This window comes from Fibrobacterota bacterium, assembly GCA_019509785.1.
Lineage (GTDB): Bacteria > Fibrobacterota > Fibrobacteria > UBA11236 > UBA11236 > Chersky-265.
Genome location: JAEKLQ010000026.1, coordinates 57,380 through 114,107 on the forward strand (window position 1 = coordinate 57,380; position 56,728 = coordinate 114,107).

General features: G+C 61.9%; 53 protein-coding genes and 1 tRNA gene (2 of these 54 cut by a window edge). 34 read left to right on the top strand and 20 right to left on the bottom strand.

The window, feature by feature from the left end; translation table 11 throughout:
* The 6 genes from JF616_05445 to JF616_05470 all read left to right on the top strand — a co-directional run.
* On the top strand, window positions 1–973 hold the 3' portion of the coding sequence (locus JF616_05445) for a histidine--tRNA ligase (protein MBW8887188.1). Its footprint begins 341 nt before the window's first position; 973 of the gene's 1,314 nt are visible here — the last part of the coding sequence; its start codon lies beyond the left edge, outside the window; it ends in the stop codon at window positions 971–973.
* A gap of 138 nt (window positions 974–1,111) precedes the next feature.
* A complete protein-coding gene (queF, locus tag JF616_05450; GenBank protein ID MBW8887189.1) occupies window positions 1,112–1,510 on the top strand; it encodes an NADPH-dependent 7-cyano-7-deazaguanine reductase QueF in 399 nt (132 codons plus the stop codon).
* 93 nt (window positions 1,511–1,603) lie between these two features.
* Window positions 1,604–1,849, top strand: a complete 246-nt coding sequence (locus JF616_05455; GenBank protein ID MBW8887190.1) for an AbrB/MazE/SpoVT family DNA-binding domain-containing protein — start codon at window positions 1,604–1,606, stop codon at window positions 1,847–1,849.
* Window positions 1,846–2,247 (top strand): type II toxin-antitoxin system VapC family toxin, encoded by a 402-nt coding sequence (locus JF616_05460; GenBank protein MBW8887191.1) that lies wholly within the window; start codon window positions 1,846–1,848, stop codon window positions 2,245–2,247. Before JF616_05455 ends, JF616_05460 begins: the two co-directional genes overlap by 4 nt.
* Before the next feature lie 118 nt (window positions 2,248–2,365).
* Window positions 2,366–3,439 (top strand): 3-phosphoserine/phosphohydroxythreonine transaminase, encoded by a 1,074-nt coding sequence (gene serC / locus JF616_05465; GenBank protein MBW8887192.1) that lies wholly within the window; start codon window positions 2,366–2,368, stop codon window positions 3,437–3,439.
* Window positions 3,432–5,072, top strand: a complete 1,641-nt coding sequence (locus JF616_05470; protein MBW8887193.1) for a hypothetical protein — start codon at window positions 3,432–3,434, stop codon at window positions 5,070–5,072. The genes serC and JF616_05470 overlap by 8 nt, the downstream gene beginning before the upstream one ends.
* Before the next feature lie 58 nt (window positions 5,073–5,130).
* Here the strand turns inward: JF616_05470 and JF616_05475 are convergent, their stop codons facing one another.
* Complete coding sequence (locus JF616_05475) at window positions 5,131–5,970, bottom strand: pantoate--beta-alanine ligase (GenBank protein MBW8887194.1); 840 nt, start codon at window positions 5,968–5,970, stop codon at window positions 5,131–5,133.
* 58 nt (window positions 5,971–6,028) lie between these two features.
* A complete protein-coding gene (folK, locus tag JF616_05480; GenBank protein MBW8887195.1) occupies window positions 6,029–7,207 on the bottom strand; it encodes a 2-amino-4-hydroxy-6-hydroxymethyldihydropteridine diphosphokinase in 1,179 nt (392 codons plus the stop codon).
* Window positions 7,208–7,380: 173 nt separating this feature from the next.
* Here folK and rho point away from each other — a divergent pair, with 173 nt between their 5' ends.
* The 5 genes from rho to JF616_05505 all read left to right on the top strand — a co-directional run bounded on the left by rho (window position 7,381) and on the right by JF616_05505 (window position 14,257).
* Complete coding sequence (rho, locus tag JF616_05485) at window positions 7,381–8,805, top strand: transcription termination factor Rho (GenBank protein ID MBW8887196.1); 1,425 nt, start codon at window positions 7,381–7,383, stop codon at window positions 8,803–8,805.
* Entirely contained in the window at window positions 8,798–9,613 is an 816-nt protein-coding gene (gene proC / locus JF616_05490; GenBank protein ID MBW8887197.1) for a pyrroline-5-carboxylate reductase, read from the top strand. The genes rho and proC overlap by 8 nt, the downstream gene beginning before the upstream one ends.
* A 181-nt stretch (window positions 9,614–9,794) precedes the next feature.
* Entirely contained in the window at window positions 9,795–11,504 is a 1,710-nt protein-coding gene (locus JF616_05495; protein ID MBW8887198.1) for a hypothetical protein, read from the top strand.
* Window positions 11,501–12,682 (top strand): hypothetical protein, encoded by a 1,182-nt coding sequence (locus JF616_05500; GenBank protein MBW8887199.1) that lies wholly within the window; start codon window positions 11,501–11,503, stop codon window positions 12,680–12,682. The genes JF616_05495 and JF616_05500 overlap by 4 nt, the downstream gene beginning before the upstream one ends.
* A 42-nt stretch (window positions 12,683–12,724) precedes the next feature.
* Complete coding sequence (locus tag JF616_05505; protein MBW8887200.1) at window positions 12,725–14,257, top strand: diguanylate cyclase; 1,533 nt, start codon at window positions 12,725–12,727, stop codon at window positions 14,255–14,257.
* Window positions 14,258–14,467: 210 nt separating this feature from the next.
* Here JF616_05505 and JF616_05510 read toward each other — a convergent pair whose 3' ends face one another.
* Entirely contained in the window at window positions 14,468–14,656 is a 189-nt protein-coding gene (locus tag JF616_05510; GenBank protein MBW8887201.1) for a hypothetical protein, read from the bottom strand.
* Between the two features lie 351 nt (window positions 14,657–15,007).
* On the opposite strand from JF616_05510, the gene JF616_05515 reads away from it, so the two are divergent.
* The gene (locus JF616_05515) at window positions 15,008–15,205 is read left to right on the top strand and encodes a hypothetical protein (GenBank protein ID MBW8887202.1); all 198 of its coding nucleotides are present in this window, start codon (window positions 15,008–15,010) and stop codon (window positions 15,203–15,205) included.
* 75 nt (window positions 15,206–15,280) lie between these two features.
* On the opposite strand, the gene JF616_05520 is transcribed toward JF616_05515, so the two are convergent.
* The 5 genes from JF616_05520 to JF616_05540 form a co-directional block, all read right to left on the bottom strand.
* Window positions 15,281–15,562, bottom strand: a complete 282-nt coding sequence (locus tag JF616_05520; protein MBW8887203.1) for a hypothetical protein — start codon at window positions 15,560–15,562, stop codon at window positions 15,281–15,283.
* Window positions 15,563–15,712: 150 nt separating this feature from the next.
* Window positions 15,713–17,284, bottom strand: coding sequence for a DUF1957 domain-containing protein (locus tag JF616_05525; GenBank protein MBW8887204.1), 1,572 nt, complete (start codon window positions 17,282–17,284; stop codon window positions 15,713–15,715).
* The gene (locus tag JF616_05530; GenBank protein MBW8887205.1) at window positions 17,284–18,561 is read right to left on the bottom strand and encodes a DUF4912 domain-containing protein; all 1,278 of its coding nucleotides are present in this window, start codon (window positions 18,559–18,561) and stop codon (window positions 17,284–17,286) included. Before JF616_05530 ends, JF616_05525 begins: the two co-directional genes overlap by 1 nt.
* A gap of 21 nt (window positions 18,562–18,582) precedes the next feature.
* Window positions 18,583–19,803: a hypothetical protein gene (locus tag JF616_05535; protein MBW8887206.1), complete on the bottom strand. Its 1,221-nt coding sequence runs from the start codon at window positions 19,801–19,803 to the stop codon at window positions 18,583–18,585.
* A 1-nt stretch (window position 19,804) separates the two neighbouring features.
* A complete protein-coding gene (locus JF616_05540; protein MBW8887207.1) occupies window positions 19,805–21,718 on the bottom strand; it encodes a hypothetical protein in 1,914 nt (637 codons plus the stop codon).
* Window positions 21,719–21,902: 184 nt separating this feature from the next.
* Between JF616_05540 and thrC the strand changes: the two genes are divergently transcribed.
* Both thrC and JF616_05550 read left to right on the top strand, forming a co-directional pair.
* The gene (gene thrC, locus JF616_05545) at window positions 21,903–23,231 is read left to right on the top strand and encodes a threonine synthase (GenBank protein ID MBW8887208.1); all 1,329 of its coding nucleotides are present in this window, start codon (window positions 21,903–21,905) and stop codon (window positions 23,229–23,231) included.
* A gap of 225 nt (window positions 23,232–23,456) precedes the next feature.
* Window positions 23,457–24,767, top strand: coding sequence for a hypothetical protein (locus tag JF616_05550; protein ID MBW8887209.1), 1,311 nt, complete (start codon window positions 23,457–23,459; stop codon window positions 24,765–24,767).
* A 55-nt stretch (window positions 24,768–24,822) separates the two neighbouring features.
* Here the strand turns inward: JF616_05550 and JF616_05555 are convergent, their stop codons facing one another.
* On the bottom strand, window positions 24,823–25,149 hold the full coding sequence (locus JF616_05555; GenBank protein ID MBW8887210.1) for a sporulation protein: 327 nt from the start codon (window positions 25,147–25,149) through the stop codon (window positions 24,823–24,825).
* Between the two features lie 13 nt (window positions 25,150–25,162).
* A complete protein-coding gene (locus tag JF616_05560) occupies window positions 25,163–26,722 on the bottom strand; it encodes a DegQ family serine endoprotease (GenBank protein MBW8887211.1) in 1,560 nt (519 codons plus the stop codon).
* 196 nt (window positions 26,723–26,918) lie between these two features.
* Between JF616_05560 and JF616_05565 the strand changes: the two genes are divergently transcribed.
* Together JF616_05565 and JF616_05570 are read left to right on the top strand one after the other, a co-directional pair.
* Complete coding sequence (locus JF616_05565; GenBank protein MBW8887212.1) at window positions 26,919–27,605, top strand: PorT family protein; 687 nt, start codon at window positions 26,919–26,921, stop codon at window positions 27,603–27,605.
* Between the two features lie 132 nt (window positions 27,606–27,737).
* Window positions 27,738–28,004, top strand: a complete 267-nt coding sequence (locus JF616_05570; GenBank protein ID MBW8887213.1) for a hypothetical protein — start codon at window positions 27,738–27,740, stop codon at window positions 28,002–28,004.
* 121 nt (window positions 28,005–28,125) lie between these two features.
* Here the strand turns inward: JF616_05570 and JF616_05575 are convergent.
* A tRNA-Arg gene (locus JF616_05575) sits at window positions 28,126–28,199 on the bottom strand.
* Window positions 28,200–28,259: 60 nt separating this feature from the next.
* Window positions 28,260–29,183: a hypothetical protein gene (locus JF616_05580; protein MBW8887214.1), complete on the bottom strand. Its 924-nt coding sequence runs from the start codon at window positions 29,181–29,183 to the stop codon at window positions 28,260–28,262.
* A 121-nt stretch (window positions 29,184–29,304) separates the two neighbouring features.
* Between JF616_05580 and JF616_05585 the strand changes: the two genes are divergently transcribed.
* On the top strand, window positions 29,305–31,665 hold the full coding sequence (locus tag JF616_05585; GenBank protein ID MBW8887215.1) for a PBP1A family penicillin-binding protein: 2,361 nt from the start codon (window positions 29,305–29,307) through the stop codon (window positions 31,663–31,665).
* Between the two features lie 123 nt (window positions 31,666–31,788).
* Window positions 31,789–33,942: a PBP1A family penicillin-binding protein gene (locus JF616_05590; protein ID MBW8887216.1), complete on the top strand. Its 2,154-nt coding sequence runs from the start codon at window positions 31,789–31,791 to the stop codon at window positions 33,940–33,942.
* Window positions 33,943–34,001: 59 nt separating this feature from the next.
* Here the strand turns inward: JF616_05590 and JF616_05595 are convergent, their stop codons facing one another.
* Both JF616_05595 and JF616_05600 read right to left on the bottom strand, forming a co-directional pair.
* Window positions 34,002–34,862 (bottom strand): MBL fold metallo-hydrolase, encoded by an 861-nt coding sequence (locus tag JF616_05595; GenBank protein ID MBW8887217.1) that lies wholly within the window; start codon window positions 34,860–34,862, stop codon window positions 34,002–34,004.
* A 169-nt stretch (window positions 34,863–35,031) separates the two neighbouring features.
* The gene (locus JF616_05600) at window positions 35,032–36,807 is read right to left on the bottom strand and encodes a proline--tRNA ligase (GenBank protein MBW8887218.1); all 1,776 of its coding nucleotides are present in this window, start codon (window positions 36,805–36,807) and stop codon (window positions 35,032–35,034) included.
* A 98-nt stretch (window positions 36,808–36,905) separates the two neighbouring features.
* On the opposite strand from JF616_05600, the gene JF616_05605 reads away from it, so the two are divergent.
* Window positions 36,906–37,706 (top strand): hypothetical protein, encoded by an 801-nt coding sequence (locus JF616_05605; GenBank protein ID MBW8887219.1) that lies wholly within the window; start codon window positions 36,906–36,908, stop codon window positions 37,704–37,706.
* A 12-nt stretch (window positions 37,707–37,718) separates the two neighbouring features.
* Here JF616_05605 and JF616_05610 read toward each other — a convergent pair whose 3' ends face one another.
* Window positions 37,719–38,165: a methylglyoxal synthase gene (locus JF616_05610; GenBank protein ID MBW8887220.1), complete on the bottom strand. Its 447-nt coding sequence runs from the start codon at window positions 38,163–38,165 to the stop codon at window positions 37,719–37,721.
* A gap of 85 nt (window positions 38,166–38,250) precedes the next feature.
* Here JF616_05610 and JF616_05615 point away from each other — a divergent pair, with 85 nt between their 5' ends.
* From JF616_05615 to JF616_05650, 8 genes are all read left to right on the top strand, one after another.
* The gene (locus JF616_05615; protein MBW8887221.1) at window positions 38,251–38,976 is read left to right on the top strand and encodes a toxin-antitoxin system YwqK family antitoxin; all 726 of its coding nucleotides are present in this window, start codon (window positions 38,251–38,253) and stop codon (window positions 38,974–38,976) included.
* Window positions 38,977–39,012: 36 nt separating this feature from the next.
* Window positions 39,013–39,534: a 5-(carboxyamino)imidazole ribonucleotide mutase gene (gene purE, locus JF616_05620; GenBank protein ID MBW8887222.1), complete on the top strand. Its 522-nt coding sequence runs from the start codon at window positions 39,013–39,015 to the stop codon at window positions 39,532–39,534.
* 2 nt (window positions 39,535–39,536) lie between these two features.
* Window positions 39,537–40,676: a 5-(carboxyamino)imidazole ribonucleotide synthase gene (gene purK / locus JF616_05625; GenBank protein MBW8887223.1), complete on the top strand. Its 1,140-nt coding sequence runs from the start codon at window positions 39,537–39,539 to the stop codon at window positions 40,674–40,676.
* 4 nt (window positions 40,677–40,680) lie between these two features.
* Window positions 40,681–41,802, top strand: a complete 1,122-nt coding sequence (locus JF616_05630) for a metallophosphoesterase (GenBank protein ID MBW8887224.1) — start codon at window positions 40,681–40,683, stop codon at window positions 41,800–41,802.
* Between the two features lie 281 nt (window positions 41,803–42,083).
* Window positions 42,084–42,608 (top strand): hypothetical protein, encoded by a 525-nt coding sequence (locus JF616_05635; protein MBW8887225.1) that lies wholly within the window; start codon window positions 42,084–42,086, stop codon window positions 42,606–42,608.
* A 152-nt stretch (window positions 42,609–42,760) separates the two neighbouring features.
* The gene (locus JF616_05640) at window positions 42,761–43,120 is read left to right on the top strand and encodes a hypothetical protein (GenBank protein MBW8887226.1); all 360 of its coding nucleotides are present in this window, start codon (window positions 42,761–42,763) and stop codon (window positions 43,118–43,120) included.
* Between the two features lie 44 nt (window positions 43,121–43,164).
* Window positions 43,165–43,605, top strand: coding sequence for a hypothetical protein (locus JF616_05645; GenBank protein ID MBW8887227.1), 441 nt, complete (start codon window positions 43,165–43,167; stop codon window positions 43,603–43,605).
* Between the two features lie 122 nt (window positions 43,606–43,727).
* Window positions 43,728–44,726, top strand: coding sequence for a UPF0104 family protein (locus JF616_05650; GenBank protein MBW8887228.1), 999 nt, complete (start codon window positions 43,728–43,730; stop codon window positions 44,724–44,726).
* A 42-nt stretch (window positions 44,727–44,768) separates the two neighbouring features.
* Here JF616_05650 and JF616_05655 read toward each other — a convergent pair whose 3' ends face one another.
* Entirely contained in the window at window positions 44,769–45,050 is a 282-nt protein-coding gene (locus JF616_05655; GenBank protein MBW8887229.1) for an acylphosphatase, read from the bottom strand.
* Window positions 45,051–45,299: 249 nt separating this feature from the next.
* Here JF616_05655 and JF616_05660 point away from each other — a divergent pair, with 249 nt between their 5' ends.
* From JF616_05660 to JF616_05675, 4 genes are all read left to right on the top strand, one after another.
* Window positions 45,300–46,493 carry a hypothetical protein gene (locus JF616_05660; protein MBW8887230.1) on the top strand — a complete coding sequence of 398 codons (1,194 nt, stop codon included), beginning with the start codon at window positions 45,300–45,302 and terminating at the stop codon, window positions 46,491–46,493.
* Window positions 46,486–48,033, top strand: a complete 1,548-nt coding sequence (locus JF616_05665; GenBank protein ID MBW8887231.1) for a DUF4139 domain-containing protein — start codon at window positions 46,486–46,488, stop codon at window positions 48,031–48,033. Before JF616_05660 ends, JF616_05665 begins: the two co-directional genes overlap by 8 nt.
* Window positions 48,027–49,532 carry a DUF4139 domain-containing protein gene (locus tag JF616_05670; GenBank protein ID MBW8887232.1) on the top strand — a complete coding sequence of 502 codons (1,506 nt, stop codon included), beginning with the start codon at window positions 48,027–48,029 and terminating at the stop codon, window positions 49,530–49,532. The genes JF616_05665 and JF616_05670 overlap by 7 nt, the downstream gene beginning before the upstream one ends.
* Window positions 49,533–49,883: 351 nt before the next feature.
* Window positions 49,884–50,372 carry a YbhB/YbcL family Raf kinase inhibitor-like protein gene (locus JF616_05675; protein MBW8887233.1) on the top strand — a complete coding sequence of 163 codons (489 nt, stop codon included), beginning with the start codon at window positions 49,884–49,886 and terminating at the stop codon, window positions 50,370–50,372.
* A gap of 53 nt (window positions 50,373–50,425) precedes the next feature.
* Here the strand turns inward: JF616_05675 and JF616_05680 are convergent, their stop codons facing one another.
* From JF616_05680 to JF616_05695, 4 genes are read right to left on the bottom strand one after another with little or no spacing between them, the layout of a single operon-like run.
* Window positions 50,426–51,745 (bottom strand): glycosyltransferase, encoded by a 1,320-nt coding sequence (locus tag JF616_05680; protein ID MBW8887234.1) that lies wholly within the window; start codon window positions 51,743–51,745, stop codon window positions 50,426–50,428.
* 10 nt (window positions 51,746–51,755) lie between these two features.
* Entirely contained in the window at window positions 51,756–52,802 is a 1,047-nt protein-coding gene (locus JF616_05685; GenBank protein ID MBW8887235.1) for an NAD(P)H-dependent glycerol-3-phosphate dehydrogenase, read from the bottom strand.
* A complete protein-coding gene (locus JF616_05690; GenBank protein ID MBW8887236.1) occupies window positions 52,799–54,523 on the bottom strand; it encodes a 1-acyl-sn-glycerol-3-phosphate acyltransferase in 1,725 nt (574 codons plus the stop codon). The genes JF616_05685 and JF616_05690 overlap by 4 nt, the downstream gene beginning before the upstream one ends.
* A gap of 11 nt (window positions 54,524–54,534) precedes the next feature.
* A complete protein-coding gene (locus JF616_05695; GenBank protein MBW8887237.1) occupies window positions 54,535–55,203 on the bottom strand; it encodes an HAD family phosphatase in 669 nt (222 codons plus the stop codon).
* 131 nt (window positions 55,204–55,334) lie between these two features.
* Here JF616_05695 and sfsA point away from each other — a divergent pair, with 131 nt between their 5' ends.
* From sfsA to JF616_05710, 3 genes are all read left to right on the top strand, one after another.
* A complete protein-coding gene (sfsA, locus tag JF616_05700; GenBank protein MBW8887238.1) occupies window positions 55,335–56,039 on the top strand; it encodes a DNA/RNA nuclease SfsA in 705 nt (234 codons plus the stop codon).
* 254 nt (window positions 56,040–56,293) lie between these two features.
* Entirely contained in the window at window positions 56,294–56,668 is a 375-nt protein-coding gene (locus JF616_05705) for an Hpt domain-containing protein (protein ID MBW8887239.1), read from the top strand.
* 22 nt (window positions 56,669–56,690) lie between these two features.
* On the top strand, window positions 56,691–56,728 hold the 5' end (the start) of the coding sequence (locus tag JF616_05710; GenBank protein ID MBW8887240.1) for a diguanylate cyclase. The gene runs 1,495 nt beyond the window's last position; the window shows 38 of its 1,533 coding nt (coding positions 1–38); its start codon is at window positions 56,691–56,693; its stop codon lies beyond the right edge, outside the window.

Sequence of the window (56,728 nt, forward strand, 5' to 3'; positions counted from 1 at the left end):
CATGCCCAGGCTGTTCCGTTACGAGAAGGCCCAGCGCGGCCGCCTGCGCGAGTTTTTCCAGCTCAACATGGACGTCATCGGGTGCGAGACCGTAGCGGGCGAAGTGGAGTTGCTTTCCGCCATCATCGAGATGCTCAAGGCCTTCGGCCTGACCGCGGCGGATTTCTCGGTGCGGATTTCCAGCCGCCGCCTGCTCTCCGAATTCCTGGACGGCAAGGGCGTGCCGCCGGAGAAGAAAAATTCCGTATACGCGGCCTTGGACAAGCGCGCCAAGATCGGCCCGGAAGCCTTCCGCGAATTGCTCGGGAAAGAGGGCTTGAACGGCGCCGATATCGATGCCATCGAAGCGTTCTTCCAATGCAAATCCTTGCCGGAGTTGGCGCCTTTCCTTCCTCCCGGGCCCGTAACCACGGGCTTGCGGGAGCTGGAGCAGCTTTTCGCCTACCTGCAAGGCCTGGGCTACGGCGACTACGCGGAACTGGATCTTTCCGTGGTCCGCGGGCTGGCCTATTACACCGGCGTTGTCTTCGAAGTCTATGACAAGACCGTGGGCCTGCGCGCCTTGGCCGGCGGCGGCCGTTACGACAATCTCTTGGCCAGCCTGGGCGGGATCCCGCAGACCGGGGTCGGCTTCGGGATGGGGGACGTGGTGTTGGCCGAGCTCCTCAAGGAGAAGGGCCTTTTGCCTTCGGGACGCGAGCCGCTCGACTATTACCTCGTGGACGTGGCGCCTCCCGATGATAAGCTTCCCAGGCCCGCCCTGCTTTCCCTGGCCCAGCGCCTGCGGTCCGAAGGCCGCCGCGTGGGCTATGCGCTCAACGGCGAGAAGATGAAGAAGCAGATGGCCCAGGCCAACGATCAGGGCGCGCGTAACGTCCTGTTCTTCGGCAGCGACCGGGCTCCCGAAGGCAAATACGAAGTGAAGGACCTGGCGTCGGGCGAACAGAAGGTCTGCGCGTTCGAAGAGCTTTAAGAAAAAGGGTAAAGGGTACAGGGTAAAGGGTTAAGCGTACGGGAAATGGAAGACATCGCTCCTCTTATCCCTTTACCCTGTACCCTTAACCCTTCACCCTTCACCCTCTCGATCCAAGACTCCAGCCCGCAAGAATCAATGAAAGACAATATGAGTTCAGAATACGAAGGCCGCCAATCCCACATCCCCGCCATGGACATGCCCGCCATCGAGGTCTGGGAATTCCAATATCCGGGCAGCGACACCACCCTGGAAGTCTCCATCCCCGAGTTCACCTGCATTTGCCCCAAGACCGGCTTGCCCGACTTCGCCACCTTGGTCGTAACCTATGTTCCCGGGAAGCTGTGCTTAGAGCTGAAGAGCTTCAAGGAATACATCCTGAACTATCGCGATCTCGGGATTTTCCACGAGCATGTCGTGAACCGCATGCTGGCGGACTGCGTGAAAGCCTGCGCGCCCAAGCGGATGGAAGTGAAAGGCGTTTTCAATGCGCGGGGCGGGATCCAGACGACGGCGGTGGCGCGCTTCGGGTTTTGAGGCCGTTCCAACCGAAAAACGCGGAACTCCCGCGCGGGCATTGACAAAGTCGATCCGATTCCTTACCATATTGTAAGGAATCGGGGAGGCTCCATGCCGTTTTCCACTCTGACATCCAAAGGCCAAATAACCATTCCGAACTCGATCCGGAAGCGTTTCCACCTGCGCGCGGGGAACCGGCTGGAGTTCCGCGTGACGAAGGAAGGGGAAATCAGGCTTTCGCCGGTATCGTTGACGGTGGATGATGTTTTCGGGATACTCAAGCGGCCCGGCAAGAAGGCTCATTCCGTGGAAGCGATGAATCAGGCCTTATCGGATAAGTTCCGGGCCGGGAAATGAAAGCGCTGGACACGAATGTTCTGGTCCGATTTTTAACAGGGGATGATGTCGCTCAGGCGGGGAAGGTGGTTGCGACGTTACGCGCCGCCGAAAACAGGCAAGAGCGGTTTCACGTAAGCATTCTAGTCCTGCTTGAGTTGATATGGGTCCTGGAATCCCTGTATAAATATCGGCGCGAAGAGGTCTTGTCCGCGGTGGAAAAAATGCTGGCCTTGCCGGTACTTGCCATGGAAAACCCCGACATAATCGAATCCTTCCTAAGCGCCTCGTCGGTAACGAAAGCGGACCTCTCCGACATCCTTATCGGCGTGGCTGGCAGGGCCAAGGGTTGCGAGACCACCTTGACCTTTGATAAAAAAGCAGCCAAGGAAACCGGACTCTTCCGGATTCTCGCCTAAGTCCCCCATCTTATCGTATTGTGGGCTACCATAGGCCGCTTGTGGCTTGTCATGATGGATCTTCCTGGGAAGCCCGGGATTTCTTACCTTTGAAGTTCCGATAAGAAGGGAAATTCTCATGCCGAAGATCCATAATTTCAGCCCCGGACCCTCGATTCTCCCGCGCCAGGCCATGGAAGCGGGCTCCCGCGCCTGCCTCGACTTCAACGGCACCGGCCTCTCCCTTTTGGAGATGTCGCATCGCGGTAAGGACTTCATCGCGGTGATGGATCAGGCCGTGGCCTTGGTCAAGGAACTGCTAGGCGTTCCCGCGGGCTATTCGGTGCTCTTCCTGCAAGGCGGGGCCAGCATGCAATTCGCCATGATTCCCTACAACCTGCTGGACGAGGGCGAGACCGCGGCCTACGTGGACACCGGCACTTGGGCCAACAAGGCCTTGAAGGAAGCCAAGCTGTTCGGCAACGTGAAGGTGGTGGCCTCTTCGAAAGAACAGAACTACAACTTCATTCCCAAGGGCTACGCCATCCCGGCGGACGCGAAATATTTCCACGTCACCTCGAACAACACCATCTTCGGGACGCAGATGCAGCACTTCCCGGAATCGCCGGTTCCGATGGTGGCGGACATGTCGAGCGACATCTTCAGCCGCCCGGTGGACGTCTCCAAGTTCGGCCTCATCTACGCCGGGGCGCAGAAGAACATGGGCATCGCGGGCACGACCCTGGTCATCCTGCGCAATGATCTGCTCGGCAAGGTGAAACGTAAGATCCCTTCCATGCTGGACTATAAGCTGCACATCGAGAATGAGTCGATGTACAACACCCCGCCGGTGTTCGCCGTTTACGTGGCGATGGAAACCCTGAAATGGGTGAAGCAGATGGGCGGAGTGGCCGCCATGCAGAAGCGCGACGAAGAGAAGGCGCAAAGGTTGTACGCCGAGATCGACGCCAACCCGCTCTTCAAGGGCACCTGCGCGGTGGAGGATCGTTCCCGCATGAACGTTACCTTCGTGATGCAGAAGCCCGAGCTGGAAGACGCTTTCAACAAGGCGGCCGAGGCCGCCAACCTCTCCGGCCTGAAGGGACATCGCTCGGTGGGCGGTTTCCGCGCGTCCATCTATAACGCCCTGGAGCTCGAGAGCATCGACGCGCTGGTGGCGGTGATGCGCGACTTCGCCCGCAAGCATGGTTAATGTGGCGGCGGCCTTCGCCGCCACCCTGTCCCTCTCCCTCTCATTGTCCTACGGGATCCCGGCGGCCGCCGGGGATCCCGCTCGTCTTGCGCCTGATTCTGCGCTTACGGACACCCTGAACCGCTGGCCCTCGTCGGCTTCGCCTGCTACGGCATTGCCTCCGGCGGCTTCGCCTTCGGCGACTCCGGCTCCCTCCGCGGCTTCCGCTCCTTCCGCTCATCCCGCCCCCGACACCACCCGTAACATCCACGATACCCATGCCGAGCAAGAGCGGTTCCTGAATACGGTCACCGGGTCCCACCAGAAGGCCGATCCGCCGGAGTGGCGGGCCCGCCCGCCTTATCCCGGCGCTCCCTTGCTGCTCAGCCTGCCGGTGGCCGACTTCCCCTATACCTTGCGGGGAGGTTTCGATTCCCCCAGCATGCGGCAAAGCCTGATGGCGTCGGCGGCTTTCACGCAGTGGGCCGATCAATCCCTGGTCTGGCTCTGGTCGGGAGCGGAATCCGGTTTCCTCCGCAATCTCCTCACCTATACCTCCCTGGGCTTATTCGCCTGGGTTTCCGATTACCTCCCCTTGGGGGACGCCTGGTTGCATGAGGAATGGCACCGGGCCGTATTCACCCGGCGCGGGATCAAAAGCTATAACGGCATCTATGATTTCGATCTGGGATCGAGCGCCATTCCCGTGGAACACGTCGAGGATCGGGATTTGGCCGCCCTCAAGGACCAGCATCCGGCCGAGTTCACGCGGTTGATGGAAGCCGGGGGCGAGGGGGAGACCGAGGCTGCGCGCGAAATGCGCCGCCGGAATTTTTTCCTGGGGCGGCAGTCCTATTCCGACCGCATCGGTTGGTGGGTGACCGGGCTGAATTCCTCTTTCTACATCTGGACCAGTTCCATCGATGTTTTCGACAAGGATCTGCAAGATGAAAACGCGCGCGAAACGGATCCGCGCCAACGCGATTTCACCGGGCTCGATTACCGCGCCTGGGTTTACGATCTGCGCCATCCGGACGTGCCCTATGCGGCCGGGCCGCGCGGCCGCTTGCATCCTTCCGGAACCGGTTTCGATCGCTATCTCTTGAACGGCGACCTGACCGGGGATGAAAGGGATTTCCTTAAGTTGCAGGCCGGCCTATCCCTATTGAATTTGATCTCAGGGCAGAACCTGGGCTGGGACTGGCTGCCGGGGGCCAATCCGTGGGGCGGCCAGGGATACTTGTGGAACTTCGGCCTCACCCATCACCTCACGCCTTTCGGTTACGCCGTGGGCGGGGAATTCCTGGCGCGTCAAGGAAAGGCGGATTGGATCTTCACCGCGCAGGGCATGGCGAACGCCACCTTGGTGCTGCCCTGCCTGGGCGCGGAACTGTTCCGTTATCCCCTCGCTTTAGGGCGCGAACCGGTATTCCTTTCCTTGTCCCTGTCCGCCTGGTTGCAGCCCGAAGCGCAACGCTTCCGGTCCCGGTCCGCCGAGCCCGGCGGCTATGGCTCGTTGGGCGCGGCCTTTCCCTTAGGCCAGAGCCTGGAGATTTTCGCCGAAGGCGACGCCAAGACCGATGGATGGGAGCCGGGAGTGGTTTACCTGGATGCGGCGGCCGAAGGCCGCTTCGGGATCCAGATGCGGTTGTGAGCGTGCGTCGGGCATTCATCGCCCGACCGTTCAGCCGCGAACCCCCGTCCTCGATCCTTCATCCCAAAAGCACGTTGTCGATCAAGCGCGTTTTCCCATAGAACGCGGCGACGGCCAAGGCCGCGGGAACGTCAATCCGTTCGATAGGCTCCAAGCGGGCCCGGGACACGGCTTCCAGATAATCGATGCGCGTAGGCGCCGAAGCTTCGATCTCGGCGCGCAACATGGCTTTCAGATTCGCGGCGGAACGTTCCCCGGCTTCCCAGGCCGCTTGGGCCCGGAATAGCCCGCGCGATAAGGCGGTCGCGCGTTCCTTTTCATCTTCCGTCAGATAGGCGTTGCGCGAGCTGAGGGCCAATCCGGATGCGGCGCGCACGGTGGGGACGATCACCATTTCCAGATCCACCGAGAGATCCCGTACCATCTTCGCGAGGATCAGGGCTTGCTGCAAATCCTTTTGGCCGAAATAGGCGCGCCCGGGCCGCACGATATGGAAGAGCTTGAGGACGACGGTGCAGACGCCGCGGAAATGGCCGGGCCGCGCGGCGCCGTCGAGGAAACGGTCCAATCCGGGGACCTCGCAGTAGGCGGAGAAATCGGGCGGGTAGAACTCCGCGGCCTCGGGGGCGAAAAGCGCGGAGACTCCGGCCTCGCGGCAAAGCCGCGCGTCGGCCTCGAAGGGCCGGGGGTAGCGGGCCAGGTCCTCGTGGGGGCCGAACTGGAGCGGATTGACGAAGATGGAGACGACGGTCTCGGGTTGGGCGGCGCGCGAGGCTTCCACCAGTTTCATGTGCCCGGCATGCAGGGCGCCCATGGTGGGTACGAATCCGGGCCGACGGCCGGCAGGCAGCGCATCGCGCCAGCGGCGGAAGTCTTCTATGTTCGCGAGGATTTCCATAAGGGTCCTGAACGGAATGCGGGTACGGCTACTGGCCCTGGCCGGGGAAAGCGGTGGCCTATTTCTTCCCCATGGAGGTGGGGGAGAAGTAGGTCACCCCTTCGGGCACCTTGGCGATCGTCTCCACCAGTAGTTGTAGGTCATCCGGATTCCGCACGAAATCGATGTTGTTCGTGTTGATGATCATCAGGGGAGAACCCGAGTAATAGTGGAAGTAGTGGTTGTACGCCTGGTTCAGGGACTCGATGTAGGCCTCTTCCATGTTCCGCTCGTAGGGGCGATCGCGCAGGCGGATGCGTTGCATGAGGGTACGGGTGTCGGCCTGCAGGTAGATCACGTAATCGGGCTTGACCAGGCTCCGCTCCAGGATGTCGGCCATGCGATAGTACAGGTTCAATTCGTTCTCGTCCAGGTTCAAGGTCGCGAAGATCTTGTCCTTGGCGAACATGTAATCGCTCAGGATCTGCGGGCGGAAAAGGTCCTGTTGATGGAAGACTTCCTGGATCTGGCGGAAGCGCGAGAGGAAGAAGAACATCTGGGTCTGGAAGGCGTAACGCGATTTGTCCTTGTAGAAATCGGAGAGGAACGGATTGTTCTCGAACTCCTCGTACAGCGGCATGCAACCCATGCGGCCGCAAAGCGCCCGTACCAAGGTGGATTTGCCCACGCCGATGACGCCTTCCACCGCCACGTAGCGGATGCGCTCGGGCAAGGCGATTTGCGCCGCCGGCAGGGGACGGTATTCCTCCACGTCCTGGCGGCCCTGGATCTCGATGCAGCGCTGAAGTTGGGCGGACACGTTTTCCTTGAATCCCGGCAGGATGAAATCGGGATCCAAATCCGCCAAGGGCACCAGCACGAATTGGCGATCGAGAATGGAAGGGTGGGGGACCTGTAAGCCTTCTTCGTGGAGGATCTCGCGCCCATAGGATAGGATGTCGATGTCTATTTCGCGCGGGGCCCAGCGGCCGCGGGGCTTGCGGCCCAAGCGGGTCTCGGTATCGCCGCAGAACTTAAGCAAGGCGCGCGGCTCCAAGCGGGTGGAAAAGCGCACCACCAGGTTCAGGTATTTGCCTTGCGGACCCGGCCCCACCGGCGCGGTCTCGTACACCCGGGATTTCTGGATGGGGCTGACGGCTATGGCTTGCAGCGCCTCGAGCGCGTTCTGGAGATGGCCTTGGCGGTCATCCAGGTTGCTCCCCAGGCCTAAGTGGACAATGGTTTCCGGGCGAGCCATGCGAGGCGCAAATATAGAAAGGAAGGGGATCCGGTTCCCTGGAATCGGCGGTTCCGAAGCCCAAAGGATGCCGATTCCGGGGTTATTTTTTATATCTTTTTCTGCGTCCACACATCCCTTTCTTTCCAACTACCACCTTCCACATCCCCGATCCGTCGCCCTCAAGGAGATCCATTTTGGCCAGCAGACCCAAAGCAGCCCTGAAGAAGTCCTCCGATAAGCTTAAAGAGCAGGAGATTTCCGCCCTGGAGAACGAGGCCCGGGTAGCCGAAGAGGAACGCCGCGAAGAAGAAGAGGACGGCGAGTCCGGCGACGGCGGCGGCAACGCCAAGACCTTGCAAGAGGCCAAGAACCGCTGGACCGAGCTGAAGAAGCTGGGGATGAAAGAGCTCATCAACATGGGGCTCGAGCTCGGCATCGCCGATCCCCGCAGCCTGCGCAAGCAGGCCCTGGTCTTCTCGATCCTGGAGCGGGAGACCGGCGGCATGGCCGCCATCTACGCCGAAGGCGTGCTCGAGGTGATGGACGAGGGCTACGGCTTCCTGCGCTCCCCGGAGCATTCCTACGTGGCCGGCCCGGACGACGTATACGTCTCCTCCACCCAGATCAAGCGCTTCGGCCTGCAAACCGGCGACACCATCTCGGGCATGGTGCGCGCGCCCAAGGACAACGAACGTTATTTCGCTTTGCTCCGCATCCAGAAGGTGAACGGCGAAGAGCCGGAAGTATGCCGGGACCGGGTTTCCTTCGACAACCTCACGCCCTTGCATCCGGACGTCGCCTTCAATTGCGAGTACGACGCCAAAGAGATCAGCACCCGCATCATGAACCTGTTCACGCCCATCGGGCGCGGGCAGCGCGGCCTGATCGTGGCCCCGCCGCGGGCCGGCAAGACCATCCTCTTGCAGAACATCGCCAACGCCATCGTCAAGAACCACCAGGAAGTGAAGCTGATGGTGCTGCTCATCGACGAGCGCCCGGAAGAGGTCACCGACATGCGCCGCAACGTGCCGGCCGAGGTGTTCTCCTCCACCTTCGACGAGCCGCCGGAACGGCATATCCAGGTGGCCAACATGGTCATCGAGAAGGCCCGCCGCCTGGTCGAGCACAACCAGCACGTCGTCATCCTATTGGATTCCATCACCCGCCTGGCTCGCGCGCATAACGTTGTCATCCCGCATTCCGGCAAGATCCTCTCGGGCGGCGTCGATGCCATGGCGCTGCAGAAGCCCAAGCGCTTCTTCGGATCGGCCCGTAACATCGAGGGCGGCGGTTCGCTCACCATCATCGCCACCGCGCTCATCGAAACCGGTTCGCGCATGGACGAAGTCATCTTCGAGGAATTCAAGGGCACCGGCAACATGGAGTTGATCCTGGATCGCCGCATCTCCGAGAAGCGCATCTGGCCGGCCATCGACGTGTTCAAGTCGGGCACCCGCAAGGAAGAGCTTTTGATGACCCCGGACGATCTGCGCCGCGTCTGGATCCTGCGTCGTTACCTGCAGGATCTTTCGCCCGTGGAAATCATGGAGTTCCTAGTGGACAAGTTCAAGGGCACCAAGAACAACAAGGAATTCCTGGACTCGATGAATGGTTGATTTCCAATACGTCGGCGTACTCGGATGCGGGAACATGGGCGGCGCCTTGGTGCGCGCCTTGATCGCGTCGGGCACGGTCCCGGCCAAGGACCTCTTCGTTTACGATACCCTCGCGCCCGCCATGGAAGGCCTCAAGCGCGAGCTGGGCGTGCAAACCGTGGACCAGGCCCATGATCTGCCGGATCGCTGCGACGTGCTCATCCTGGCGGTGAAGCCGCAGATTTTCCACCATATCGCCCCGGGTCTGCGGGCCCAAAGCGGTCCCAAGGAACGCGTGGTCCTTTCCGTCATGGCCGGGGTGACCAGCGAAGACATCCGCGCCCACTTCCCGGAGGATTACCAGGTCGTGCGCACCATGCCCAACCTGCCCCTGTCTGTGGGGGAGGGCGCCACCGCCATCGAGACCGACGGGCATTCCGAGGCCACCTTGCTCCTGGCCGAGCACATTTTCAAGGCCGCCGGCCGTACCGTGCGGGTTACCTCCCACCAGATGGACGCGGTGACCGGGCTTTCGGGCAGCGGTCCCGCCTACGTTTTCGAATTCGTCGAAGGGCTCATCCTGGCCGGCGTCAAATCGGGATTGCCGCGGGATACCGCCGCGGCCTTGGTGATGCAGACCGTCAAGGGCGCCTTGAAACTCCTGGAGTCCTCCAAGGACGGCCCCCCGGCATGGTCGGCCAAGGTTTCCTCGCCAGGCGGGACCACCATCCACGGGCTGCACGTTTTGGAAACGGCGGGCTTCAAGGGAATCTTGATGGCCGCGGTCGAGGCCGCGGTGGAGCGGTCCAAAGCGCTTTCCGGGCGATAACCCTTCCGAATTCGCGACGCGGGTATGTTCGCGCCCGGGTTACGGATACGTGAGGCGTACGGGAAAGTTAAAGCAATACTCCGGGATTTGCTTCCCGCCCTGACCTTTTCCGACCCGCAGGCGCAACGCCGCGGTTACCCCGAATTGCCACCCCTCCCCGCAGTAAGGATATAATGGCAGGGTGAATCCCTTTCCGGAGGCGCGCCCGATTCTCCCGCGGTCGGCCGCGCTCTTCATTCTTATCACGACGGCCTTTTGGCTATGCCCCCGCGCCTTAGCCAAGGTCCCCGTCAGCGTCTTGGGCGCCTACGTGGAAGGCAAGGATTCGGATTACGTGGAGGGTCTGTCGTGGGACTTGTCCCAGGCCTTGGCCGACGATACCGCGCTGCTGGTTTTCGATCTCCGCAAGAAGAACGCCGGTTACCTGGACTCGGCCCATGCCTCCGGAAGGCTGCGCGATCCCAAGCTGATGGCCGCCCTTTCGGGGGACCGGGTCAAGCGGGGCCTATTGATGGAGTGCCAGGAATTGAAGGAAGAATACCGTTGCTTCCTGGAAGCCCTGGAAATGCAGGGCGGCGGACCGGCGCTGAAGGATACCCTGCATGCGTTGTTGGAAGCGGGGCAGAAGCGAAAGCTTTTCGGCCAGGCCGCGGCGGCCGCCTTCGCCCGCAAGCTCAAGGCCAATGCCCAGGCATCGCTTCCCGCCCAAGACCGTCTGGCGGTCCTCAAGCTACGCACCCCGGCGCGTCCGGCCATGCTCATCAGCGGGCTCGCCATCCTCCGGAAGGGCACGATCTCCGAGATCCCGTTGGGAACCACCCTCGTGATCCAGGACGCGCCCGGCCCGGTGGCGGTCAGCATCGAGAACGTCCATTACCTGCTTTATCCGCACTCTTCCTACACCTACCTATTGCCAAAGGTGGTGCAATTGAACGAGGGGACCTTGGGGATCCTCAAGGGCGTCGATTCGACCTCCATCGAAGGGAAGCTGCGTTCCGCCGCCACCCTGGACCAGAGCAATCTGATTTGGAAGACCCTGACGAAGGTGGCCGCCCTCGATACCAGCAATCTCATCTGGAAGGGCTTAGGCCGCGTGACCTCGCTCGACAGCCATAACCTCATCCTCAAGAACCTGCAACGGATCACCTCGCTGGACAGCAACAACGTGCTTTTCAAGACCTTGGGGAAGGCCGTGGCGCTGGACACCTCCAACCTCGTCCTGCGCACGCTGGCGCAGGTGGCCGCGCTGGATACCTCCAATCTCATCTGGAAGGGACTGGGGCAGGTGTCCGCCTTGGACAGCACCAACCTGGTTTGGCGCAAGCTCGGGGAGGTCGCCACCCTCGATGGCAACAGCATCTGGAGTAAGCTCGGCCTGTTGGCCTTCCAGGACCAACTCGTGGTGCTGACGCCGTCCTTCATCGTCCGGGGCCAACCGCAAGCGGTACTGCTGCGCCATGACGGGAACGTTTCCACCGTGGAAGTGGTGAAAGGCAACCTCAACGTACAGCCGCTCTTGAGTTCGGTCGAGCCCGCGACCCTGGGCCCGATGCGGGTGGCGCGCACCCGCGGCTACGCGCTCAAGCTGGAGCGCCTAAATGCCATGCGCGCCGATCGTCTCTTGCGCGAGTTCGATGATCTCGATCCGAACAAGGGCAGCCGGCCCTTCGCCATTTTCCTGCCGGGCAAGCTGTTCGGCGCGGGAGCCTCCCTGCATACCGCCGATCGTTCCATCCAATCCTTCGTGGCCGGGGAATTCCAAGCCTTGGACATGGAGACGGACGTGCTCTCTTCGGAAAAGGAAGGCTGGAGCGAGTTCCCTGGCACGCTCCGCAGCGGAGCGCAGGGAGCGGGCTGCTATTTGTGCAGCCCGGATAGGCTTGGACCATGAAAAATGGTCTAAAGATAGCGCTTTGGGCATTGGCCGCGGTCTCGACCACGGCCTCGCCATCCCATGCGCAAACGACCGACAGCTCCGAGTACGGGAAGGAGCGGAGCTACCCCTGGATCGCCCACAGCTCCCTAGACGTCTTTTACCTGCACACGCCCGCCCAGCCCGGCCGCCCGTATCCTTACCAAGCCAGCCTCTACCAGGGTTTCACCATCCAATCCCTATCCTTCGCGTGGTTCCATATCGGGTTGCGATCGCGCGAAACCTACGTATACGGGTTCGATGATCCGTACCGGGAGCCCATGGTGCTCAAGCTGCAAGGCAGCGTCGAAATCCTGCCCGATCTGGCTTACGCTTCCCTGGGAGGCAACATCCCCTTGCTGGCCGGCAAGCTGGGCATCGAAGATACCTTGCCTCTCTACCAGGCCCTGAACGGATACGACCCTTTTCCGAATCCCGATTTCCTTTCCCCGCAAGCCTTGCAGGTCGCCGTGTTCGGCCGCTATGGCTGGGCCAACTGGACCGCCATGGCGGGGTCGGCTTACGTGCGCGAAACCTTGTTCCGCGGGCTTCCGGGCGAATCCTTCTACCCCGCGGCCTACTTCGATCTCTTTGCGCGGGCGGTATTCCAAGGCGCCGCCGCGCGGCACCGCATCGACGTCCGCGCCTCCCTTTACGGCAATGAGGAAAATGCGGATCGCATCCCGGCCCATCTGGAAGGCAACTTATACCAGTTGCGTTACGAATGGCTGAAATCCCTGCGCAAGGTGGGATGGCAATTGGGGGCGGGCGCCGCCGGCAAACCGCCCGATCGGAACCGCCGCATCATGCTGAAGTCGGATCTGGTGGCCGCCGCGCGCGATGAGAACCTGCAACGCGCATACGGGGAGGCGGCCTTGACATGGGTGCCTTCGCCGGACATCCTCTGGCGCCTGCACTTTTTGCCCAAGGCCATTTTCAGTTGGAACGGGGAACAGTCCGGGTACGAGGCCGAAACCGGGATTTCGGTCGGCCTCAAGGTCTGGGAATACCATCGCGTGCGCGCGACCGGCACCGTGCTTATGGGCGCCATGGATGGGAAGCAATATCTGGGTTTCGGCATCCACGCGGAGTTCGCGTTCCGGCACCTAGGCGTACAAGATTTGGACGATGGGCCGGAACCCGCTGAAGGCGGATAAGGGCCCTGATCCCGTTCTGGTTATCAAGGATTGGGTGGGGATATGGAAGATGTGAGGAAATGGTACCGTACCAGTTTGCCGGCGAGCATCGACGCCCTCAAGGCCGCGCGTAAGACGTTGGCCAAATCCCCGGCCGGGGCGGATTCGGCGCGGCGCATCGCCCATAGCCTGCAACGTCCCGCCGGCGCCCATGGCTTCCGGCACCTGAACGATACCGCGCAAGCGGTGGAACGCTGCCGCCCCGATGAATTGCCGGCCTGCCTGGATCAGTTGCTCTCGGAGTTGATCCGGGTCAACGCCGCCCTGGCCCCGGGGGATCTGCCCCGTATCCTCGTCATCCAGAATGATCCCCAGATGGCGCGCTTGCTGGAAACCATCTTGTCGGGATCCGATCGGGAGATCGTAGTGGCGGGGACCGCCGCCGAAGCGCTGGCGGCCCTGGAGGACTGCCAATTCTCCCTCATCGTCCTCGATCTGTACTTGCCCGATGCCGATGGGCGGGCTTTACTGATGCAATTGCGCGATCGATCCGCCACAGCCGCGGTTCCCGTGATCGTGCTCTCCAGCGTGGGCGGCCCCCAACCCAAGACGGAGTGCTTCGCCCTCGGCGCGGACGCCTACTTCGAGAAGCCCCTGGCCCCCGAGGTGCTCAAGGCCGCCGTTTCGGCCCGGCTGCACCGATCGGTTGAGCATCGCCGCGAAGCCCGCCAGGACGCCCTCACGAGCCTTCCCAACCGCGCCGCCTTTCGCGAAGGCTTCCAACGCATCGTCGCCATGGCCGGCCGCAACAACGAGCCCACCTCGCTGGCGCTCCTCGATTTCGATTTACTGAAACGGATCAACGATCACCTCGGGCACGTGGCCGGCGATGCGGCCCTCCATCATGCCGCGCGCGCCTTCTCGGCTTCATTAAGGCGCTCGGACTTCCTGGCCCGTTGGGGCGGCGATGAATTCGCCTTGCTGCTTCCCAACACCAATGTCATCGGGGCGCGCTTCGCCCTCGATAAGCTTTTCCATTCCCTGGCCGACGCGCCTTTCCGCACCTTCGACGGGCGTCCCGTCATCCTGACCTTTTCCGCGGGCCTGGTTTCGATCCCCCATGAGGGCGCGCTGGAGGACGCCATCGCCGAGGCCGATCGCTGCCTGTTCCTGGCCAAGAGCGGTGGGCGCGGGCGCATCGTCTGCGAAGGCGATCCGTCGGGCGCGCAGGTGATACGCATCCTGCTCGCCGAGGCGGATGATGGCGTGGCGGCCATGGTGGCGGACAGCCTTTCGCGCGAAGGCTTCGAGGTGGTGCGTTGCCGTACCGGCGCCGATGCGCTCCGCGCGGCCATGGCGACCCCGTGCTCGCTATGGATACTTGATTTGCAGCAGGAAGATCCCGCCGGGCGGAGCCTTTTGGCGGAGTTGCGGGCCAATTGGCGCGGTCATCGCGTTCCCGTGCTGATGACGGCCCCGCTGGGCCGCGAACAAGCCATCGCGGGGGGCATCCGGCAAGGCGCTGACGATTATCTGGTCAAGCCGTTTTCTCCGCACGATCTTACGACGCGGGTGCACAACCTCCTGCGCCGCTAAACTGGCCTATTTCCGTGTTGCTGGATTCGGGATGACCGGCATTTCGGCGGCCTGGTCCGGTGTTTGCATAGGCGAGCGCTTATGATCAAACGCTGTCCCAATCCAGAGTGTCATTCGCTTCAATTCCGCAAATACGGGACCTTCTACCGGGCCTCCGAGGGAAAACAGGTGAAACGATGGAAGTGCAATAGGTGCAAACTTCACTTCTCTTCAGCCACCTTTCAGAAACCATACCGGCAGCACAAGCGACGCGCCAATCCCCAGGTGTACCAACTTCTCAGTTCCGGGGTTTCGCTTAGGCGCATCGCCCTCCTCCTCAACCTCCACCGCACCACGGTCGCCCGCAAATTGGCCTTCCTCGCCCGCGTGTCCCAAGAACGGCAACACCAGTTCCAGCATGCTCTCCCTAAGGTGCAGCATGTCCAATTCGATGACCTGATCACCTTAGAGCACACCAAATGCAAACCTCTGGCAATTTCCTTAGCGGTAGAAGCTCCGACTCGAAGGATTCTGGGGTTCGAAGTCTCCCGCATCCCGGCCTCAGGCCCATTGGCAGATATTTCTCGCCGGAAATATGGTTCCAGGCCCAATGAGCGTCCCCATGGACTGCGGAATCTGCTCGCCAAGATCCATGGGGTTTTGGAGGAAGGAGTCTCCTTCAGCTCCGATGAAGACCCATTATATGCCGTCTTGGTCCGCAGGCAATACCCCCAGGCTCCGCACCATCGCTATCCGGGGGGACGAGGGTGCGTGACGGGTCAGGGAGAGTTGAAGAAGCTACGCTACGATCCTCTCTTTGCCCTCAATCACACTTGTGCTATGCTCAGGGCCAATATCAACCGTCTGTTCCGCAGGACATGGTGCACCACCAAGAAAAAGGAATGCTTGGAGCAGCACCTGGCCGTGTACATGGATTTCCACAACCGCATCCTGCTCGCGGGAACCTGATTTCCAAATGTATGTGGCGATCCCCGCGAGGCGACTGCGCTAGAGTAGCAACAGCAAAGTGGGCCAGTTTAGTTTTTAAGGGGCGGGCTCCGAAGGAGCGGAAGCCGTAGGGGACTGCTTGCCCGCCCGCACATGCGCGCCGGGCGCTTGGCCGGTTTTCATGCCTTCGATGCTTTTGCGGATGATCAGAGCAGTCTCGTGCGGTCCCTGCAAAAGATCGGTCGGCTCGTGGGTCACGCCTTTCGATCTCCAATACCAGAACAGGGTTTCACGCAGGACGGCCAGGAACAGGATTGCCAAGGTGGCGCCTATGACCACGAACACCAGTATCAGGAGCATTGCGCTAAAATTGCCCATGGTTACGCCTCCGGTGTCCACTCCTTCGACGTCTAAAGATACTCCCGGCCCGGCCCGGCGGCTGGCGGATTCCAGCCTTGAAGCCGCAATGGAACGGTCCGGATCCCCCGATAGTGAGGAAAATCACACATTCGGGCCCAGCCCGGCTGATTAGATATACACCTTGTAATCGATTTCGGGGAACAGGTTGTCGGTGGCTTCCAGGTTCGCGAGGAACGGCTCATAAATGCGGCCTGAACGGATCTGGTTGTAAAGTTCCAAGCAATTGTGCACGTGCACCTTGGTGCGCTTCACCGCGTACTCCACCATGGTACCCGTCTTCATGATGAAGGCCCAATCCGAGGCTTGCGCCAGAAGGAGCTCGCGGGCCATCTGGTTGCGCGCGCGCCGATCGAGATCTCCGGTTTCGGGCAGCTTGGCCGCCTCGTGCATCAGATCCGCGGCTTTATGCAGGTGCGGATAGATCCAATCGTTGCCGCCGTTGAGCCAAACGTCGGCGTACCCGCCAGCGCCCCACGAGGAGAAGGCGGGATCGCTCTTGGGGATGTCCTTGTGCCCCATCAGGTAGTCGCGTCCCGTCGAGAGCGTGATGCGGTGCGTATCCTCGGTCAGGATCTTGCGCATCACGTTGCCGAGGAATTGCGGGCCTTCGTACCACCAATGCCCGAACAGTTCCGCGTCGTAAGGGCAGACGATGCAGGGAGGCGAGTCCATGCGCCCTTCCAGCCATTCGGCTTGCTTATCGCGATTGAAAACGAAATTCTCGGCATGCTCGCGGGTGGCTTGGTTGGCCCACTCCTCGACGTAGGGCTCCTTGTAATTGCCTTTGCCCGTGATGCGGAAATACTTGATGCCGGTATTGATGCGCAGGCCCATGGGATGGATGTACGGGCCGATGTAATCGAGCGGCAGATCGAAGCCCACGTCGCGATAGAATTCCCGATAGCGGAAATCGCCGGGATAGCCTTCCTCCGCCGACCAGACCGCCTTGGAGGACTCCTGATCGCGTGCGAAGGCGAAGACCCCATGCGGGGTTTCTATCGGGGCGTAATTGCCTTTGGGCGAAGGCGGCTCGCCCTGCAGGATCCCGTGGGTATCCACGAAGAAGTAGCGCAGCCCGGCGGCCTTGATATGCTTATCCAGGCCCTTGTAATAACCGCATTCGCCCAGCCAGATCCCCCACGGCTCCTGCCCGAAATGCTTCCAGTAATTCCCCACCGCCACGTGCAACTGCGCTTCGACCGCGCGCGGGGAATAGCGCAGGTTGGGGAGGAAACCATGGGTCGCGCCGCAGGTGATGATCTCCAGGTTCCCGCGTTTCTGGAACTTGCGGAAGCCGTTGAGGAGGTTGCGGCCGTAACCTTCGAAAACCTTATAGCAGGTCTCGAACAGATTGCGGTACATGGCCGCCACGAAACAAAAATTTGGGTCGTTCTTGGTGCGCGTGCATTCCTTCTCGGCCAGCTCCCGCAATCGGTTGATATGGTTCACGTAGCGGGTCTGGAGCAATTCGTCCGCCATCATCTCGCACAACGGCGGGGTGAGGCTCATGGTGATCTTGAAGGCCAATCCGGCCTTGGCCAGCGCTTCGAATTGCAGAAGCAGCGGGATATAGGTCTCCGTGATGGCCTCGAAGAACCAATCCTCCTCAAGGAAGCGGGCGTGTTCGGGATGTCTGACGTATGGGAGATGGGCGTGCAGAACGAAATTCAGATAACCCATCAGGTGAGGACCAACTCCTTGAGATCATAGGTGAAGGAGCGGCTGGCCCCCGACCTGGATGCGATCTCGAGATTGAGTATGTCCTTCTGGTAGGGGAATTCCGTTTTGAAGAAGCCTTGCGCATCGACGGGTACTGAGTTGCCCGCCAAATAGACCCGGGTACCCGGCAAGACCTTGCCCGAGACTTCGAGGCGCGCCTTGGGATTGGCCGGCTTCGACTTGGGGGCTTTTCCGGCCGGGCGGTTTGAACCCGCGATGCCTTGGGCGGTAGCGGACTGGGAGGGCGCGTCGCCCGCTCCGCGGGACCAGGACGAAGAACTCATGCTCTCCGAGCTCAGGTTCCATTCGGGTACGAAAGAGCGGATGTCCTCCACCACCAGATGTTCCGAACTGCCGATGATCTTGGTATGCTGCGACGAGTAGGCCAATACCTCGTTCTGTTCTGCCAGGCGCTTTTGGGTGGCGGCCCAGCTTTCGGGCAGCTCGGACAGGTTGGAACGGATGATGGAAATGAAATGCCCCGAATCCGAAAGCCAGCCTAATTCGACCTGATAGCGTTGCCCCACCTGCGGGACCCCGAAATACCATTTACGCGCCCAGAAGAAGACCGGGATGAAGGTGAAGTTCGGTTCGAAGAGCGACTTCGATTCCCAATTGATCTTGAGCGTCTCCCGGTAATTGCCGGCGGGCATCTTCTCCCTTTCCTTCTCCCCGATAAGGTTAGGAGTCAATTCCCAATAGCAGAACATGTACTCGGGATCCTTCGGCATCAGCACCAACTTCGGTTCGCTGTAGCTACCCGGCAGTTCGGGCGCTACGTCCGGGAAACCGAACTCGCGTTGGGCGGGGTGCTGCTGGAAGGATTTGGTGCGCCAAACGCGCTCGCGGGTTTCGCCAGGTTTGATCAGCGAGATGGAGAATTCCTCAAGCGTCAGTTCCGTATCCGAAGCGGCCTTGGCGGTTTTCCCGGTTGGGGCTTTGGCGGCGGGTCGCTCGGAGGCGCCTTTCGCCACCGACCCGCGGGAGGAGGCCGGCTTGCTTTCGGCTTTCGGCGCGGACTTCGCCTTGCTTCCCTTGGAAGCGTTCGCGGCTTCGGCGGCTTTTGCGGATTTGGCTTCGGAGGCTTTTAAAGCCGGGGATTCGTCCTTGCCTTTAGTCTTCTTGGGTGCGGCCGACGCCAAGGGCTTGGCGGATTTGGACTTGGCGGATTCGCCCGAAGAGGCGTCCTTGGATTTGCCGGACGTGAGTTTTGAATTCTTATCCAGCTTGCTCTTCATGGATGCTCCTCCAGGCGGGTTCTACCTCCGCTTGCGGATGGGTTGTCCCCATACGCTCACGCCGGTCAACGTCGCGGAAACCTTTAAAAAATCTTCAGTCCATAAATTATTTTCTACGCCGCTTCGGTGTCCATACTTTAATGCGACATCGAGCATGTTTCCGTGCCGTCCTAGGGGTAAGCCCGTCCCCAGGGTGGCGTAATATAAATCGGTTTTGTCCAAATACTGGCTTTCGTAACCGAGCCCCCCGCGGATTGCCATCTTGGAGTAATAAGCCTCGTAAGTCGTGCCGCTGCCCTGGAACTCATAGCCCCCGCCGATGCGGAAAGCGGGATTCACGATCCCGGTCGGGTCCTTGTCCCATGCTTCCCAGCCGAAATCGAGGGCTAAGGTATGGCGTACCCCGGGTTTATAGGCCGCGCCTGCTTGCAGGGTCCAAGGAAGGGAGCGGGTCTCTTTCCTTTGTTCGTCCGAAACCAGCCCGGTCACCGTGCGGGTAGTGGTTCGGTCCAGGTCCGTGGAAAGGGTGCCTGCGACGCCGATGCTCCAGGATTTCTGACGGATTGTCAACGATGCGGTCGGGTAGGCTCCTGTGCTGCGGATGGAAATCGTATCGCCCTTGAGGTTTTCGGCATTGAACAGTGTGTCGTTGCCAGGGTTATTGTCGAATTTCGCGCTTTCGATGAAGCGTTCGCGGCCAATGAGGAAATTGTAGCCTAGGGACAAGGCCAACCAGTGGGCCGGGGCGTAGGCCACCGTTCCCGCCAGCTCATATAACCCGCCTTGGGCGCTGAAACTCTGCATTACATCGGGCGTGGCTTGGGTGACCGGCGTGAAGCTGAAATCGCGCTGGAAGCGCTGCCGGTAATAGACGCCGACGTTCAGGGGTAGCCGGGTCTGGAAGTTGAGGGCGATATCGGGGATGACGAAGGACGTCGTGCGGTTGGACCGGTCCGCGTCCTGGATCCAATCCAGGTCCGAATCGAAAGTGGCCGAAAAGGAGGTCTTGTCGTTCCAGGCGGTGCGCGAAGGATTCAATAGGCTGGGGCCCTGCTTATTCACCGAAGCCAGGCCGGCTTCGCCCATGCCCTTTTCGCGCGCGTTCTGCCCGCTGACTTCCACGCCATATCCCTGGGACAGGGCGCTTAATGGCGAGGTTTCGGAACGGGCCGGCAGAAAGGCCGCCAATAGCGCAAAGGTGGGCGCGAGGACGGGGAACGGGTATTGGACCGAGCGGCTCATTTCAACGCGCCTTCAGGGGATAGAGATAAACATCGAGATCGACCGAGATCGCGCCGGAATCGATCCGGGGCTGGATGACGGAGAGGACCGGGAATACGACCTCATGCGCGACGGTGTCCCCGGTTGCGGGCGCCGCCTTGGGATTGAACGCTCGGTAGTAGGGACGGAATTCGAAATCCTGGCGGGCATCGGTCCCGAGCAGGGTGCGGTTGATTAGGGTGCGAATCCCTCCCGTCGCCCGCAAGTCAATGCTGTCGCTCTCTGGCTGTACATAGTGGGGAAGCAGGGAGGCGACGAGGGTTATGGGATCGCCCGTGTTCGGATCCCGGTAGTCGTTGTGCTCGACTCCGGAGCGAAGGCTCAAATAGCTTTGCGCCAACAAGGTATCCGTGTCGGCAGTCAGCTGGAGGACAAGGGAATTGGATTGGCCATAACCGGTCAGCGAAAAGTTGATTTGCCGATAGCCTCCCACCGGGAGGAAGACCGTGTCGTTACGGGTCGTATCCTTGGAGAAGGAAAGGATGACGCGGCGGAGCAGCGAATCAGCCTTGACGGTGTCGGCTTTCGCGTAGCTCAAGCTGACCTTGTTGACGATGGTTTCCGGATGGCCGACCTCGGTGGTGTACCAGGGCGTAACCGAATCCCCCAGAGGGATGCGGTCCTCGCGGGTGCCCGCGTTTTGGACGTCGCCCAACAAGGTGTCGATACCCGTGTAAAGTCGGAACTGGACGGGCAGGCCCGCTTCCAGGGTGGGTTTCTGGATGGGCAAAGTAATCGAAGCGAAGGGAACGTAATACTGCAGGGACAGGGTGTCCGAGGAACGGGGCTGCGGTTTATCGCCTTTGCGGATCAAAGCCGCATCAAGGCTGTCCAACAAGCGAGTACGATCGAATGTTATATGCAGGCCGCGCTGGAAGGGGACAACGAGATCGGTGCTGGGGCCGTCGTACCGTAACGTGTAGGATACCTTGCTCCCGGCATCCATGGGGGTCAGGCGGTTGTGGCCGTCCAGGGAATCGGCGCGCCAGGGGCGGCCGAAGAGCAAAGCGGGACGGTGGGAATCGTCATAGGCCCATTGGCCTCCCAGGCGGAGCATGGCGGGCAGCGTATCCGTCGAATCGGACCCCGGTAAAGGGATCAGGCGCATTTGGATCAAATGCACACGGCCTTTCTTATCGGCAAGATAAGCCTTGAGATTCGGAAGGGCATTGGCTTGCAATTGCGCCGGTTGGGAGTACGCGCTATCGACCTTGAGCCGGATGGTATCCCTCACGGTCGGAACCGGCAGGCGGGCCAGGGTATCACCGTTGATCAGGAAGCGGTGGTTCCTGTCCGCGACAACCTTGTTCCAGTCATCGTCGGAAAGGCCTGCATTGGTGGAATCCCAGGAGAGCACGGCGAAATCCAGATAATGGCGGACCTTGCCGGAATCGGCGAGGCTTTCCAGGGCCTGCGTCCCGTTATCGATGAACGCCCCGACGTTTTTCCAGATGGGCGTGGACAAGGAGAGCCTGAGCGACGGGGTCGAATCGGACAAGCTGTCCAGCAGGCTGCTATCGGCGATATCGAAGGCGAAGCGGGGTTCGGCGGTGAACTTGCCTTGTACGCCCGCCAAAAGGATGGTGTCATTCAGATGGGACGGCTCGGCATCCGTGGTCCAGTATTTCGCTACCGGGAAGTCCTTGACCTTGACGTGGTACAAGGGGGTCTCGAAAACGATTCCGTTCTCGCTGAGGAAGCCGGCGCCGGTCTGATTGGGGCCGTCCGAGATGCAGCCGGCGAGAAGACCGGCCGCGAGGACAGGCAGTATGGGCAGATAAGTCGACCAGCTCTGACGCTTGGTCGGACGCTCAGGTGGGGTTCGCTGGGATTGGTCGCGGGGCGTTTCCGGGAAGTCGATCGGGAGGGGACCCATGGTGGAACAGGCTTTCCGCAAATCCGTTTGCTTATGGAGGGGAAAAGCCCCCGCCAGTTTCCGCCCGATCAGCCTGCGGTTCAGGCGAGCGTCGGGGAGCCCACATCGGGGCGAACCGGGGCAAAATATAAATAAACGGGTACCACGGAAACCGCGTGCGGGGGAAATTCCTAACTTTGGCCGCATGTCTTTCACCGCGCGCTTTAAAGGCCCCGCCACGGGCAATACCTTCCCTCTCGATCAAGTGATATACCGCGACAGCGACGGCGGCTTGTTGGAGGTCGAGCACGATCTGGATCGCCTGCGCCAGCTCTCCGCGGAGCAATGGAAACACCTCTTCGAATCGCGTAGCGGAAGCCATAATTGGCCGTACGCCTCCGGGGTTTGGGGCAAGAAGGAATGGGTGCTCCCGGAGATCGCCGACGAGGATATCGTTTCCTTGAACGAGGGCTGGACCAACCTGTTCTTCGCAAAGCGCTTGGGCGAGCACTTGGGCCTGGATGATTTGTGGGTCAAACTGTGCGGCAACAGCCATACGGGATCCTTCAAGGACCTGGGGATGACGGTGCTGGTTTCGCAGGTCAACCATATGCGCCGCAAAGGCGTGCCCATCAAGGCCGTGGCCTGCGCCTCCACGGGCGACACCTCGGCGGCGCTGGCCGCCTACTGCGCGGCCGCCGGCATCCCCTCGGTGGTATTCCTGCCGGGGAAGAAGATCAGCGTGGCCCAACTGATCCAGCCCATCTCCCACGGGGCTATCGTCCTTTCCCTCGACACCGATTTCGACGGCTGCATGAAGATCGTGCAGGAAGTGACCGAGGATAAGGGATTGTACTTGGCCAATTCCATGAACTCGCTCCGCATCGAAGGGCAGAAGACCATCAGCGTCGAGCTGTGCCAGCAATTCGGGTGGGAAGCGCCGGACGTCATCATAATCCCGGGCGGCAACCTCGGGAACGTCTCGGCGCTCGGCCGCGGCTTCGACATGATGCTGGAGCTGGGGCTCATCGCCAAGAAACCCCGCTTAGTGGTGGCGCAGGCGGCCAACGCCAATCCGCTTTACCTGGCTTACAAAGCCGGGTTCGGCAAATTGATGCCAATCCAGGCCCGCAAGACCGAGGCCTCGGCGATCCAAATCGGCAATCCGGTCAGCTACGAGCGCGCCGTGCGGGCCTTGAAGAAGTACGATGGGCAGGTTTACCAGGTAAGCGAAGAACAGCTCGCGAACGCGGCTCATCTGGCCGATCGTACCGGTCTCTACTGCGATCCGCATACGGGCGTGGCCATGGGCGCGCTTTTGCAGATGGTGGAAGCGAAGGCCGTGTCGCGCAAGGACCGCATCATCGTGGTGTCCACGGCCCACGGGCTTAAGTTCTCGGAATTCAAGACAAAGTACCACAAGCGCGAACTGGCCGGCGTGGATGCGAAGTACGCGAATCCGATCGAAGAGTTGCCGGCTGACACCGACAAAGTAAAGGCCGTACTGGAAAAGCGCTTCAAGTCGATGGTCTGAAAGCCCCGCCCGTACGAACCGCTTTCATGGCGGCCGGCGGATACTCCCCCCTCATAACCGAGCGGATCCTTGACGGTACGTTTCGGCCTAATTCTTTCATAAAAGAGACAATCTTCACGAAATCGATTTTTCGTGAGACCTTCCGGTAGCCGTTTCCATCCAATCCGGCAGGCCATGGCAATGAACTCGGGCCGATCGATTCCCCTAGGTACCAAGGACGTTACAATGCAAAACAAATGGATGGCGAACCTCATCGCCTCGGCGCTGACCTTGAGCACGGTAGCGTGCATGCAGGAAAATCCCATGGAGCGGCCTTCCGCCGACGGCAAGACGAATGACCTTTCGGTCGCGGCGAGGTCGCCGATCGGGTCCACCGAGATGGTCCAACGCTGTAGCACTCTCGCCCAATTGCGCGCCATGACCACGACCGGCAATTACCTGCAGACAAAGGATATCGACGCCTCCCCCACCTCGTCCGTCCCTTTCGTCCCCATCGGCTTCACCAAGGATCCCTTCCAGGGCACCTTTAACGGGAATAACCACACCATCGATAAACTCACCATCAAGGGCAGCGGCGAAAATACGGGTATGTTCAGCTGGGCCGTCAACGCCAACTTCCAGAACATCCGCCTGACCAATGTCAACGTCCAAGGCGGCCGCAACACCGGCGCCCTCGCGGGCTATGTCCGTAATGTGGATTTGACCTACAGCTACGTGACGGGAACGGTCACGGGCAACCTCCAGGGCGATTCGCGGCTGGGCATGGTTTTCGGCCGCGCCTCCGACTTCGTCCGCGTTTCGCGCTGCTATGCCACCGGTACGGTGAACGGCTGGGGCCAATCCGTCGGCGGTTTCGTCGGGTACATCGACGCCTACGGCATCCATGATCCGAATGATGAATTCGGGGCGTCTTTCAGCGAAATCTTCACCAACGTGACCGTCAATCCCAACATGCCCAGCGGCACCGGCTACGTATATGCCGGCGGCCTGGCCGGCTACGTCATCGGAGGCTTGTTCAATAACGTCCACACGGTCGGATCAGTCACCGGACGCAAAGCGGCGGGCGGCATCCTCGGCTACGTCGTGAATGACGATCCCAACAGCGAGCCGTCCGTCTTGCGTGGCGCCATGTCGCGCGGCATCGTCACCGACGCCTCGGTCGCGGGACGCGCGGGCACCATCGGCATGTCTACCGGCACCTTCGGGTGGTGCGGCAGCTTTTGGGACAACAACACCGACGGCGGCGTACCCAACCCCCTTATGCCCGAGCCGATGTGCCAAACCGGCAAATCCAGCAACGAATTGAAAGGCGCCCATCCGTCCCCGAACAGGGTGATCACCCCCTATTACTTCGGGTCCTTCGTCACCCAGCAGCTGATCGACGCTAACGGTTGGGATCAATGCCACCTCGGTTCGGGCAGCGATTTCGACTGGGGTTTCGGCACTTGCGGAACCACCCAGATCTGGGCTTCGAATTCGAGTACCGAATACAATACCCTGACCCGCATTCCCAACCCCACCGTCCAGCCCAAGTAACCGCAAAGGCCTAAGCGGGGGAATTGTTAAGCCGGGAGCCGCGCCTCAGGGACGCTTACTTGTCTTTCTTGAGCAGCGCGATCACTTCCGGCACCAGGTCCACCGCTTTCCCGAACACGTCCTTGTCCCGCGTCAGGCTCAGGATGCGGGCGTTCCCGTCCGAGATGACGATGAAGGCGATTGGCTCCACGTTGAGGCCGCCGGCGGTGCCCGAGAGCTCGGACTTGCCGGTGTTGGCGCCCAAACCGAAACCCACCGAGACCTTGGAGACCGGGATCAAGGTCGTGTTGTCCACCACGATGGGCTTGCCGACCACCGTTTCCGTCTGCGCGATGCCGCGCAGCTTCTCGAGGATGACCGAAGCGATATTGTCTATTCCCATGGCCAGAATATAATCACCGTAGGCGCGCCATGGCGAAGAAGGAATCGCCGCGGCGGTTGATCAGCAGCAAAACCTTCCCGTCCTTGCCCTCATCGGATACCGCCTTATCCAGATCCGCGGCGGACGCCACTTTGCGCCGATCGGCTTCCAGGATCACATCCCCTTCCCGGACGCCCGCTCCGGCGGCCGGCCCGTCCGGATCGACCCGGGTCACCACCGCGCCCTCCTTGACGCGCTTGCCGATGCGGTATTGCTTGCGGGTTTCATCGTTCACGTCGGAGGCTTCCAATCCCAAGGCCGTAACCGCGCCCGGCGTCAATCCGTTCTCTTGCTTGGCGATCTTTTCCTCGTCGCGCTTCCCGACCGTAACCGCGATTTTCCTCTCCTTGCCATCGCGGATCACCGTCAGGTCCACCTTGGCTCCGGGCACCAGCAATGCCACCCGGTTCATCAGGTCGTTGGCGTCGCGAACCTCCTGACCGTCCATGCGGGCCACCAGATCGCCGCGCTTCAAGCCGGCCTTATCGGCGGGGCTGTCGGGCACCACGTCCCCGATCAAGGCCCCATGCACGGTACCGCCTTCGGGCACCTTCATCCCAAGGGCTTCGGCCATGTCGCGGGACACCGATTGGATGGACACCCCCAACCAGCCGCGCACCACCTTGCCGCCTTTGGCGAGGCTGGTCTCGACGCTCTTCGCCAAGTTGACCGGGATGGCGAAGCCGATCCCCATGTAGCCGCCGCTCTGTGAATAAATGGCGGTATTGATGCCCACCACTTCGCCGTCCAGGTTCACCAAGGGCCCGCCGGAATTGCCCGGATTGATGGCCGCGTCCGTCTGCAAGAAGTTGCCGTAGGTGCTGATGCCCGTGTTCTGCCGTCCCTTGGCCGAGATGATTCCCGTGGTCACCGATTCATAGAGGCCGAAAGGCGCGCCCACCGCCACCACCCATTCGCCGATCTGGAGCTTGTCCGAATCGCCGAAGCGCAAGGGGACCAGGCCGGATGGCGGGTGCTTGATGCGGATGAGGGCGAGATCGCTGGGCTTGTCGGTGCCCACCACCTCGGCATCGAACTCGCGCTCGTCGGACAATTGCACGGTGAGCTTCTGCGCGTCTTCCACCACGTGGTTGTTGGTCAGGATCAGGCCCTTCTCGTCGATGAGGAATCCCGAGCCCAGCCCGCTTTCCTTTTGCTTGCGCGGCTGCTGGCGCTGGCCGTCGTCCGAACCGCCGCCCCCGAAGAAGGGATCATCGAAGAAGAATTCGAAGGGATTCTGGGTGACCGGCACGGTGCGTTCCATGGATACGCTCACTACGGAAGGGATCACCTTGCGGGCCACGTCGGTGAACACGGATCGGAACGCGCCGTAGCGATCCGGACCGGGCGTAGCGGCCGAAGCCGGCCCGGTGGTGTCCCGTTTGGAGAGGGGAGCGATGGCGGCCGCCAGGGAGTCGGAGGATTTACCGCCGCCCTCCGCCATGGGCTTGCAGCCCGCCAGTAGCAACGGCAGCGAGAGTAAGGCGCAAGCGGCGAGGCGTTGGGGCGGGGTGGGGAAAGGATGGGTCATCATATCCTCCGGGCGGGGTCCAGTTAAGCCCGGAAATTAATATTCCCGCGACCCCGATCGCAACGGCCGTCGGTTGCCCGTTCGCAACGTATGGCGGCTACCGGATCGCCCGATCGCCGCGCTTCCCGGGGCACGGGGAAAAAGCGTCATTATAATGACCGCGCTCCCGCATTCCCTCCGCGCGGGCAAAGGAGCGACCATGCGTTTACTTAAATCCGCTCTGCTCTGCCTTTCCGTTCTGGTTATTCCCTCCGTGCTTCCCGTTCACGCCGTTTGGGGCGTGGGACCATTGGGCGGCGCCAACATATCCAACGCCGATGTCGACGGCCGCGATGCCAAATCGGTGACGAGCTGGGATTTCGGCGCGCGCCTGCAAATGGGCGTCGCCCCCATCCTCAGCCTTATGTTGGATCCGATGCTGGTACAATCCCGCAACGATTTCAACGCCACCACGGGAACCTTCGAGGGCCGGGGCAATTTCGTTTCCTTGGACGTTCCCACCTTGCTGAACGCCCGTCTTACCCTACTTAATCTCGGGGTATACGGATTCATCGGCCCGGATTTCATCTTTACCACCGATGCCAACGGCAATCTGGAGTCCCAAGGGGATCTCAGCCGTAGCGACGTGAATCCCGTGGTATTGGCCGGACAGGTCGGTGCCGGCATGGCTTTCGGGGTGGCGCCCTTCATCGATCTCACCGCCGACGCCCGCTACACCCATGGATTTACCGATTTGATCAACGGGGCCCGGGGCGATATCCGCAATTGGCGCAACCAGGACGTGCGCCTGAACCTGGGCGTGCTTTTGCATACGCCCCATATGGGGGCCCTGTTCGGGTCCGGGAACGCCTTCCGCGCCCAACCCATCGATGACGGGAAAGGGTGAAGGCGCTCCGCGGGATCGCTCCCGCGGGTTGAATCCGGCTCCGTAGCGATTTGGATGGCGGCCCGGGCCTTCCGGGCCGTACCATTGAGGCACCACCAGCCACCCTTCGTGGCATCATCACGGAGCCGCGCCATGCAAGGACGTACCGATCCAGGTGCCGATCGCAGAAACAACATCTACCGCTTCCATACCCTGCTGGAACTGCTGGAGCATTACTCGGAATTCCTCTCGGCCCAGCAAATGGAAGTGGTGATCCGGGATTCGGCCCGCATTTTCGTGGAGCGGGATTGGGCCAGCGAGCAGGAGACCCGCCTGCAATTCATTAAGAAATGCGAATACCTCATGGAGGCTTTGGTCGCCATGAAGGAAGGCACTTTGCGCCACGGTCTCTCGGCTTAGGGACGATGCCCGATCGGGCCAGTCGCCGGCAGGAACACGCCCGACTTTGGCCGGAACCGCAAACGAAAAGCCGCCCTTTCGGGGCGGCTTTCTATTTCAGGGATTCAAAGCGGAAGAAAAGTGCGAGTGCCAGGAGTCGAACCTGGAATCTTCTGATTCGTAGTCAGATGCCTTATCCAGTTTGGCCACACCCGCGAATTTCGGGAGTGGGTAAGATAATCAAACGGACCGGGTTTGTCAGCGGTCCGGGGGCGGTCAAGGGCGCCTATTCCGGCGCGCCACGGCTACGACCCGATAGAAACCCTCTTGATCCTCGGGAATGCTAAGGCGGATGGCATAAAGCCCGGGCGCTGCGGGCGAACCCAGGACATTGTAATGGGTAAGGAAGTCAGCGGCGAACTGGTAGCTCAGGACCCCCCTGGTCTTGTTGGTATCGGCGTGGAAGGTCAGGCTCCCGGCCGGAAAACTGTAGTTCTGCAGGATGGAGTCCTCGCTACCGGAGGCGAAGGGCCCGGCGATTTGCATCCGCATGTTCACCGCCTTGGGGCAGTAGACGTTGAGCTTGAAGGTGTCCGGGGGAGTGAGCCTGACTAGCTTGAAATCCTGCCGGTCCTCCAGGTTCCCGTTCCCGTTGAAATCCAGCCTGCCCTCCGAGATCAGGGTGTCCGCGTACATGCGGGAAGAGTCCGCCCAGGTGGAATCGTCCAGGAATAGGGAATCGAAGCCCTGATAAGAGCTATCCAGGAAGTCCCGATCGGCCCAGTAATAGGGTTGGAAGGATTCGGTGGCCGCGGGGCGGCCGTTGCCGCCCTGGCCCCTCAGGCCCGCGATATCCAAGGTGAACGGGGAATTCACGATGAAATGCGTCGTGCCGGCGTCCTGCTTGAGGCCGAAGATCAGCAGGCGGGAGGCCCCGTCCATGCGGTAGCCGATGGAAGCCCGGGGAGTGAAGGTGAGGGCCAGGGACTGCGTGTCGATTTTTTCGCTGAACTCGACGGCGATGGTGTCCGTGACGCCGTAGCGCCATTTCCCTTGCGACTTGGCGAGGTTGGGGATAGTATAATCCGGCGGGGAATCGTTGTTCACCTGTTGGACGTCATGGATGCAAGCTTGCAAGGCGAGAGCGGAAGCGGCGAACAGGAGGGCGGGACGGACCCGATCGGAAATGAAGGAAACCATCGACTGACTCCTTGCCCGTCCGGGCCGACGCCGAAGGCCGCCGGCCACCGGGACCTGCCCATACAGGCTCACCCAAGATAAAAAAAGACGCCACGGTTTTTTACCTTATGCGAGAATGCCCATGAATCCGATCCGCTCCGTCGGATCTTTCCTGTCCGAATGGTTCCATCATGTCAAGAAGGACCTCGGCAAAAGCGACTATAGGCGCCGGGTCCGCATCTGGTTCCTGGTAATCGGGATTTTCCCCGTGGCCGGCCTGTTGGGTATGGCCGGGGCCATGATCTACTTTTCCAATCGTCTGCCCTCCCTCGTTTCCCTGGAGCGCATCGAACCGAACCTTATCACCAAGGTGTACGACAAGGATAACCACCTTATCCACGAGTTCTACACCCAGCGGCGCATCTGGACCCCGGCCGATAAGATCCCTAAGGCGCAGAAGCTGGCCGTCTTCGCCATCGAGGATCAGAAGTTCTACAAGCATTGGGGCGTCGATCTCGCCGCCTATCCTTCCGCGTTGCTCCCCGCCCTGCTCGGCAAAAGGGCGCGCGGGGCCTCGACCCTGACCCAGCAATTGGCGAAGAACCTGTTCCTCACTCCCGAGCGTTCCATCGTGCGCAAGCTGAAGGAAGTGCTGGTGGCGGTGCAGATCGAGCGCAGCTACACCAAGGACGAGATCCTCGAGTTCTACTTCAACCAGGTCTACCTGGGATCGGGCGCCTATGGCTTCGCGGCCGCGGCCCAGCGATACTTCTCCAAGCCTCTCGACTCCCTCGCCATCAACCAGTACGCGCTGCTCGCCGGACTCTTGCAGCGTCCCGAATCGTACCGCCCGGACGCCTATCCCGATGCCGCGCGCGATCGGCGCAATACCGTGCTCGGGGCCATGAAGTCCATGGGTTATATCACCCGCACCCAATACAAGGACGCCTACAAGTCCGGCCTGGACGTGAAGATGTGGCAGCCTCCCACCGAATTCGCCGGATATTACGTGGAGACGGTGCGGCAGTTCATGGAGAAGAAGTGGAACGAGGATTTCGTCTACAACCAAGGCGTTACGGTCCACACCACCCTCGATTCCTCCTTGCAAGCCGTCGCCGAATCGTCCCTGGTCGCGAACCTGCATAGGGTGCGCGTGCGCTTGCGCTATCGCACGGCGAGGGCCTATAACATCCCCGGCCGCCTGAAGCTTCCCATGGACACGGTCATCCATAACTGGGAAACGGTCTATCCCCATTTCGACTCGCTGTTCCTGCACGAGCACGACACGACGGCCGCCTACCAGAAGCAGTTCCCGGATTCCATGCGCTACGTGCATGCCCAATCGGCCCTATTGATCGTGGACAACGAGAACGGGGCCATACGCGCCATGATCGGCGGCGAGAATTTCGAGAAGTCGAAGTACAACCGCGCCCTGCAAGCCGTGCGTTCCCCGGGCTCGGCCTTCAAGCCCTTCGTCTACGCGACCGCCGTCGATAATGGGGCCAGCCCGGGCGATATCCTCAACGACCAGCCCATCACCATTCCCGATCCGATGGACTCGACCAAGTTCTGGCGGCCGCATAACTTCGATCCCGGCTTCGACGGCAAGATCAGCATGCGGCGGGCGCTGTATAAGTCCAAGAACCTGCCCGCCATCGAAGTGGCCATGAAATATGGTCTCCCGACGGTGGTCTCCTACGCCCGCAAATTCGGGCTCACCCATAACGTGTTGCCGGTGCCCTCCCTCGGCATCGGATCGTGCGAAGCCACGCTCCTGGAAATGACCTCCGCCTACACCGCCTTCCCCAACGGAGGCGTAAGGCCCACGCCGTACTTCATCGATAAGATCGTGGACAAGACCGGGCAGCCCATCTACGCCAACGTGCCCGAGACCCACGAGGTGCTGCGCAAGGAAGCCGCCTGGATCATGACCACCATGATGCGGGACGTGAACATCCACGGGACCGCCGCCGCCATATGGGCCAGCGGATTCAACCATCCCAGCGGCGGAAAGACCGGCACCACCAACGATTTCAACGATGCCTGGTACATCGGTTATACCAAACGCCTTACCATGGGCATCTGGGTCGGCGGAGACGATCACGCTTCCATGGGGCCGGGCCATACTGGTGCCGACGACGCGGTTCCGGTCTGGATCTCGGTGATGAAACGGGCCGAGAAGGGAAAGACGGCCCTGCCCTTCCCGCGGCCGGACGGCGTGGTGGAAGCCACGGTATGCGAGGTGAGCGGGATGTTGGCCCAGCCTTTCTGCAAGGCCACCAATACCGACTTCTACATAGCCGGACATGAGCCCACCGAGCCTTGCACCCCGGAAATGCACAATGCGCATAATGCCGGCGAGGACATGTTCACGGCCAACGAGCATAAGGACCGGCATGCCGCCCTGGCGCCTCCGGTCCCGGTCGAGCACGGCCAGACCGCCGCCAAGAAGGATCAGCCGAAGCCCAAGCCGCCTGATCCGCGCATGCGCAAGACTTTCTAGCCGCGCCGCGATTTTTCCGGGCGCATCAGGTGAGTCCTCCCGGGCCCGGGGTTCCTATTACTTACGGTTAGCGCGCCACCGCTCGGGAAGCTATCTTCATCCCGACTTCACCGGATTTCGCATTTGGACATTTCCCCCATAAGCCGACGGCTGCGCACCCTTACCCGCGATCGGGAATTCCGTACCTGGTTCCGCCGCATCGGCATCGTCCTTTCCATCCCCGCCGGCCTTTTCGCCTTGGCCGTGGCCTGGTCCTGGTTCACCTTGCCGCCCCTGGAACGCCTGGAACGGATGGAGCCCAGCCTGATCACGCGCATGTACGACAAGGATTCCAACGTGCTGCGGGAATACTACGTGGAGCGCCGGGTGTGGACGCCCCTGGAGCGCGTCCCGCCCCGGCAGATCCAGGCCGTACTGGCCATCGAGGACCGGGACTTCTGGACGCATGGCGGGGTCGACCTGCCGGCCATCGGCGCATCCCTGTTGTCGGCCGTCTCGGGAAAGCGGGTGCGCGGGGCCTCTACCCTGACGCAACAGTTGGCTAAGCTGGTTTTCCTCTCGCCGGAGCGGTCGGTAACCCGCAAGTTACGGGAAATCCTGCTGGCCCTGCGCATCGAGAGCACCTACACCAAGAAGGAAATCCTGGAGCTGTACCTCAACCAAGTCTACCTGGGCGCGGGCGCTTACGGATTCGGCGCCGCGGCCGAGCGTTATTTCTCCCGCCCCTTGGATTCCCTATCGCTCGCCCAACAGGCGACCCTGGCCGGCATGTTGCAACGGCCGGAATACCTGCGTCCCGACCATCATCCCCAGCGCGCTTTGGCCCGCCGCAACCTGGTCTTACGGCAAATGGCGGCCACCGACGCGTTGCCAAAGGCCCCGGCCGATTCCGCCGCGGCCGGGCCCCTGGCCCTGCGCATGCATGAATTCGAACACGTCGATGGCAACGCGTCCGGATATTTCGTGGATGCCGCAAGCCGCGAAGTGGACGATCGCTGGGGCAAGGGATTCCTGGACAGCGCCGGCACGAGCATCCGTACCACCATGGACGCCAAGGCCCAGGAGATCGTGGAGACCGCGCTACGCGAGCACCTGGCGGACATCCAGGCCCGCATGGACTCCGAGGACCCCAAGCATAAGTCCGCTCGCCGGGCGCAAGGGGCATTCGTTCTGATCGAGAATGCCACGGGCGCGGTGAGGGCTTTGGCGGGCGGCTTGGACTGGAAGGCGTCGGAGTTCAATCGCGCCACCATGGCGGCCCGCTCCCCGGGTTCGGCTTTCAAGCCCTTCGTCTATGCCGCCGCGGTGGACAAGGGCCTCAGCCCCGGCGGCCGCGTGGTCGATGAGCCCTTTTCCATGCCCGATCCCGACGATTCGACCAAGCTCTGGCGGCCGCACAACCTGGAGTACGACTTCGAAGGGGCGATGACCTGGCGCCGCGCCTTCTACCGCTCGCGCAACATCCCCGCGGTGCGGGCCGCCCTGGAAACCGGCCTGGATACCGTGGCCGCTTATGCCCATCGCTTCGGAATCTCCAGGCCCATGCGCGCCGTTCCCGCCCTGGCCCTGGGCGGTTGCGATGTCTCCCCGCTTGAAATGGCCGCGGCCTTCTCGGTGTTCCCCAACGGTGGCCTGAAGATGCGGCCCCGCTTTCTGGAGGCGGTGCTGGATCGGCGGGGAGAGCCCATCTCGCTCGCGATCCCGCCGCCCGAACGCGTCTTGGGCGAAGCCTCCGCCTGGATCCTGTCCACCATGCTTCGGGACGTGAACATCCGCGGGACGGCGGCGGACGTATGGGCGGGGGGATTCTACCAGCCTTCGGGCGGCAAGACGGGGACGAGCAGCGATTACTGCGATGCCTGGTACGTCGGCTTCACCAAACGCTATACCGCGGCGGTGTGGATCGGCACGGACGATCATCAGCCGCTGGGAGCCGGCCATGCGGGCACCGACGATGCCATGCCCCTTTGGGCCGATGCCATGGAGCGATTGCACCACGGGATGAAAGTCCACGTCTGGGAGCAGGACTTCCCGCGCCCGGCGGGCGTCGCGGATATCGCCTTATGCAAGCTGACGGGCAAGGTCGCGCAGCCCTGGTGCGATTCCGTGGCCCATGATTACCGGGTCGCGGGGCTAGGCCCCAAGTTGGCTTTGTGCCCGCGGGAAGCCCATGCCGCGCCTAAGGAGGACGCCGCCCAGCCTTCGGCCAAAGCCGGCGGACGCAAAGGCGGAGGATTCCTGGAAGGCTTGTGGAAGAAGATTAAGCGACCCTTCTAAGGGTCGCCGCGCCCGTTCTGAACCGGCCCGCGGATGCGGGCCGCGACGGCGGGCCGCCCTTACTCGAGGGCGATTTCCATCTTTTCGCGGGCGAAGCGCACTTCCACACGCGCGTTCTTGGCGCGGCACTTATCGCGCACCTCGGCTTCGTAGGCTTCCAGGAATTCATCGGTATGGTTGGGATCGTGGTGGAAGACGAGGTACTTCTTCACGCCCGCGTACTGCGCCAGCTCGAATCCCTTTTCCCAGGTGGAATGCCCCCAGCCCTTGTACTTGGACTCGTATTCCTCGGGCGTATACATGCCATCGTAGATCAGCAGATCGGCGCCCTTGGCCAAATCCCCGAGGGCCAGATCCATGCGGTTGGGATAATGCTCGGTGTCGGTCGCGTACACGCAGGAGGTTTTCCTGCGCAGATCGTCCAGGCGATAGGCCAGCACCCCGTTGGGATGGCAGCCTTGCGCGCATGTCACGCGGGCCACCGTTTCTCCGGAAAGGGATTGGATGTCGATGGCTTGGCCGGGTACGATATCGGTGTAGGTGAAATCGGCGCCCAGTTGGCGGAGCGAAACCGGGAAATTGGGTCCTTCCATTTGGCCGGCGAGGATTTCCCCCAAAGTGTTGTCCGCCTTGCCCCGGCCATAGACGCCGATCCGGTAACCGGCGCGATACCCCGGCCCGAAGAAGGGGAATCCCTGGATATGGTCCCAATGGACATGGCTGAAGAACATGTCCAATTTGGGGACGTCCTTGCGCTCCAAGAGGGAAATGCCCAAGTTGCGGATGCCGGTGCCCGCATCGAAGATGACCACGTTGCCGCCCAAATCCACCGAGACGCAGGAAGTATTGCCTCCATAGCGAACGGTATGCTCGGAAGGGGTGGGGATGCTGCCGCGGACGCCCCAAAAACGCAACTTCATGTCAGGTCCTTAAGCCCAGCATTTGAACCATTCTACCCTCTTTATCCGGAAATCCACAACAAGATATTGCCGATAAGACAGGATGCAGGGAACGGCCTCATGTCGATGTGAGGAGACTCACATAGGTGGAACTGCTACTCTTCGAATCAGCTCCATACGTATCCCCGGATCAGTTCCATCCGTAGAAGGTTCGCAACTTCCCCGTCAGTTCGGCCAGAGGCACCATGGTGAATTCCTTTTCGCTGCGGAGCTTCCACTCGGCCCGGCCGCTTCGCGGCCCGCCCCCCTGCGGCACGCTGCCCTCGGGTCCGTTGTCGGCGAGGCCCTTCTTGCCCACGGCGATGCGGACCGGTATCCCCCAAAGGTCCGCATCCTTGAACTTCACTCCCGGTCGCTCGTCGCGATCGTCGAAGAGAACCTGCAGGCCCTGCCCTTCCCACTCGGCCATGAGCCGCGCGCAGGTTTCCAGCACTTCCGGTTCCTTGCCGATGTTGACCAGATGCACGTGGAAAGGCGTGATCTCCTTGGGCCAGATGGGCCCGAACTCATCGTGGGAGTTTTCGATAACCGCCGCCATCAGGCGGCCGATGCCGATGCCGTAGCAGCCCATGGTCGGCGTCTTCTGCTTCCCGGATTCGTCCAGATAGGCGCAGCCCATGGATTGGCTGAACTTGGTCCCGAGCTTGAAGATATTCCCGATTTCGATGCCGCGCACCGCGCGCAGACGGGATTTGCCGTCCGGAGCCAGGTAGCCCTCTTGCGCCTTCGCGAAATCGCCGGTATGGGGCGTGTTGAAGTCGCGGCGGAAATTGATGTGCTTTAGATGGAAGCCTTCCTCGTTGGCGCCGCCCACGAAATTGCCGCTCTCGCAGATGGACAGGTCGGTGAGCACCAGCAAGTCCTTCCGCTCCGCAAGCGGCGTTCCGCCGCCGCCCTGGGCCGAAGCGTAGCCCGGCACGATGCCGAAGCCGCGGATGAAATCCTCCTGGGCGGGCAGGAGCCAGGGAGCCTTCAGGTAGTTGCGCACCTTCACGTCGCTCACTTCGAGATCGCCGCGGATAAGGACCAGCACCAAGGTACGCCGCTTGTCCTGATCGATCTCGAACATCACCGCCTTCATGGTCTGGTTGGGCTGCACTCCCAGGAAACGCGCGACCTCTTCGATGGTCTTCATCCCCGGGGTGGCCACCTTCTCCACGGGCAGGGGATCGGTCTTGGCGTGTTCGTGACGGAACTCGGCGATCTCCTGGTTGGCCGAATAGCGGCCGTCCTCGGATATGATCAGGTAATCCTCGCCATGGCCGGATTCGAGCATGAATTCATGCGCGATCTTCCCGCCCATGATGCCCGTATCCGACTTGACCACGATGGGCTTGATGCCCACGCGCCGGAAGATGTTCTCGTAAGCCTGGTAGGCGCGCTGGTAATAGGCATCCAGATCCGCATCGTCCTTGTGGAAGCTGTAAGCGTCCTTCATGGTGAATTCGCGCACGCGCACCAGGCCGCCGCGCGCGCGCGGCTCGTCCCGGAACTTGAGTTTGAACTGCCAGATCATGAAGGGCAATTGCTTGTACGAGGAAAGCACGTAGCGCGCCAGATCGGTAATCGCCTCCTCATGGGTCATGGCGAGGACCATATGGTGCTCGGCCCGATCCTTGAAGCGCAAGAGCTCGGCGCCGATGACGCCGTAGCGTCCAGACTCCATCCACAACTCGGCCGGCTGCACCAACGGAAGGTCCACTTCCTGCCCGTCGATCTTCTCCATCTCCTCCCGGATCAGGGCCTCGATCCTGGCCAGCACGCGCTTGCCCAAGGGCAGGATGGAATACAGCCCGGAGGCCAATTGCTTGACGTATCCGCCGCGCAGGAGGAATACGTGGCTGGATAGTTCGGCGCCCGACGGCGGTTCCCGCAGGGTCTTAAGGAGATATTTGGAGACTAGCATGGCGGGGAAAGATAAAAAAACCCAATCCTTGCCCGTCCCCGTCCCCGGCCCTTACAATTCCATTCGAAGTATCCCTAGCGAAGCGGCTTGAATCGAGAATGCTGCAAGAGATCGCCCGCGTCTTCTCCTCCAATGGAGTCCTTATCCAAGGCTCCCAATCGGTTCCCGCGCCCAAACGCCAAGCCGCTTCCGCGGCCGCCGCCCCGGCGGCCGGCGCACTGGCGCCCGGCGGGCAAGGGCCGGCAAACGGCGCCCAAGACGGCGATGACTCCGGTTCCGGCGCCAAATTCGACCAAGCCTCGTCCAAGTTGGAATTGTCCCGGCGGGGAAGGGAATTGCAGTCCGCGGCCGCCGCATCGGCGCAACCGGACGGAGCGGCTTCGGCCGACGCGAAGGCGACGCAGGCCAAATCCGCCGCCGGCGTAAAGACGCTCACCCCCGAAGAGGAAAAACAGGTCCGCGAACTGAAGAAGCGCGATACCGAAGTGAAGGCCCACGAAGCCGCCCACCAGGCCGCGGCCGGCGGGCAGGCGCGCGGCGGCGCGGCTTTCGATTACCAGACCGGCCCGGACGGGAAGAACTATGCCGTGGGCGGCCACGTCGATATCGATGTGAGCCCGGTCCAGGGTAACCCGCAAGCTACCCTGGAACACGCCCGTACCGCGCAACGCGCCGCCCTAGCCCCCGCGGATCCTTCCGGCCAGGACCGCGCGGTGGCCGCCGCGGCGGCCCAAATGGCCGCGCAAGCGCAGGCGGAAATGACGAAGGGTAAGGGCGCGGATAAGGAAAGCGGGACGGGGGACGTCCCGGAAAGAGGGCCCGGTCCGGCCAATGCCGATCGGATGCGCGCCTACGGACGCCCCTCCGCCGCCCGCGCGTCCTTCAACGTTTTCGCCTAAGGCAGATCGCCATCAGCCCATCAAGGGCCAGTCCTTGCGCTTCCGCTCCTCGTAATCCGGCACCAAGCGTTTGTATTCGCCGCTCATGAAGGGCGACGAGAACAGGAAATCCGCCGAAGCCATATTGCTGACCACGGGGATGTTCCACACCACCACGATGCGCAACAGGGCGCGCACGTCCGGGTCGTGGGGCTGGGCGGCCAGCGGGTCCCAGAAGAAGACCAGCACGTCGATTTCCCCTTCCGAGATTTTCGCCCCGATCTCCAAGTCGCCGCCCAGAGGCCCGCTGCGGAGCTTTTCCACCTTAAGCTTGGTTTCCTTCTCGAGCATGGCCCCGGTGGTGCCGGTGGCATAAAGGTCATGGGCGCCGAGCTGATCGCGATGGCGCTTGGCCCATTCCACCAGCTCGCTTTTCTTATGGTCATGGGCCACCAACGCGATGCGCTTGCGGCCGGGCATTTTCGTTTCCACGTACTCCACTGCAACCTCCCGCGCCGTATGGCGCCTTGCATAATAATTATATTCCGCTTGGATTTATCGGCATATGGGTGCAAGCATTTCCCCGGTGAGACCGGGAGATTCCGTCCCGGTTCCGCGGCCCTCCGCCGTCCTTCTCCTGTTGGCTCTGGCCATCGGGATCGGCCCTGCCAGCGCGCTTCCCGTGATCGTGAAGAAGGAAATCCAGTATCCCGATGGTAAGTTGAAGGAAAGTTTCGACTATTTCATCGATGGCCAACAGCGGGAAGTGCGGGACGGCCTGGACGAGGAGTTCTATCCGAACGGCGGGAAGAAGGGCGAGATCCCCTGGCGGAACGGCAAAGAAGACGGATTGGTGGTTTACTATTACCAGGACGGCCGCAAATCCTACGAGGCCAATTACAAGGAAGGCAAGAAGAACGGATTCGCGACGGTCTGGTATCCCAACGGGCAGAAGCAGTGGCAAACGGTTTTCCGCGCCGGCTTGACCCATGGGGTATGGCGCGAATGGTACGCGGACGGGAAGAAGAAGTTCGAAGCGAATTATAGCGACGGCAAATTGGATGGCTTGGCGACTTGGTGGTACGATAACGGCCACATCTGGCAAGAGCGTTCTTTCCAGGATGGCGCGCTGACCAAGGGCTCGGTGCGGGAATGGGATCGCGCGGGACGGCAAACATTCCCGCCTCCGGCGGATTCGAGCGGCGACCCGGGGGCGGAACCGTCGGCTTCGCCGCCCGAGCCGGTCGCACGGGACACGTCGGCCACGGGCGATTCCCGGGTCGGAAAATAAGCGCGCCCGTTTTCTTAAAAGGCGCAAAGGAACCACATGGCCAAAGCGGCGAAGAAATCCCCGGCAGGCAAGAACGCCCGGCCCTTGGTGGGCGTGATCATGGGAAGCATCTCCGATTGGGAGACCATGAAGGAGGCCGCCGAGGTTCTCAAGGGATTCGGCATCCCCTACGAGGCTGAGGTGGTCTCGGCCCATCGCACCCCCGAGCGGATGGTCGAGTACGCCAAGAGCGCGCGGGACCGGGGCCTGGAAGTCATCATCGCCGGGGCGGGCGGCGCGGCCCATCTGCCTGGCATGACCGCGTCCCTCACCTCCTTGCCCGTGATCGGCGTACCGGTCGCAAGCAAGCAACTGAAGGGATTGGATTCCCTGCTCTCCATCGTACAGATGCCGGGCGGGGTCCCCGTGGCGACCATGGCCATCGGCAATGCCAAGAACGCGGGACTCCTGGCCGCGCGCATCCTGGCGTTGGGACGTCCCGATTTGGCGGCCAAGGTGGACGCCCATCGCGAAACCCAGGATCGCGAAGTGCGCGCCATGCGCATCCCGGGCCATTGAGCATGCCCATCTTGCCCGGCGCGACTTTGGGAATCCTCGGCGGAGGCCAATTGGGGCGCATGTTCGCCCTCGAAGCCAAGCGCATGGGCTACCGCGTGATCACCCTGGAGCCGTCGCCCGATTCCCCCTGCGGCCAAGTCGCCGATGAGCAGATCCAGGCCGACTACGCTGACGAGAAGGCGCTGCGCGAGCTGGCCGCCCGATGCCAGGCCATCACCTACGAATTCGAAAACATCGACGCCCGCGCCGTGGAATATCTGGAAGACCTGGGCCATCCCGTCCATCCCGATAGCCATGTCTTGCGCGTGAGCCAGGATCGGTTGTTGGAGAAGAACTTCCTGCGTGACGCGAACTTGGGGGTGACCGCGTTCCGGGCCGTGGATAGCCTCGCCGATCTGAAAGCCGCGGCCCTCGAAGTCGGGCTGCCCGCCGTGATCAAGACCGTCCGGGGCGGCTACGATGGCAAGGGCCAAGCCGTGGTGAACGATATCGCCGCCGCCGAAGCCGCGTTCGCGAGATTGCACAAAGGGGCTCCCCTCATCTGGGAAAAGAAGGTCGCCTTCGTCAAGGAATTGAGCGTGATGGCCTGCCGTGGCCAGGACGGCGCGGCGGTCGCCTATCCCGTATCCGAAAACGTGCACGTGGAAAACATCCTCGACACCGGGATGGTCCCCGCCCGCATCCCGCCGACGGTGGCTTCGCAGGCGCGGGCCATGGCGGAAGCCGTGGGGAACGGCCTCGGGATCGTCGGCGCGTACTGCGTCGAGATGTTCCTGGATGCGGAAGATCATTTACTGGTCAACGAGATCGCCCCGCGGCCGCATAATTCCGGGCACTACACCCTCGACGCCTGCATATGCTCGCAATTCGAACAACAGGTCCGCGCCATGTGCGGATTGCCGCTGGGCTCCACCGCCATCCTCAAGCCTTCCGTGATGATCAACATCCTGGGCGATGGCCAAGGGGATACCCTGTATGGGGTGGACTCCCTGCTTAAGCGCCAGGGCATCGCCTTCCACTTGTACGGCAAGGCCAAGGCGCCGGCCAAACGCAAGATGGGCCATTTCACCGTGCTGGGGGAGTCCGCCGATGCGGCCCTGGCCGAAGCCCGCGCCGCGCGGGCCCTGCTCCATTGGGGTTGAAACCATGCCGATAGGAATCCTGCTCTTCCTCCTCTCCTTCCTGGGGGCATGGGGAGGGATGCATTATTACGTGTTCCGGAACCTGGCCCATCTGGGTTGGAACCGCGGCTGGCTCACCGCCGTCCTTTGGGCCCTCGCCCTGGCCTTTCCCTTGGCCCGTTTATTGGCCTTCCGCTGGCGCCCCGCGGGCATCCGCGTGCTGTATTGGATCGGCGCGACCTGGATGGGTGCGGTTTTCCTTTTCTCGTTCTGGTTCCTGATGGCTTCGCTGGCGCGACGCATGCTGGGATTCGCGGGAGTCGGGGTCGACTCGGATCCCAAGGCTTGGGCGGGCTCCGTGGCGGCGGCGGTGGCGGCCATGGTGGCTTGGGGCGCGCTTAACGTGGCGCGCGGCCCGCGCGAGGCGCGCTATCACGTGGATCGCAAAGGCCGCTACGGAGGCGCGCGCAAAGCGCGGTTGGTGCAAATCTCGGATGTGCATCTCGGCCTTATCCTCGGCGCGAACTTCCTGAAAGGGTTAGTGGATCGCATCAACGCCATGAATCCCGATCTGGTTCTGATCACGGGCGATCTTTTCGATCCCGAATTCCCCGACGACGCGAAGGCGGTGGCGGAACTGCGCCGCCTGCGTCCCAAGCAAGGCACGTTCGCGGTGAGCGGCAACCACGAGTTCTATTCCGGTATGCATCGGTATTTCAAGATGATGGAAGAAGCGGGAATCCCCGTGCTGGACAGCGAGGTGCGCTTGACCGAAGGCGGTTTACAGGTGGCCGGCTTGCACGATCATACCGCGGATCGTTTCACGGCCGCGGGCGTGCAGCGAGATATGGCGAAAGCGCTGCGGGACATCGACCCCGCGAAGCCATCCATCCTGCTGGCGCATCAGCCGAAGGGATTGCAACCGGCCACCGATGCGCGCGTCGATCTCATCTTCAGCGGGCATACGCATGCGGGCCAGATCTTCCCTTTCTGGGCCTTGGTGCGATTGTCCTTCCGCTACATGGCGGGCCGCTACCGCCTCGGCCCCGACACCGATTTGATCGTGAATACGGGAACGGGTTTCTGGGGGCCGCCCATGCGCGTGGGCACGCATTCGCAGATCGTAGTCGTCGATCTCGAGTATTGATTCGCGCCCGCGGAATCGCACCCGCTGCGTTTTTACGGAGCGCCCGCTCCGGGTTTCGCAGCGCCCGCTCAGATGTTTGGAAGTTTTGGGGCGCAAGCGGGCTCGCATGATTCAAACATCTCCAATGTCTTAAATCACTGCAACCGACCTTTCCGCTTTTGACGGTATTCGCGCCGTTACCTCAGGCGATCCGTCCCTGCCAGCGCATGCATATTATCTTAACTTCATTGCAGGCCGATAAGGTATTTTCCCGACATCGACATCGGATACGACTGAGGTAGATGATGGATGTACAGACTTACGATCGTACGCAAGAGCTCGCGGACCTGCTGCTTTCCGAGCTGCAAAGGCTGCACCGCGAAAAGGGCCTCGGCAAGATCGAGGAGAAGCTGAAACAGATTTCGGGGAGCCTTCCCAAAGGCTACTCCATCACGCTCAACTTCTCCGTCGAAGTGTTCGACGAGAACCGCGAGAAGTCCTTGAAGACCGGGGACGCGGGCCTTACCTGCCTGGAAGGCGATCGGCCCTACCTGTCGACCAGCGAAAGTTCGCCCGCCAAGTACATCGTAGACGGGGAGCTGATGAAAGTGCCCCACGATCATTGCCCCAATTGCTGGTCGCGCTGGAGCTTCAAGTCCCGCGTGAAGGAGTGCCGCGAATGCGGTTACCGCATGGGCCGGGAAATCAAGCTGCTCTTGGATACCAACGTGTGCCCCCATTGCGAGAACAGCCCCATCTCATTGCACCACCCCCATTGCGAAAGATGCGGGTACGTGGTCGATCAAAGCATCGTCTCCTGGGGTTGAAGCCCTCCCGGGAAGGGATTCGCTCCCGATCGGGGTTTTGCCTTCCGACCTAGCGTTTTCGGATCCTGATTTTCCATCCGTTTTAATGCAATAGCTCTGCCGCGATCGCTCGCTTTCGCGGCCCGCCGCGCCAGGCCGTACACTTGCCGTATATGAGCGGGGCATCCCATCAGGACATTCGCGAGCTCGTGCGCCGCCTGGAAACCGATCAATACGCCCTCGGCGATATCCGCGAGGCGGGGGAGCTTTTGACTTCCGCCCTGCCCCGTGACGAAACGTACCGATTGGCGCTGGGGTTCTGGGAATCGGCTCATGGCCAGGTGCGCGCGCTGGGGCTGTTCATGATGCAGGCTTTGGCCCCGGATCATGAAGGCGCGAGCGGGTTCGTGGCCGGCGCCAAGCATGCCAGCGGCCTGCCGGAGGAAAAGAAAACGCCGGATTACAGCGCCATAGGCGAGGTCATCAAGCATTGGATGCGGGAGCACCGGCGCCAAAAGAAGGGCGTCCGTTAAATCCCTTTTGTTACCTTTGGGCCTAACCAAGATTCGAGGTGTCCATGCCGATTCGCTCGACCATCGCCCTTCTCATCCTCGCGCTCGGCGTCTTGGCCGGTTGCGCGCGCAAGGTTTCCCGGACCGCCAATTTCGGCACTCCCGAAAACGTGCTTTCCTACGGGGTCTATACGGCCACCACCCTCGACTCCGGGCTGTCCGTCAAGCTGAGCCTTAACCAGAACGGAACCTATTCCAAGAAGAAATTCCAGGGCTCCTGCTACCTGATGGAGTACAAAGGCGATTGGAAATGCGATAACGAGTCCATCGATTTCACCCTGCAGGAAATCCGCCATCGGCCGGATTGCCATACCGAATCCTGGGATACCGAGAAAATAGGGAAGAGCACCCATCGCATGATCCGTTCCGTGACCACTACTTCCTTCGAACTTTTGGATCAGGACGAAGCCACCTCCGCCCAATGGGTCAGGTTCGTCAAGCGCTAATTTTCGCGAAATCCGCCGCCAAATGCGCCGGAAAACCGCCCCCCGTGCCGTATTGCCATCGCTAATCGCTGGTCCTGGAAACGGGCAAACCTATCTTACCTCCCAGGAGGGCGCCGTTTTAAATGGGCAAACCGAAAGCGAAAATCCTGTCATGGGCCGGCACGTTCGTCGCCTTCGCCTTCATCGTTTTCGCGATTTGGCTTTTCATCCGGACCCTGCATCATTTCGACTTGCACGAAGTCGTGGCGCGCGTCCGGGAGATCCCGCCCCATCGTCTGGTTATGGCCGGGCTCTGCGTGGCCCTTTGCTACGGCATCCAGACCCTGTATGATTTCCTGGCGGCCCGTTCCGTGGGGATGGCCGTGTCCCTGCCCCGGGCTTCCCTGGCCGCCTTCGTAGGCAATAGCCTGACTAACAGCATCGGCTTTTCCCTGCTGACCAGCACCTCGGTCCGCTACCGGTATTACCTGGCTTGGGGCTTCAGCGCCTTGCAAATCGCCCAGTTCATCACCCTGGCCAAGCTCGCTTTCATCAACGGCCTCACCTTGTCGACCGGGCTGGCGCAAATTTTTTCCCCCGTCCATCTGCCCGCCGATTTGCCTTTTTCCCTCTCCCCCCGCGCCATAGGATTCATCCTCCTGCTGCCGACGGCGCTTTTGCTCCTATGGAACGGCTTCGCCCGCGGTGGCACCTTGGCCCTAGGTAAATTCCGCTTGGAGCGCCCCCGCCAGATAATGCTGGTGTTGCAAGTGGTGGTGGCTTGCATCCATTTCGCTTTCGCCGGCGCCGCTCTCTACTTCCTGCTTCCCGAAGGGGATTTGCATCAGGCCGGATTCATCGGGCCCGTGTCTTTCCTAGGCACCTTCATGGCCATCAAGTTGGCGGCCTTGTTCCTTCCGGTACCCGGCAGCCTAGGCGTGCTGGAGGCGGCGTCCCTGGCCGTGCTTACCCCCGCCATGCCCGCTTACCCGGTGCTTGGCGCCTTGCTGGCCTTCCGATTGGCTTTTTACGTGATACCCTTCGGCATCGGATTGGCGACCTTATCCGCTTACGAGCTGACGGCCGGGTCCGGATTGTTACCGTCCATGCTCAGACGACGCCGGGGACGGCGATTGGCCTGATGGAAGGCTACCTCGAACGTCCCTCGGAAGGACGCCAGGATTTCAACGAACCATGAATCCGGCGAAGCCTTTCGCCGTTCCTTCCTTGACTTCGACGGACTCCACGCGCGCATGCGGGGGCCCGCGCCGGCACCACTCAACGAATAGGTCCAGTGCTTCGCGTTCGCCTTCGGCTTCCGCGTAAACCGAACCGTCCGGTTCATTTCGGACGAACCCGCTTAGGCCCAAGCGCCCGGCCTCGATCCGGGCGGAGGCGCGGAAGAAAACCCCCTGGACGCGTCCGCTCACGCGGATGGCGAAAAGGATAGGCGGATGCGTCGTCATAGGGGACGAAGATAAGATCGCGGCGTCAGGGTCGCAATGTTACCTTTCCGGGCATGCCGCCAGATCACGGACCTGAACCGGCGCACGAGCGCAAAGAACCGCCTGAACCGCCCTGGGGCGCCTTCCTGGACGGGGGCGCCGAGGATTGGCGCATCTGGCAGCAGGATTCCGCGGGGAAGGCGCGCATCGAACTCTCCGGACGCTGGGCCCCGAAGGCTTCCATGGGCGGCAGCGCCGGGATGGCATCCCATGGAAACCTTTCCCGATGGCGTTTGGCGCGGAGCGTTGGAAGGCGCGCCGGCGGGCGGATTGTATCGCCTGGAAACGCGTTTCAATCCCAAGGGGAACAAGTTAGGCGAATGGGCGCTGCGGGGCGATATGCGGCATTTCCTCGGGGTGGGGGATGTTTGGCTGATCGCGGGCCAAAGCAATGCTTCCGGTTACGGACGCAAACCCTATAGCGAGGCGCCGACCTTGGGCGTCCACGTATTCCGGTCCAAAGGCGCCTGGGAGTTGGCCGCCCATCCTTTGCACGATGCCACCGGGACGGGTTTCCCCGCTTCGCGCGAGACCTATAATAATGGTCATTCCCCCTTCCTCCGTTTCGCGACCGAATTGCGATCCCGCCTCGGCTATCCGATCGGCCTGGTGCCGGGGGCCTTGGGAGGCTCGCCCCTCGAAGCCTGGCACCCCGGGCGCGGCCCCTTGTTCCGCAATCTCGCCGCCATGACGCGCGCGGCGGGAGGGAAGGTCAAAGGCATGCTGTGGTACCAAGGGGAGACGGATGCCTCACCGGGCACGGCCGGCGACTACTTGGATCGTTTCCTGGCTTCGGCGGAAGGCTGGCGCCGGGAGTTGGGAAATCCGGATATGCCCATCCTGACCGTGCAGATCGGCCGTTACCGATCGGATCGGCCGGGAGAGGAGGATCAGGAGTGGGCCGAAGTGCGTGAAGCCCAACGGCAGGCGGCCCATCGCGACGGCCGGATTGCCGTGGTCCCCGCGCTCGATCTTCCCCTCGACGATACCATCCATCTGGGTTCGGAAGGGAACGCGACCTTGGGCGCGCGCTTGGCGGATTGCGCCCTGGGCTTCGTCTACGGGCAAGCGGCGTCCTGGCGGGCCCCGGATCTGGCGGAGGCGGTTGCCGATGGTCCCGATGGCGTGCGCCTGCGCTTCGCCCACGTGGCAAGCCGGCTCGATTCCCTGGTTCCCGGCGCGCGGCCCTTTCGCGTGGCCGATGCGGAAGGCGTGATTCCCGTGGAGAAGGCCGTCTACTTCCATCGCGATTCGGTGCGTTTGCAGTTGCATCGTCCCATCGGGAAAAATGCCGTGATCAGTTGCGGCTATGGCGAAGATCCGGACGCGCTTCCTCTGGACGTGGAAAGGCAAATGCCCGTGCTGGCATTCCATGGCGTGCCATTGGGGGCAAGGCATGTTTAGAGTCCTTTCCCGTAGCTTCATCCCTTGTGCCGCCTTCGCGGCCGTCCTGGCCTGGGCCGGCCAGGCTGCGGCCGCTCCCCCAGCCGCCGCGACCCCCGGGGCGAACGGGAACATCACGCCTGCGCGAATCGCCGGCGAGCGCGCCTCGGTGGACCTCACGGTTTACAACGACGGCCAGGCCTTGGTCCGCGAGGAGAGGGCAATCAACCTGGCCACGGGGGACAACCGGGTGCTGATCCCGGATATCCCGGGTACCATCGACGCGACCTCCCTGCATTTCGCGAGCCTCACCGATCCCGTTTCGGTTCGCGTGCTGGAACAGAATTACCAATACGATCTGATCAGCCAAGCCAAGTTGTTGGAGAAATACCTGGGTAAAACCGTGGAGTTCCTGCGGGAGGATCCCGCCACCCATCGGGAGAGCGCTGTACCCGGGCGCATCCTGGCCATCGGCAACCCGGATGGTGGCGATGGATCGCGCCATGCGGGAATGGTAGCCGAGATCTACGGCAAGTTGGAAATGGAACCCGCCGGACGCTTGGCCTTACCGCTCTTGCCCGAAGGATTGACGCTCAAACCCCGATTGGAATGGCTGCTTCGCTCGGAAAAAGCGGGCGATCAGAAAGTCGAAATAAGCTATCTGGCGGGAGGATTATCCTGGTCCTGCGATTACGTGGCCTTGCTTGCGAAAGGCGATTCTAAGCTCGATCTTACCGGCTGGGTCACCTTGTCCAATGAATCAGGTACCGCTTTCCGCGATGCCGGCCTTAAGCTGGTCGCCGGCGAGGTGCACCGGGTCGAGGATGCGGCCGTCGATCTTATCGGCTCCCTCGAAGTTGACGAGGATAAGGCGGCGCCGGCGCCCCCGCAATTCCAGCAGAAGGATCTTTTCGAGTACAAGATCTATTCCCTGCAGCGCCGCACTGATCTGGGAGGACGGGAAACCAAGCAAATCGAGCTCGTCTCGGCGCGGAATGCGGCCGTCAGTAAGATACTGGCCTATGACGGGGCGGATCCCGAATGGCGCAATCGCCTTTTCAATCCCGGCTACCGCGGCCAGCAGGATTTCGGCGAGCAATCCAATCCCAAGATCGGGATTTACCTGGCTTTCCGCAATGACGAGAAATCCGGGTTGGGCATGCCGCTGCCCAAAGGCAAGGTGCGCGTCTACAAACGGGACGACGACGGGAAAGAGCAATTCATAGGCGAGGATGAAATCGATCACACGCCCAAGGACGAGGAGATGCGCCTCTACCTGGGAAACTCCTTCGATGTGGTGGGAGAACGCGCCCAGATCGGCTTCGTGAAATTGGCCCTCAATCGCGGAGTAGAGGAAACCTTCCGGATCAAGGTACGTAACCATAAATCGGAGGCCGTAGAGGTCATGATCTACGAGCATCCCTGGCGGTGGAGCGGATGGAAGATCCCCAAGACGAACGTGAAGTTCGAAAAGGTGGATCAGAGTACCATCCGGTTCCCCGTGAAAATCGAACCTGAAAAGGAGGCGATCGTGAACTATACGATCCGGTACCAATGGTGAACCCCATTCCGCTCGCGCTGCTTCTGGCCGTGGCCCCTTTGGCGGCGGATTCGAACGCCGCCAAATCTGCGCTCGCCCCCCGCCTCGCCAGCGAACGCAAGGCGGTCGATCTCACCGTGTACAACGGCGGCCAGGCCCTCATCCGCGAAGAGCGATCGATTTCCCTGGCCAAGGGGGAAAACCGCGTACAAGTGCCGGACATCCCCGCCACCATCGACGCGACCTCTTTGCACTTCGCCAGCCTCACCGATCCGGCCTCGGTGCGGGTGCTGGAGCAGAATTACCAATACGATCTGGTCAGCCAGGCCAAGCTGCTGGAGAAGTACCTCGGCAAGACGGTGGAGTTCATGCGCGAGGATCCCGCGACCCGGCGCGAGACGCCGGTGGCCGGACGGATCCTGGCGACCGGCAACCCCGATGCCGGCGGGACCGGCCGGCCCCATCCGGGCATGGTGGCCGAGATCAACGGCAAGATCGAATTGGACCCGGCCGGGCGTTTGTCTTTGCCGGCCTTGCCTGAGGGGCTTATCCTCAAACCCCAGTTGGAATGGCTGATCCATTCGGGCCGGGAAGGGGAGCAGAAGGCCGAGATAAGCTATCTGGCGGGAGGGCTTTCATGGACCTGCGATTACGTTGCCCTGCTGTCGCAACGCGATGACAAGCTCGACCTCACGGGTTGGGTCACCTTATCGAACCAATCGGGTACGGCCTTCCGCGATGCGGGACTGAAACTGGTGGCCGGGGACATTCATCAGGTGGAGCCGCAGGCCAACAACGGTTACGCGGCGCCGCGGGCCATGATGAAAGCGGCGGCCGCGGAGGCGCCGCAGTTCGACCAGAAGGATTTCTTCGAGTACAAGGTTTATAGCCTGCAACGCCGCACCGATCTCGGCGGCGCGGAGACCAAGCAGATCGAATTGGTTTCGGCGGTGAACGCCACCGCGCGCAAGATGCTGATCTACGACGGGTTGGATCAATCCTGGCGATACTGGCTCAACAATGCCGGCTACCGGGGCCAGCAGACTTTCGGCGAGCAGGCCAACCCCAAGGTGGGCGTCTACGTGGGCTTCCGCAACGACGAGAAGTCGGGCCTCGGCATTCCCCTCCCGAAAGGAAAGATCCGCGTCTACAAGAAAGACGACGAGGGCAAAGAGCAATTCGTGGGCGAGGATCTTCTCGATCATACCCCCAAGGACGAAGAGGTCCGGCTATACCTGGGGAACGCCTTCGACGTCGTAGGGCAGCGGGCGCAGATCGATTTCAAGAACCTGGCGTTCAATCGCGGGGCGGAGGAGACCGTACAGATCAAGGTGCGCAACCATAAGAAGGAAGCGGCCGAAGTGATGATTTACGAGCACCCATGGCGCTGGAATGAATGGTCCATCCTCAAGTCCGATTCGCCCTACGAGAAAGTGGATCAGAGCACCATCCGGTTTCCCGTGAAGATCGCGCCGGACAAGGAGAAGGTCGTCACTTATACTATCCGGTACTCTTGGTAAAACAGCGGATGCCCATCGTCGTGGCCATCCTTTAGGCCGCTTCCCGCCGGGTTCCGATCGCCCGGAAGCCCTACGGAGACGGGGGTTCCCGGTCGTCGTCCATTCCGCAAAGCCCTCGGGACGGGGCGAAATGGCGCTGAATGCGCCGTTTCGCCCTTCGCCCGGAATCCATCCAAGGCTTGGCTTGCTGTCCCTCCGGAAAAGGAGTATCCTGGGAATACGCGCTCCGGATAACGAACGCCGGGAGGGGACATGCAAACGTCCGCCTTTTGCCTTTGCCTCGTTGCCGCACCTGCCCTTTGGGGTTACGGCGATATCCCAGGGGATCCCCTCTTCGGTAAATCCTGGGGCATGCAACTATATAGCCCCGCCTTCCTCGAGAACGGTTACATCCCGGATAAATACACTTGCGACGGGGAGAACATTAGCCCTCCTTTGCATATCAAAGGCGTGTCGCCGAAGGCCCTCAGCTTGGTGTTGATCGTGCAAGACCCGGATGCGCTTACGGGGGAATGGGTGCATTGGACCGTATGGAACATGAACGCGGCTACCCGCGTCATCAGCGAGAACAGCGTGCCCGACGGTTCCGTGGAAGGCGATACCGATTATGAGTTGCCGGCCTGGGCCGGGCCCTGCCCGCGCTGGGGCGTCCATCGCTACCAGTTCCGGCTATATGCCCTCGACGTGAAACTGGATCTGGGTTCGCGCGCCAACAGGGCGCAGCTCGACAAGGCCATGCAAGGGCACATACTCGATCGCGCCGATCTGGTGGGATTGTACGGGCGGGACCCGATCCGCGCGGCCAGCGATAATTGGATCGAGCGCAAGGTCAGCAACTGACGGATCCGGGGTAACCCGGGCGCTACCTGCCTTGGGCTTCCGCCCCCAGGCCTTCACATCCTCTGAGCGGTTTTCGCCGGCGCCGGTCGCCATGGTTTTTCGACCGGAAGCGGCCGCGCATCGGCCGTCGTAAATCCGTTCGGGGCCCCCAGCACGCGATCAAGGATGGCTGCCGCCGCCCCGGGTTTGCCCAAGGCGCGGGCCTTGGCCCCCAAGGCCGCCAGGCGGGCCGGATCGGAAAGCAGGGCCCGCACGCGATACTCCAGGCCGGCCCCGTCGTAGGCCTTCAAGGCGGCCCCGTTCTCGAGCAGGTAATCGGCATTGCGCTCTTCCTGCCCCGGAATCGGGTTGACCAGGATCATTGGTAGTCCCATCGCCAGGCATTCCGAGGCGGTGAGGCCGCCGGGTTTGGTGATGGCGATATCGGCCGCCTTCATCAGCCTTTCGATGGTCCGCGTGAATCCCATCGGGAAGAAGCGGCCGGGATGGGCCTGCGCCAGAACCTTGAGATCGGACAGCAGCTTTTCGTTACGTCCCGCCAGGGCCACCAATTGGAAGTCGCCGGGCAAGGCCAAAAGGCGCGCAGCGGTGGCTTCCAGCCCGCCGCCGCCCGTACCCGCTCCCACCCCCGCGCCTCCGGCCATCAAGGCCAGCACCGGCCGGGAAGGATCAAGTCCCAGCGAACGGGCGCATTCGGCTTTGTCGAGGGGGGCCATCCCAGAGGATGGGGCCGTCCTTGCAGACAGGGTGGTCCTTGAGGACGGGACCGCTCCGCCGATAGAGGCCCCGGAGGCCGGGTCCGCGAAGGCCGGCATGATGGGGATCCCCGTAACTTGGATGATACCCGGATCGACGCCTTTGTCCGCCATGCGGTAGGCTACCTCTTCCGAGGCCGCGAAGTATCCCGCCATATGTTCGTGGATCCAGAGGCGGTGCACGTCGAAATCGGTTACCGCCACCCATACGGGAAGTTTGAATACGCCCTTGCGGATTTTCCGGGAGAGCAATTGGGCCGGCAGGAAATGCGTGCAAACGACGTGATCGGGGTTCAAGTCCTTCAGCAACTTCATGAAGCGCACGGTATTCAAACGCTCCAAGGCCTTGCGCAGGGCCTCGGTCTTGGAATACTCCCGCGGCGGCTTATCGCTGCGGCCGTAGAGATAGCCCCAGATTTCGGGATGCTTCTCCACCACGTAAAGGAAGGATTCGGCGTAGACCTTGCGGAAGACCGAGGGGACCCATTCCATCAAATCGATGTGGGTGGCTTGCACGTCGGGATAGGCTTCGGCGGCCCGGGCGCGGATGGCCTCGGCGGCGCGTACGTGCCCGGCCCCGGCCGATACGCTTAAGATCAGCAAGGAACGGGATGCCATAAACTTCCTTTCAGGTGGGTACCGTCGGGGCGCCACGCTCCGCCCGATACGCGAATTCGACGTCTTCCATTTGCGGAACGTTCATCAGTTGCTTAAGCACGGCGGGCAGACCGATGCCTTCGAAGAGGAGCGCGTGCAGGCCTTCCAGGATGTGCATGCGGATGCCGAGCTGGGCCGCCTTCTCCCGCACGATGCGTACGGTGTTGACCCCCTCGGCCACTTCGCCGATTTCCGCGACGGCCTCTTCCAGGGTCTTGCCCTGCCCGAGCATCATGCCCACGCGGTAATTGCGGGACAGCGGAGAAGTGCAGGTGGTAACCAGATCGCCCACGCCCGCGAGCCCCAGGAAGGTCAGGGGATTCGAACCCATCTTGTCCGCGAAGCGGCTCATCTCGGCCAAGGCGCGGGTGATCAGCATGCCGATGGTGTTGTCGCCCATCTTGAGGGACGCCACCAGGCCGGTGGCGATGGCATAGGCGTTCTTGAGAACGCCCCCCAGCTCGACGCCGTACACGTCATTGTTGCTGTAGACCCGGAAATACGGGCCCGAAAGCACTTCCTGCGTTTTGCGGACCACCTCTTCGTAACGGCTCGCGATCACGGTGCCGCTGGGCATCTTGGCCGCGATCTCCTTGGCCAGATTAGGCCCGCTCAAGGCTCCGATTTTGAGGCAGCAGGTTTCCTCGCGAAGCACCTCGGTCATCAGCTTGAAGGAATCGGCTTCGATGCCTTTGGTGGTCGATACCAGGATTTGGCTTCCGTCCACGTAATCGCCCAAGCGGCGCGCCACCGATCGGAAATGCATGCTGGGCACCGAAACGATGATCAGCCGGGCGGCATGGGCCACTTCCGCGATATCCGCGGTAGCGGTGACGTTGACGCTCAATTTCATCCCGGGCAGGTATTTGGCGTTCTCGCGGGTGGCGTTGAAACGCTCCGCCCCCTCGGCGGTGCGGTGCCAATGCAGAACGGGATGTCCCTTGGTCCCGATCATGTCCGCCAGGGCGCTACCGAAGCTGCCCCCGCCTACGATCCCTACGGTTTCCGGGGCGCTCATGCCTGCTCCTTCCCGCGCGGCCCTTCCAGGGCCTCCTCCAGGCCGTAATGGGCCAGGCGATTGCGGTAATAGTACAACAGCTTCATATTGCCCGTGTGGATCCCCATTGTCCCTTCCTTGAGCGCGTCCCCTTCGTGGAAGGAGGCGAAATGCTCCAGGGCCTTCGCCAGCACATCGGCGGGCCCGGCCTGGTCCAGATCCGGGGCCAGCGCGATGCCGCCCTGATCGCGGAGCCGGCGCAAGCGTTCCAGCAAGACTCCCAGGTCCACCAGCAATTCGGCGCGGGGCACCGCATGTTCGGGCCCGGACGTGCGCAGGGCGCGGTAGAGATCGTATTGCGGATGCCGGTGGCGCATGGCCGCGAAGGCCGCGAAGGCGGCCGCATGGGTGCTCATGGCCACGTTGTTGCGCCGGAAGGAATCCAGGATGGCGCGTCCCAACTCGCGGGTGTATTCCTGATCCCGTTGCGGATCATGCTCGGGCTTGCCGTCCACTTCGACGTACTTGCGGCGATCGACCGGGCGCCCATGGGCGTCCCGGCTCACCCCGTCCAGGTCCACGCGGTTCCCGAACAAATCCAGCGGCTCGCCGAATTGCATGTGGATGCGGGAATCCAGATGTTGCAGATCGCGCCAGAAGCGCAGCACGCGCATGGGGCGGCTGTAATCGCTGCGGATGCGGATATAGCGGCTCTTTCCCGTTTCCTGCAAATGCTCTTCGATGAGCGAACGGGCTTCCATCACCAAGGCGCTGGAAAGGGCGCAGGGTACGACGAAAAGGTCCGGGTTCGGCTTCTGCTCCTGGAGGTTGGAGATGTAGACGTTCACTCCGCATCCCAGCAGACCCAACTTCAACTTGCGTTCCACTTCGCCGCTGCGGCTGCGCGTGCCCCCGGGAAAGAACAGGTTATGCTGGCCCAGTTCCATGGAAAGGGTGGCGTAATGCTTGAGGGCCGTCTTGTACACGCCGTTCTTCTTGCGCCGATCCACCTTGTAGGCGCCCAGGTTGTTCAGGAAAAAGGATACGAGCGGGTTGCCGAATAAATTGAGGCCGGCCCCATAGGTAAACGGCGGCAGCCGTTTCTGGTACAACCCCAGGCCGATCAACACGCTGTCCAAGTTGCTTACGTGGGTGGGGGTCATGATCAGGGTGGCCTTATCCGACAATGCGCGGATATGATCGATGGGCCCGCTGATGACCAAGTTCTCCTCGAGGCTGAGCCTTTTCCCCACGTACCCGAGGAAGGAGGCCGGGGAGAAACGGGACAGGAGGGCCTTAAGGCCCCAGGGGAGCACCTTGGCCGCGAATTTGTGGAGCACGGGGTTGAAGTACCCCATGATCTCGTCCACGTACATGGCGGCGATGGACTCGAGGATCTTTTCCCGCCCGGCATCGTCCACGCGATGGAATTGGGACGCTACGTTGCCCCAGAAGCGGGCTTGGCGCTTGTCGTCCTTGCCCCACTTACCGGAGCGTAAGCGCTCTTGCTCCTGGTAGACGGCATCGTTGATGAGGATTTCCAGGTTCAGATCCTTGGAGATACGGCACAACTCTTTATGGTCCTCTACCGTCCGCCTTATGACTTCGCTGCGGACGTATTCGAGCTGTTCGCGGGTAAGGCGCAGCCCTACGTCCGAGGGCATGCCGGCCCTGGGGGATTGCGAAGCGCCGGGCGGCGCGGCGCCGGGCAGGTTCGGGACAAGGACTCCGGGTTCGCTCATGCTCGCCAGCCTTACCGGAAAAGGGGTTCCAAGCCGGTGGCCGAGAGTTCGTCCAGGCGGCGGACGACGCGATGGGCTTTGGACAGCACGCCCGCGCCATGGGTGGAGGCGACCCCGATGGCCCGCATGCCTCCGGCCAAGGCGGCCTCGATTCCCATGGGCGCATCCTCGAAGACCAGGCAGCGCGCCGGAGGAACGCCGATACGGGCGGCGGCCAGAAGGAAAACCTCGGGATCCGGTTTGCCGCGCCGGACGTCTTCCGCCGACACGATCAAGTCGCAAGGTTCCTGGCGGGTGAAATAGCCCGCCATGCCCAGGATCTCCAAGGAAGCGGTGATGTTCAGGCGATGCGTGGAAGATCCTATCACGCGCGGAATCCCGGCTGCGGCCAAGCCGTCCAGGAAAGGCCTCACTCCGGGCAGGGGTTCGATCCCCCATTCCCTGATGATCTCGCGGTAGAGCACCTCTTTGCGCAGGGACAGGCGCCGGATTTCCGCTTCGTCATGGGTCCAGCCGAGGATGCCCGGGATGATGGCTTCGTTCTTCATCCCGAAGCCTTTGAGGAAGTGGCCTGCAGGAAGTTCGCGGCCTTCTTCGCGCGCCAAGCGGTTCCAGCTTTCCTCATGGTGGCGCGAGGAGTCGATGACCACACCGTCCCAATCGAAAATGGCGCCCAGCATGGATCGTTAATCCTATTAAAATGCAGCATATCCTCCAATCTTCGCCAAGCCCGCTGTTTGGACGCGCCGCGGGCCGGGAAGGTGAACGGGCGTTATCTTCTCGGCGGGAGCGATCTATCTTTCCGGCCCCGATGCGATTCCCTTCCGCGCTGATCCCGTGCACGTTACTGCGGCGTTACAAGCGCTTCCTGGCGGACGTGCGTTTCGATTCCGGGGAAGAAGCCGTGGTTCATTGCCCCAATCCGGGCAGTATGCGGGGCTGCGCCGGTCCCGGATGGCGCGCCCTGGTCAGCGATAGCGGGAATCCCGGCCGCAAGTTGCGGCATACCTTGGAGATGGTCCACAACGGCAGTTGCTGGATCGGGGTGAATCCGGCCTTGGCCAATGCCATCGCCGCCGAGGGCATCCGCGCGGGGTTGGTTTCCGATCTGGCAGGCTATACGGCGGTGCGCCGGGAAGCGGCTTGGGGCGAAGGAACCCGATTCGACTTCCTCCTCTCGGGCGGGATGGGCGAATGCTATGTGGAAGTCAAGAGCGTCACGCTCGTGACGGAAGACGGCTTCAGCGCCTTCCCCGATGCCGTTACCCTCCGAGGCGCGCGGCATGTCCGCGAGTTGCTCGCCGCGCGGGCCGCCGGGCATCGCGCCGTGCTTTTATTCGTGGTGCAACGCGGGGATGGCCTTAAGGGCTTCCGGGCCGCCGGGGAAATCGATCCCGTATATGCCGAGGTCTTGCGCCAAGCCCATGCCGCCGGCTTGGAGGTCTACGCCCATCTCGCCGATGTCCGTCCCGAGGCCATCACTTTGAGCGCCGATCGGCTTCGTCTCGAGCTATAGCGCCTCGGTAAATCCGGAGAAAGCTACCGGCAACTTAGCGCTCCAGCCACATTCGGCGAATTGACGATTAACGGACCGACCCAAATACCTCGAAAGTTACCGCCATGCCAGCCGGGGACGTCTATGCGTCGCGCGGCTCCCAATAGTGGGGACGGAATATCCCCATTAGTCGGGCTAATCTCTGGTCAATCGGGAAAACCGCGTGGTAAGATCGCATTAGCCATCCTTGGCGGCGCGCGCGAACGGAGTCGGATATGTTGGCGAAAGCGGAAATCCCTTATGATCGGAAGGCCCTGGAGCGTTTGGAGCGCGTCGGGGGCGTGGCCTTGATGGGGAAGGTCATCGACCAATTCCTCGAGAAGGTACCCCAGCGCATGGACGACGCCTGCGATCGCGGGCGCGCGGGCGACCTGGGCGCCCTAGGCCGCGCGGTGGAATCCATCGCCACTTCCGCTTGGAACGTAGGCGCCAACGAGGTGGGCGAGATGGCCGGGCGCATCAACAAGCTGGCCGCGGCCGGCGCCAAGGACGTGGTATTGCCCCTGTTATGCCAGCTCGACGACATGCTGGTGCACGTGAACGCCTGGTTGCAAAAGGAAAAGACCGCTTCGGGGCGCCGCCAGGGTTGATCCCCGGCCGGCCCCACCCGCCATGGAAGATCTCAAGAAGTGGTACCGGGCCGGACTAGC

What these genes read in the sequence shown, in the direction of transcription:
- JF616_05690 (MBW8887236.1), bottom strand. Translation starts at nt 54,523, where the DNA reads ATGAGCGAACCCGGAGTCCTTGTCCCGAACCTGCCCGGCGCCGCGCCG.
- JF616_05510 (MBW8887201.1), bottom strand. Translation starts at nt 14,656, where the DNA reads ATGCTGGAACTGGTGTTGCCGTTCTTGGGACACGCGGGCGAGGAAGGC.
- JF616_05660 (MBW8887230.1), top strand. Translation starts at nt 45,300, where the DNA reads ATGGAAACCTTTCCCGATGGCGTTTGGCGCGGAGCGTTGGAAGGCGCG.
- JF616_05550 (MBW8887209.1), top strand. Translation starts at nt 23,457, where the DNA reads ATGCAAAACAAATGGATGGCGAACCTCATCGCCTCGGCGCTGACCTTG.
- sfsA (MBW8887238.1), top strand. Translation starts at nt 55,335, where the DNA reads ATGCGATTCCCTTCCGCGCTGATCCCGTGCACGTTACTGCGGCGTTAC.
- JF616_05670 (MBW8887232.1), top strand. Translation starts at nt 48,027, where the DNA reads ATGGTGAACCCCATTCCGCTCGCGCTGCTTCTGGCCGTGGCCCCTTTG.
- JF616_05600 (MBW8887218.1), bottom strand. Translation starts at nt 36,807, where the DNA reads ATGCTAGTCTCCAAATATCTCCTTAAGACCCTGCGGGAACCGCCGTCG.
- JF616_05500 (MBW8887199.1), top strand. Translation starts at nt 11,501, where the DNA reads ATGAAAAATGGTCTAAAGATAGCGCTTTGGGCATTGGCCGCGGTCTCG.
- JF616_05695 (MBW8887237.1), bottom strand. Translation starts at nt 55,203, where the DNA reads ATGCTGGGCGCCATTTTCGATTGGGACGGTGTGGTCATCGACTCCTCG.
- JF616_05555 (MBW8887210.1), bottom strand. Translation starts at nt 25,149, where the DNA reads ATGGGAATAGACAATATCGCTTCGGTCATCCTCGAGAAGCTGCGCGGC.
- purK (MBW8887223.1), top strand. Translation starts at nt 39,537, where the DNA reads ATGCCCATCTTGCCCGGCGCGACTTTGGGAATCCTCGGCGGAGGCCAA.
- JF616_05535 (MBW8887206.1), bottom strand. Translation starts at nt 19,803, where the DNA reads ATGAGCCGCTCGGTCCAATACCCGTTCCCCGTCCTCGCGCCCACCTTT.
- JF616_05505 (MBW8887200.1), top strand. Translation starts at nt 12,725, where the DNA reads ATGGAAGATGTGAGGAAATGGTACCGTACCAGTTTGCCGGCGAGCATC.
- JF616_05570 (MBW8887213.1), top strand. Translation starts at nt 27,738, where the DNA reads ATGCAAGGACGTACCGATCCAGGTGCCGATCGCAGAAACAACATCTAC.
- JF616_05560 (MBW8887211.1), bottom strand. Translation starts at nt 26,722, where the DNA reads ATGATGACCCATCCTTTCCCCACCCCGCCCCAACGCCTCGCCGCTTGC.
- JF616_05655 (MBW8887229.1), bottom strand. Translation starts at nt 45,050, where the DNA reads ATGACGACGCATCCGCCTATCCTTTTCGCCATCCGCGTGAGCGGACGC.
- JF616_05705 (MBW8887239.1), top strand. Translation starts at nt 56,294, where the DNA reads ATGTTGGCGAAAGCGGAAATCCCTTATGATCGGAAGGCCCTGGAGCGT.
- JF616_05520 (MBW8887203.1), bottom strand. Translation starts at nt 15,562, where the DNA reads ATGGGCAATTTTAGCGCAATGCTCCTGATACTGGTGTTCGTGGTCATA.
- JF616_05605 (MBW8887219.1), top strand. Translation starts at nt 36,906, where the DNA reads ATGCTGCAAGAGATCGCCCGCGTCTTCTCCTCCAATGGAGTCCTTATC.
- JF616_05565 (MBW8887212.1), top strand. Translation starts at nt 26,919, where the DNA reads ATGCGTTTACTTAAATCCGCTCTGCTCTGCCTTTCCGTTCTGGTTATT.
- JF616_05680 (MBW8887234.1), bottom strand. Translation starts at nt 51,745, where the DNA reads ATGGCATCCCGTTCCTTGCTGATCTTAAGCGTATCGGCCGGGGCCGGG.
- JF616_05635 (MBW8887225.1), top strand. Translation starts at nt 42,084, where the DNA reads ATGATGGATGTACAGACTTACGATCGTACGCAAGAGCTCGCGGACCTG.
- serC (MBW8887192.1), top strand. Translation starts at nt 2,366, where the DNA reads ATGCCGAAGATCCATAATTTCAGCCCCGGACCCTCGATTCTCCCGCGC.
- folK (MBW8887195.1), bottom strand. Translation starts at nt 7,207, where the DNA reads ATGGCTCGCCCGGAAACCATTGTCCACTTAGGCCTGGGGAGCAACCTG.
- JF616_05650 (MBW8887228.1), top strand. Translation starts at nt 43,728, where the DNA reads ATGGGCAAACCGAAAGCGAAAATCCTGTCATGGGCCGGCACGTTCGTC.
- JF616_05585 (MBW8887215.1), top strand. Translation starts at nt 29,305, where the DNA reads ATGAATCCGATCCGCTCCGTCGGATCTTTCCTGTCCGAATGGTTCCAT.
- JF616_05595 (MBW8887217.1), bottom strand. Translation starts at nt 34,862, where the DNA reads ATGAAGTTGCGTTTTTGGGGCGTCCGCGGCAGCATCCCCACCCCTTCC.
- proC (MBW8887197.1), top strand. Translation starts at nt 8,798, where the DNA reads ATGGTTGATTTCCAATACGTCGGCGTACTCGGATGCGGGAACATGGGC.
- JF616_05640 (MBW8887226.1), top strand. Translation starts at nt 42,761, where the DNA reads ATGAGCGGGGCATCCCATCAGGACATTCGCGAGCTCGTGCGCCGCCTG.
- JF616_05665 (MBW8887231.1), top strand. Translation starts at nt 46,486, where the DNA reads ATGTTTAGAGTCCTTTCCCGTAGCTTCATCCCTTGTGCCGCCTTCGCG.
- JF616_05610 (MBW8887220.1), bottom strand. Translation starts at nt 38,165, where the DNA reads ATGCCCGGCCGCAAGCGCATCGCGTTGGTGGCCCATGACCATAAGAAA.
- JF616_05645 (MBW8887227.1), top strand. Translation starts at nt 43,165, where the DNA reads ATGCCGATTCGCTCGACCATCGCCCTTCTCATCCTCGCGCTCGGCGTC.
- JF616_05530 (MBW8887205.1), bottom strand. Translation starts at nt 18,561, where the DNA reads ATGAAGAGCAAGCTGGATAAGAATTCAAAACTCACGTCCGGCAAATCC.
- JF616_05540 (MBW8887207.1), bottom strand. Translation starts at nt 21,718, where the DNA reads ATGGGTCCCCTCCCGATCGACTTCCCGGAAACGCCCCGCGACCAATCC.
- queF (MBW8887189.1), top strand. Translation starts at nt 1,112, where the DNA reads ATGAAAGACAATATGAGTTCAGAATACGAAGGCCGCCAATCCCACATC.
- JF616_05455 (MBW8887190.1), top strand. Translation starts at nt 1,604, where the DNA reads ATGCCGTTTTCCACTCTGACATCCAAAGGCCAAATAACCATTCCGAAC.
- JF616_05675 (MBW8887233.1), top strand. Translation starts at nt 49,884, where the DNA reads ATGCAACTATATAGCCCCGCCTTCCTCGAGAACGGTTACATCCCGGAT.
- JF616_05580 (MBW8887214.1), bottom strand. Translation starts at nt 29,183, where the DNA reads ATGGTTTCCTTCATTTCCGATCGGGTCCGTCCCGCCCTCCTGTTCGCC.
- JF616_05630 (MBW8887224.1), top strand. Translation starts at nt 40,681, where the DNA reads ATGCCGATAGGAATCCTGCTCTTCCTCCTCTCCTTCCTGGGGGCATGG.
- JF616_05685 (MBW8887235.1), bottom strand. Translation starts at nt 52,802, where the DNA reads ATGAGCGCCCCGGAAACCGTAGGGATCGTAGGCGGGGGCAGCTTCGGT.
- JF616_05470 (MBW8887193.1), top strand. Translation starts at nt 3,432, where the DNA reads ATGGTTAATGTGGCGGCGGCCTTCGCCGCCACCCTGTCCCTCTCCCTC.
- JF616_05615 (MBW8887221.1), top strand. Translation starts at nt 38,251, where the DNA reads ATGGGTGCAAGCATTTCCCCGGTGAGACCGGGAGATTCCGTCCCGGTT.
- purE (MBW8887222.1), top strand. Translation starts at nt 39,013, where the DNA reads ATGGCCAAAGCGGCGAAGAAATCCCCGGCAGGCAAGAACGCCCGGCCC.
- JF616_05525 (MBW8887204.1), bottom strand. Translation starts at nt 17,284, where the DNA reads ATGGGTTATCTGAATTTCGTTCTGCACGCCCATCTCCCATACGTCAGA.
- thrC (MBW8887208.1), top strand. Translation starts at nt 21,903, where the DNA reads ATGTCTTTCACCGCGCGCTTTAAAGGCCCCGCCACGGGCAATACCTTC.
- JF616_05460 (MBW8887191.1), top strand. Translation starts at nt 1,846, where the DNA reads ATGAAAGCGCTGGACACGAATGTTCTGGTCCGATTTTTAACAGGGGAT.
- JF616_05475 (MBW8887194.1), bottom strand. Translation starts at nt 5,970, where the DNA reads ATGGAAATCCTCGCGAACATAGAAGACTTCCGCCGCTGGCGCGATGCG.